This window comes from Oceanimonas sp. GK1, assembly GCF_000243075.1.
GTDB lineage: Bacteria > Pseudomonadota > Gammaproteobacteria > Enterobacterales > Aeromonadaceae > Oceanimonas.
On record NC_016745.1, the window covers coordinates 2,845,446 to 2,901,413 of the forward strand.

Sequence of the window (55,968 nt, forward strand, 5' to 3'; positions counted from 1 at the left end):
AACCCCCGTGAGCTGACCATTCGCGCTCGCAACCTGCTGGGCCGCACCATGCAGGCGCCCGATGCCCAGGAAGATGACAAGCAGGTGGACGCCTACCGCTTCAACGGCTGGACCCTGGACATCAACAGCCGCGCTCTGGTCAGCCCCAGCGGCGAGGTATTCAAGCTGCCCCGCAGCGAGTTTCGTGCCATGGTGCACTTCTGCGAGCACCCGGGCCAGATCCAGAGCCGCGCCGAGCTGCTGAAGAAAATGACCGGCCGCGAGCTCAAGCCCCACGACCGCACCGTGGACGTGACCATTCGCCGCATTCGCAAGCATTTCGAGTCGGTGCCGGATACCCCCGAGATCATCGCCACCATTCATGGCGAAGGCTACCGCTTCTGCGGCGAGCTGGAAGGGTAAATCTTTGGAGCGCCTGCGGCGCTAATGCAGGCTGGCAGCCTGCGCTCCAGACAACATCTAAAAAAATACCGGCCAACTGGCCGGTATTTTTATTCATGCAATTAATGCCTTACAGCACGTTGACGGCGTTCAGCTCGCGGAACGCCTGCTCCAGACGGGCAATCATGCTGAGCTGGCCTTCGCGCAGCCAGACCCGCGGATCGTAGTACTTCTTGTTGGGCTTGTCGTCGCCGTCCGGGTTGCCGATCTGGCCCTGCAGATAGGCTTCCTTTTCCTTGTAGTAGTTCATCACCCCGGCCCAGGTGGCCCACTGGGTGTCGGTGTCGATGTTCATCTTGACCACACCGTAGCCGATGGACTCCTTAATCTCCTCGGCAGAGGAGCCGGAGCCGCCATGGAACACAAAGTCCAGGGACTTGGGGGCCAGGCCGAACTTCTCGGACACATACTTCTGGGAGTTATCCAGAATTTTCGGGGTCAGCTTGACGTTGCCCGGCTTGTACACGCCGTGCACGTTGCCGAAGGAAGCCGCAATGGTGAACTTGTCGCTGATGGCACTCAGCTTCTCGTAGGCATAGGCCACGTCTTCCGGCTGGGTATAGAGCAGGGAGCTGTCCATGCCGGTGTTGTCGACGCCGTCTTCCTCACCGCCGGTGCAGCCCAGCTCGATTTCCAGGGTCATGCCGATCTTGCTCATGCGCGCCAGGTACTGGGCACAGATCTCGATGTTCTCTTCCAGGCTCTCTTCGGACAGGTCAATCATGTGGGAGCTGAACAGCGGCTTGCCGGTTTCGGCAAAGTGCTGTTCGCCGGCATCCAGCAGGCCGTCAATCCAGGGCAGCAGCTTCTTGGCGGCGTGATCGGTGTGCAGGATCACCGGAATGCCGTAGGCTTCGGCCAGGGCATGGACGTGACGGGCACCGGAAATGGCACCCAGAATGGCGGCCTGGTGACCTTCCAGCTTCAGGCCCTTGCCGGCAAAGTAGGCGGCGCCGCCGTTGGAAAACTGCACGATCACCGGCGCCTTCACCTTGGCGGCGGCCTCCATCACCGCATTGACCGAGTCGGTCCCCACCACGTTGACCGCCGGCAGGGCGAACTGGTTGGCCTTGGCGATGGCGAAGATCTTCTGCATGTCATCGCCGCTGACCACACCCGGCTTGACCACGTCGGAAATTTTCTGGGACATTTTTTGCTCCTGTATGCTTGACCACGGCCGGCGTCATTGCACCGGCCATGTTAAATAAATAGGGTGGGCTCAGCCCTGGGCGCGCTGCTCGAGGATGGCCACCGCCGGCAGGGTCTTGCCTTCCACAAACTCCAGGAAGGCACCGCCGCCGGTGGAAATGTAGGATACCTTGTCCTTGATGCCGAACTTGTCGATGGCCGCCAGGGTGTCGCCGCCGCCGGCGATGGAGAAGGCGTCACTCTCGGCGATGGCCCGGGCCACCACCTCGGTGCCGTGAGCGAACTGGTCGAACTCAAACACGCCCACCGGACCGTTCCACAGAATGGTTTTGGCCTCTTTCAGGATCTTGGCCAGGGCCTCGGCGGAGTCGGGACCCAGATCGAAGATCATGTCGTCGGCGTCCACCTCATTCACCGGCTTGGTGGCGGCTTCGGCCTGCTCGGAAAACTCGGTGCCCACCACCACGTCGGTGGCCAGGGGAATGGCACACTCGGCGGCCAGCTTTTTCGCGGTGTCGAGCAGCTCGGGCTCATAGAGCGATTTGCCTACCGAATGGCCGGCGGCGGCGATAAAGGTGTTGGCGATACCGCCCCCCACCACCAGCTGATCCGCCACCTTGGACAGGGACTCCAGCACGGTCAGCTTGGTGGATACCTTGGAGCCGCCCACAATGGCCACCATGGGGCGGGCGGGCTTGTCCATGGCCTTGGCCAGGGCTTCCAGCTCGGCAGACAGCAAGGGGCCGGCACAGGCGACGGGGGCGTATTTGGCCACACCATGGGTAGAGGCCTGGGCCCGGTGGGCGGTACCGAAGGCATCCATCACGAACACGTCACACAGGGCGGCATACTGGCGGGATAGGGTCTCGTCGTCCTTCTTTTCGCCCTTGTTGAAGCGCACGTTTTCCAGCACCACCAACTCACCCTCGGCAATATCCAGGCCGTTGAGGTAATCGGTTGCCAGACGCACCGGCACGCTCAGCTTGCCGGCCAGGTAGTCCACCACCGGTTGCAGAGAGAACTCGTCGGCGTATTCCCCTTCGGTGGGCCGACCCAGGTGGGAGGTCACCATCACCCTGGCACCCTTGGCCAGGGCCGCCTCAATGGTGGGCAGCGAGGCCAGGATGCGGGCGTCGGAGCCGACCTTGCCGTTTTTCACCGGCACATTCAGGTCGGCGCGGATCAGCACCCGCTTGCCGGACAGATCGAGTTCATTCATTTTGATGACAGACATAATACGTCCTCTACATTGGCAGTACTGTTGTTAAATCGAAACGGTTACACCGACTCGCTCGCCGCCAGCCAGGCCAGGCTGGTGTCCAGCATGCGGTTGGCAAAGCCCCACTCGTTGTCGCACCACATCAGCATCTTGATAAGATTGGCATCGCTCACCCGGGTCTGGGTACCGTCGATAATGGAAGAATGGGGATCGTGGTTAAAGTCCACCGACACCAGCGGCGCCTCGGTATAATCGAGAATGCCTTTCAACGGGCCCTGGGCAGCCTCGCGCAGCACCCGGTTTACCTCGTCGACGGAGGCGTGCCGTTCCACGATCACGCTAAGATCCATGGCAGTGACGTTAATGGTGGGCACCCGCACGGAAATGGCCTCGAACTTGCCGGCAAAGTGCGGCAGTATGCGCTCCACCCCCTTGGCCAGCTTGGTGTCCACCGGAATGATGGACTGGCTGGCGGCCCGAGTGCGGCGCAGATCGGCATGATAGGCGTCGATCACCTGCTGATCGTTCATGGCCGAGTGAATGGTGGTAATGTTGCCACACTTGATATGGAACACCCGGTGCAGGGTTTCGATCACCGGCACCACGCAGTTGGTGGTGCAGGAGGCATTGGAGACGATGGTCTCATGACCGGTGAGCTGGTGATGATTCACGCCGTAGACGATGGTGGCATCCACATCGCTGTCGGCCGGATGGGAAAACAGCACCCTGGCCGCCCCGGCCGCCATATGCCGGCCCGCATCGGCCCGGCTCGAAAAGACCCCGGTACAGTCCAGCACCAGATCCACCGCCAGCTCAGCCCAGGGCAGCCTGGCCGCATCGGGCTCGTGGCACAGGCGAATGGTATCGTCGCCAATGCACATGTTCCCGTTGTCCAGGCTGACCGTATGGCCAAACCGGCCGTGGCTGGAGTCATAGCGGGTCAGATGGGCCATGGCCTCGGGCTCGGCCAGCTCGTTGATGGCCACGATTTTCATGCGCCGGTGCAGGCCACGCTCATAGAAAGCACGCAGCACGCTGCGGCCGATGCGGCCATAACCATTAATGGCGAGTCGAATCATTGCTGTCTGTTTCCTGCAGGGCTGAGGGCGTGAGCCCGGTATCAGAATTCAGGCCCAAGTCTAGCGAGGATTGAAAGCAAGGGGAATGGCGAAGGCAGTGATGGAGCCCTAAAAAGGAAAATCCCGGCCATTGGCTCGGCCGGGACGGCAATAACGGGGCAAAATTCAGACAACTTCCAGCTCGGGCTCCGGCTCGGTGACTACTGCGACCGGCTCGGCCAGTTCCGCCTGCTGCTGCAGCCAGCACAGCACGGTCGCCGGGTAAGTGTCGTCCGCCGACCAGATGCAGGTCGACGGGGTGGAGACAGCACTCATACGCGATACATTATTCAATGGATCTGTCCTCGCTGATGAAACCGCACTCAGGTTAACCGTCCCGATTGACGGTTTGATGACAGTACATGATTTAACCAGCAAAGGCCAATTGAGGCCGGATCCACTCGAGTAGGCTGCAACCTAGGGCTGCACCATGGCGTCCTCTTCCCTCAGCGGCTCCGGCTCGCTCAAATCCAGCTCCATCTGGCCCGCCTGGGCCTCGGCAATGGCTTCTTCCTCCAGGTCGGGAAATACCTCCTCCATGGGCAGGTCCACAAACTCCTCGTTCCGGGGGTCAAGCTCGGTAATAACACCGGCGGTATCCACCGGGGTGGCAATATAGGCCGCCTGCTCCGCCACCGGTACCGCCGGCGTGCGCCACTGCCACCACCAGGTGTAACTGCCCAGCAATAAGGCGACGCCACCGCAGCCGATGTACAGGCCCTGGGGCCCGAGCCAGGTCATCATGGCGGAGCTGAACAGCGGCCCCAGGGAGCTGCCCAGACCATAGCTCAGCAGCAGGGTGGTACTGGCAGCCACGATATGATGGGCCTCCATGCGGTCGTTGGTAATGGCCACCGCCACCGGGTAGATGGACGCCACCATGCCCATATAGAGGGCGGAAAAACCAATCAGAATACCCAGATGAACACCGCCGCCGGCGATCACCCCGGCGGCGCTCAGCACGATCACCAGGTTAATGGCGACCATGATCCGGCCCCGGTCGAGCCGGTCACACAACCGTCCCAGCGGCCAGGCAAACAGAATAAAGGTAAAAACGGACGCCGCCATAAAATACGACAGCTGATCCACCGGCAGGCCCAGCTGAATGGCATAAACCGGGGCCATGGCATAAAAGCTGCTGATCAGCACGCCGCTGCACAGTGCCGCCAGCAGCCCCACCGGGGCGCTGCGCACGATGGACTTCAGGCTGATGCGCTCGCTGTGCTCCACCGTGGGCGCCTCCATTCGAGTGAGCGACAGGGGGACCAGGGCGGCCGTCAGCAAAATGGCGCCAAGAGTAAAAGGGACAAAAGCAGCCGGATCGGTAAAGCCAATCAGCAGCTGGCCGGCGGTGGCCGCCAGGTAGGCACAGATCTGGTAGGCAAAAAACAGGGTGGCACGGTTGTCGCTGGTGGCCACGGCACTGAACCAGCTCTCAATCACCACAAAACTGCCGGCCACCGCAATGCCGCTCAGCGCCCGCAGCAGGGCCCAGATGATGATGCTGTCGGTCAGCGGAAAGATCAGAGTGGAGCTGGCCAGTACGGCGCTGAACACCGCAAAGGCGCGAATGTGTCCCACCCGCTTGATCACCCCGGGACCGTACAGGGAGCCGAGCACAAAGCCCACCGAGTAACACACCATGATGCTGCCGATCAGGGTCGGCTCCACCTGTTTCAGCCCCAGGTTGACCCCGAGCAGGGTCATCACAAAGGTGTTGCCTCCCATCAGCAGAAACACGCTGAAGATCAGCGAAGACAGGGAAATGACCAGGCGTTTTATCATGATGGCGGCAGTCTGAACGAAAAAGAAAGACGCTCAGATTGACAGCATAGGGCGGCCCTGAACAAGCCTTGACCGTTCAATATCGGGAGTGGATCACTTTTCTTGTCCAAACAAAAACCCCCGGCCTGAGGCCGGGGGTTGTACTTTGCCAAAGGCGCGCGCTTAGCCCTGGGCTTTCAGCTTGCGACGGTAGGCGTGCAGCAGCGGCTCGGTGTAACCGCTGGGCTGGGTGGTACCTTCAAACACCAGGGCACAGGCCGCTTCAAAGGCGATGCCGTCAAAGTCGGGCGCCATGTTGCGGTACAGCGGGTCACCGGCGTTTTGCTGGTCCACGATGGCGGCCATGCGCTTCATGGACTCCATCACCTGCTCCTGGGTCAGAATGCCGTGGCGCAGCCAGTTGGCGATGTGCTGAGCGGAGATGCGCAGGGTGGCGCGGTCTTCCATCAGGCCCACGTTGTTGATGTCGGGCACCTTGGAACAGCCCACCCCCTGGTCAATCCAGCGGACCACATAACCCAGAATGCCCTGGGCGTTGTTGTCCAGCTCGTTCTGGATCTCTTCTGCGGTCAGGGCATCACGGTCGGCCTGGGTCAGCAGCGGAATGGTCAGCAGATCGTCCAGCTTGGCCGGCTTGCGCGACTTCAGCTCGTCCTGACGCTCTTTCACGTTCACCTGGTGGTAATGGGTGGCGTGCAGTACGGCCGCGGTCGGCGACGGCACCCAGGCGGTGTTGGCACCGGCCAGGGGGTGTACGATTTTGGTTTCCAGCATGGTGGCCATGTTATCGGGGATGGCCCACATGCCCTTGCCGATTTGTGCCTTGCCCTGCAGGCCGGCGGCCAGACCCACGTCCACGTTGTTGTTTTCGTAGGCGCTGATCCAGGGTTGCATTCTCATGTTGCCCTTGCGCACCACGGCGCCGGCTTCCATGCTGGTGTGGATTTCGTCACCGGTCCGATCCAGGAAACCGGTATTGATGAACACCACACGGTCACGGGCTTCGTAGATGGCGGACTTCAGGTTGGCGCTGGTGCGACGCTCTTCGTCCATGATGCCCACTTTCAGGGTGTTTTCGGCCAGGCCCAGCACGTTTTCGATGCGGCTGAACAGCTCGACGGCAAAGGCCACTTCTTCCGGGCCGTGCATCTTGGGCTTGACGATATACACGCTGCCGGTACGGGAGTTGCGGTACTTGCCGTTGCCCTTGAGATCGTGAATGGCGATGAGGCAGGTCACCAGACCGTCGATGATGCCTTCCGGCACCTCGTTGCCGTCCTTGTCCAGTACCGCTTCGTTGGTCATCAGGTGACCCACGTTACGAACGAACAGCAGGCTGCGGCCGTGCAGGGTAAAGGCTTCGCCCTGGGGGTTCAGGTACTCGCGATCCGGGTTCAGGGTGCGGATGATTTCCTTGTCGCCCTTTTTCACCTTCTGGCTCAGGGTACCCTTCATCAGGCCCAGCCAGTTGCGGTAGACACCGACCTTGTCTTCGGCGTCCACGGCCGCCACGGAGTCTTCGCAGTCCATGATGGTGGACAGGGCGGCTTCCACCACCAGATCCTTGATGCCGGCCTTGTCGAGCTGGGCAACCGGGTTGGCGGCGTCGAACTGCAATTCAATGTGCAGACCGTTGTTGCGTACCAGCACGGCGCTGGGAGCCGCGGTATCACCCTTGTAGCCGGCGAACTTGTCGGCATCGGCCAGGGTGGTGGTATCACCGTTTTCCAGGGTGATGAGCAGCTGGCCGTTTTCCACTTTATAGGCGGTGGCATCGGCATGGCTGCCGGCAGTCAGCGGAGCGGCCTGATCCAGCAGGTTGCGTCCCCAGACGATCACCTTTTCGGCGCGGCGCGGGTTCAGGGACTTGGTCTTTTCGGCGCCATCGGTCTCGGGAATGGCGTCGCTGCCGTACAGCGCATCGTACAGGCTGCCCCAGCGCGCGTTGGCGGCGTTCAGGCAGTAACGGGCGTTGTTCACCGGTACCACCAGCTGCGGACCGGCCAGGGTGGCCAGCTCGGCATCAACATTGGTGGTGGTGATTTGATAGTCTTCCACCACCGGCACCAGGTAGCCGATGTCGGTCAGGAACTGCTTGTAGGCAACGGCATCGTGAGGCTTGCCGGCGTTGGCCCGGTGCCATTCATCAATCTGTTGCTGCAGGGCATCGCGCTTTTCCAGCAGGGCGCGGTTCTTGGGGGCCAGATCGTTGACGATCTGCTCCATGCCATTCCAGAACGCGGCAGGCTCAACGCCGGTACCGGGAATGATTTCATTTACTACCAGATCATGTAGAACGGTAGCGACTTGCAAAGTGCCGAGGTGAGTACGTTCCGTCATAGTTGCTTCTTCTATTCTAGTTGTCAGTAGTGTTCAATCCGACCGATCACTAACCCTAATCGCTTGGGAGCGATAGTTTACCCGCGAAGGCCGGTGGAGGCAAAGTCGAATTGCAATATATGGTCACAGGATCTTCACAAATTGTGCATAAAAAGCCAGTACAATTGTGATATTTGATATAAATCAATGATATAAGAACCCCACTCGGCCAGGGGCACCCTGCTTCAGGATTGGACAGGATCCTGCCACGATCCGGCTGTGCCGGCCGCCGGAACCCGGTCTTTTAGGGGGCCGGAAAACCAAAAAACGCGCCGAAGCGCGTTTTTATTCACCCGAATTGGGGCCGGGCTCAGTCCAGCATGCTGTGAATGTCTTCATCACTGGTATGACGCACGTCCTTGCCCTTGACGAAGTAAATGATGTATTCGCAGATATGCTGCACCCGGTCCCCTACCCGCTCCAGGGAGCGGGCACACCAGAGCACGTTGAGCACATGGGGAATGGAGCGGGGATCCTCCATCATGAAGGTCATCAGCTCGCGAATGATGGACTCGTACTCCCTGTCCACCTTGTCGTCTTCCTTGTGCACCTCAATGGCCGATTCCACGTCCATGCGGGCAAAGGCGTCGAGGGCGTCGTGCAGCATGCGCACGGTGCGCCGGCCCATGTTTTCCATCGACACCAGCGGCGGCTGCTTCTTGTTGGCATTGTCGAGCAGCATCATGCCGATGCGCTTGGCCACGTCACCGATACGCTCCAGATCGGTGATGGTCTTGATAATGGCCAGTACCAGCCGCAGATCGGACGCCGCGGGCTGGCGCTTGGCGATAATGCGGGTGCATTCCTCGTCGATCTGCACTTCCAGGGCGTTGACCTTGTGATCCGTGGCCACGATCTGGCGGGCCAGATCCATGTTCTGCTCGTGAATGGCGGTAATGGCGTCGGTGAGCTGCTGCTCTACCAGCCCGCCCATCACCAGCACCTGGTTGAGCACCCCTTCCAGCTCGGCATTGAACTGGCCGGAGATGTGTTTGTTGAGATTCAGCTTGTCCATTTTTGCGGAGCTCCTTAGCCGTAGCGACCGGTAATGTAGTCTTCGGTCTTTTTCTTGCTCGGGGTGGTAAACAGGGTATTGGTGTCGGCGTATTCAATCAGCTCGCCCATGTACATAAAGGCGGTCTGATCCGAAACCCGGGCCGCCTGCTGCATGTTATGGGTCACGATCACCACAGTGTACTGCTCTTTCAGGGTATTGATCAGCTCTTCGATCACCAGGGTGGAGATGGGATCCAGCGCCGAGGTGGGCTCGTCGAGCAGCAGCACCTCCGGCTCGATGGCGATGGCCCGGGCGATCACCAGCCGCTGCTGCTGACCGCCGGACAGACCAAAGGCGTTGTCGTGCAGCCGATCCTTCACCTCTTCCCACAGCGCCGCGCCGCGCAGGGAGCGCTCCACCGCCTCGTCCAGCCGGCGGCGGTCGTTGATGCCCTGCAGGCGCAGGCCATAAACCACGTTTTCATAAATGGACTTGGGAAACGGATTGGGACGCTGAAACACCATGCCCACCCGGCGGCGCAGCGCCGCCACGTCCACTTCCTTGCCATAGATGTTCTGGTTGTGCAGCAGAATTTCACCTTCGATACGACAGGTTTCCACCAGATCGTTCATGCGGTTGATGCAGCGCAACAGGGTGGACTTGCCGCAGCCCGAGGGGCCGATAAAGGCGGTCACCTGGCCCTTGGCAATTTTCATGTCCACGTTGAACAGCGCCTGCTTGGCGCCGTAATACAGGTTGAGTCCGCGTACTTCCAGGGCGGTCTGCTCATCGCTCAGGCGGCCAAGATCCAGGGTGCTGTCCTGAGTCAGGGGGGTCGCTACGTTAATCATGTGTCTATACCTCTAAATCGTGCCGGCCGGATCACTGTTCCAGCGAGCGGAATTTTTCACGCAGGTGATTACGAATGCCGATGGCGGTCAGGTTCAGGCCCACGATCACCGTGACCAGCAAAAAGGAGGTGGCATACACCAGGGGCCGCGCCGCCTCCACGTTGGGGCTCTGGAAGCCCACGTCGTAAATATGAAAGCCCAGGTGCATGAACTTGCGCTCCAGGTGCAGATAGGGGAAGTTGCCGTCTACCGGCAGGTTGGGCGCCAGTTTCACCACCCCCACCAGCATCAGCGGCGCCACCTCGCCCGCGGCCCGGGCGATGGCCAGGATCAGGCCGGTCATGATGGCGGGGCTGGCCATGGGAATAATAATGCGCCACAGGGTTTCGGCCTTGGTGGCGCCGAGCGCCAGCGAGCCCTGGCGTACCGAGGCGGGAATGCGCGACAACCCTTCCTCGGTGGACACGATCACCACCGGCAGGGTGAGAATGGCCAGGGTCAGCGCCGACCACAGCACCCCGGGCGAGCCAAAGGTGGGACTCGGCAGCGCCTCGGGGTAGAACAGCTTGTCGAGGGAGCCGCCCAGCATGTACACGAAAAAGCCCAGGCCAAACACGCCATACACAATGGAGGGCACCCCCGCCAGGTTGATCACCGCAATGCGGATGATCTTGGTCAGGTTGCTCTTGCCCGCGTATTCATGCAGGTAAATGGCGGCCACCACCCCCAGGGGCGTGACGATAATGGCCATCAGGATCACCATGAACACGGTGCCGAAAATGGCCGGGAACACCCCGCCCTCGGTGTTGGCTTCCCGCGGCTCGCCGGTGATGAACTTGCCCATGGCGCCAAACCAGTGACCGGTCTGGGCCAGCCAGCCCATATCGTTGGGCCAGGCCACGTCCAGCACCTCGCCCAGGGACAGGGTCACTTCCTGGCCGCGCATGTCGCGCACCACCACGCTGTCGCGGCGGGCCTCTTCCCGCAGGGCAAACAGTTCCTTCTCCAGCACTTGATAATCGGCGCGCAGCTGCTGCTGTTCGGCCTGAATGGCGGCCAGGGCCGCGTCGGTCAGCTCGCCGTCGAGCTCCAGGCTGCGCTGCTTGAGGCGCAGTCGCTCAAGCTGGTGGTTGATGCTGCCAATATCGCCCCGCTGCAGTTCGTTCATGCGCTCGTCGAGTTCTTCTACCCGCGCAATGCGCGCCAGCAGTTGCTCCCGTACGTCACCGCCCACCGCCTGGCCGTTCTCCTGCACCTGCTCCACATAGCCGTAGAAATTGCCGTTGTGGGAGCGCTCGATCACCGCCAGGTTCATAGGCTCGCTGCGGGACACAATGTCGGTTTCCAGGATCCAGCGAAAGTCCAGGGGCACAAACTCCCGGTTGCCGGTTTTCACCAGGTAGCGGGTCAGGGTATCGGCACTCACGCCTTCCAGCGTCAGGCCGGCACCGCGCAACTGGGCCACCGGCACCGCTTCACGGTCGTGAATTTCACCGATCACGGTATAACGCTCACCTTCCGGTGTGCTCAGCTGCCACTCATAAATGGTGTGCGGCCAGAAGTAGGTGAGGCCGCGCCAGCCGATCATCAGCAGCAGACCCAGCACCGCCACCAGGCTGAGGCTCACCGCCCCGCCGGTCATCCAGATCCAGGGCGTACCCGATTTGAACCATTTACTCATCGTCTCGCCCCTTACATTGAGCTGTATTTGTCACGCAGCCGCTGACGCACGAACTCCGCAACCGTGTTGAACAGGAAGGTGAACACAAAGAGCACAAAGGCCGCCAGGAACAGTACCCGGTAGTGAGAGCTGTTCACCTCCGCTTCCGGCATTTCCACCGCAATGTTGGCGGCGAGGGTGCGCATGCCGTTGAAGATGCTGAAGTCCATCACCGGGGTATTGCCGGTGGCCATCAGCACTATCATGGTCTCGCCCACGGCCCGGCCCAGGCCCATCATCACCGCCGAGAAGATGCCGGGACTGGCGGTGAGCATCACCACCCGGGTCAGGGTCTGCCAGGGCGTGGCGCCCAGGGCCAGCGAGCCGTTGGTCAGGTGACGGGGCACCGAAAACACCGCGTCTTCGGCGATGGAAAAAATAGTAGGAATGACCGCAAAGCCCATGGCGATGCCCACCACCAGGGAGTTGCGCTGGTCAAAGCCGATGCCCAGTTCGTTGGTCAGAAACCCTCGGGCATCACCGCCGAAAAAGGCGTTTTCCACCGCCGGGCTGAAGGCAAAGCAGGCCCAGCCCACCAGCACCACCACCGGCAGCAGCACCAGGCTCTGCCAGCCCTCGGGCACGGCGTTGCGCAGGCGCTTGGGCAGGTGATGCCAGGCAAAGGCGGTGAGCAGTACCGACGCCGGCAGCAGCACCAGCACCAGCACCACGCCGGGAAGATGAGACTCAATCAGCGGCGCCAGCCACAAGCCGGCCAGAAAACCCAGGATCACCGTGGGCAGGGCTTCCATGATTTCCACCGTCGGCTTGACCACCTTGCGCAGCCCCGGTGACATGAAATAGGCGGTATAGACGGCGCCGGCAATGGCAATGGGCACCGCGAACAGCAGGGCGTAGAAGGCGGCCTTGAGGGTACCGAAGGAGATGGGCACCAGGCTCAGCTTGGCCTCGAAGTCGCTGCTGCCGGAGGTGGACTGCCACACATACTGGGGCTCGGGATAGCCTTCATACCAGACCTTGGTCCACAGCGCCTTCCAGGTCACTTCCGGGTGCTCGTTGTCCACCTCAAAGGTGGACAGACGACCATTTTCGGCCACCAGCAACAGGTTGTTGCGCGGTGACAGCGCCAGCGCCGATACCTGCTCTCCTGCCAGCTTGCCGGAATAAAGATGGCTGCCGCCGGTGGTGTGAAAAATATCCACCTCGCCGCCCCGGCTGACGGTGATGAAGCCCTTGCGGTTCACTTCGTTGGCGATGTGCACCACCGGACCGCTGGCCTCGAACTGGCGAATAAAGGTAAATTCGCGCTTGCCGTTGCTTGCCACTTCAAACCACTGGGACACCACGCCGTTGTCGTTGCCCACCATCAGCGAGTTGCCGCCGGACAGCAGTATCATGGTGGTGATGTTGCCCCCCTGCGCGTTCATCGGAATGACCGAGCGCAGCCGCACCTTATTGATGTTGCGCACGTCATACACCGACACCTCGTTGCCGCTGCGCACAAACATGAACCGCAGGCTGGGGGTCACCAGGACCTGATCCACCTGCGCCGGCAAACCGGGAATGGCCACCTGGGTGGGCGTGAGCTCAATCTCGCCGGTCAGGAAGTTTTCCTTGCCGGAGAAGCGAGTCAGCACGATATCGCCGCCGGCCACCACCGCCGCCGCCAGCAGATCCTCACCGTTGCTGGCAAAGCTCAGCCTCTCCAGCGCCCGGCCCTGCTCGTCCACCTGCAGTGGCGCCTCGCCAAAGGGATAGGTCAGGCCGGGGGTAATGGTGCGCACATTGTCCGGATAGCTGACATCAAACTTGGGCGCCAGCACCTGCATGGTGCCGTCGCGCCGGCCATAGGCCGCCATCGGCTTGCCGTCGTTGGCGGCCGCCGTGGTGATGTCGCCGCTTAACGACTCGCTGGCCAGCGGCACGCCCCCGTCCACCAGGGAATAAAAGTGCACGTCGCCGTCACCGGAAAAGATAAAGGCCTGTTCGTTCTGCTCTTCCACGCCCAGCAGCAGCGGCGCCTCGCTGCCGGCCAGGTCAAGCTGTCCGGCGGGCTCCACATTGGCACCGTTGAAGATGGGTTTGACCACGTACAACAGGTAGAAAAAGATCAGCAGCAGTGCCACCAGCACGATAATGCCGCCGGCGGTCACGCCCATTTGGGCGGCCCTGTCCTTAAGCCAGCGCTTGCGGCTGCCGCTCAGGGCCATGGTTTGAGTCTGGGTTGACATTCCGTCACTCCGTTCGCTTTGCAATTGCCTGCATTCTATGGCGTTTAAATGACAATTTTGTTACATGCCACAAAAGCCGCAAGTGCTCCTGTCAAAAATGCCGGCGGCGTGTATCTTGAACTGTGCACTGGTTTCATTATTCAAGGAGAGAGCCCATGAAAACCCTGGTTGCCACCCTGATTGGCCCCGACAAAACCGGCCTGGTCAAACAACTCGCTGCCCTTATTCATCAGCACCACGGCAGCTGGCAAGGCAGCGCCATGAGCGAGCTGGCCGGTTATTTCGCCGGCATTGTGGAAATACAGGTGCCCGCCGAGCACAGCGACAAGCTGGAACGGGCGCTGAAGTCCCTGCCCGAGTTTCAGGTACAGCTGGTGGAAGGCAAGGGCCCCACGCTGCAGGGGCAGCAACTGCGGCTGACGGTCACCGCCAATGACCGGCTCGGCATCATCCAGGAGGTCACCGACATTCTCGACAGCCTCCATATCAGCGTGAAAAGCCTGAAGACCCACAGCCATCCGGCGCCCATTACCGGCATTGCCCTGTTCGAGGCCCAGAGCACCCTGACCCTGCCCCACGGCCAGACCCTGGGCGATCTGCAAAGCCGGCTGGAAGCCCTGAGCGACGACCTGGTGGTGGATATCGAGCTGCTGTGAGCCGTCATTAAAATGTCATAGTTCTTTGTCATAAAACGTTCCCAAAAGCGACGCATTCACTGCATAACGGGAACACAATGGGCACGGAAAAATGGTACCTGGAAAAGGAACTCAGCTGGCTGTCATTCAATGAGCGGGTATTGCAGGAAGCCATGGACAAAAGCGTCCCGCTGGTAGAGCGGGTACGCTTTCTGGGCATTTTCTCCAACAACCAGGATGAATTTTTCAGGGTTCGTGTGGCCGACGTCAAACGGCGGGTGATGATAGACGCCGATCAGGGCAAAACCAACGGCGCCGCCTCGCTGCTGCAGCAAATTCAGCAAAAGGTGGTGCATCTCGGTACCACCTTTGACGAGGTTTACAAGGAGCTGATTGTCACCCTGGCCCGGCAGAACATCTTTCTGCTGAACGAATCCCAGCTCGACCCCGAGCAGGAACGCTGGGTGCGGCGTTATTTCGAGAGTGAGGTGCGCGCCTACCTCGCCCCCATCATCATGGCTGAGGGCATCGATCCGGTGCGTTTTCTGAAAGATGAAAACACCTATCTGTGTGTGGGCATGAGCAAACAGGCGCGCCATCATTATGCCCTGGTGGAAATTCCCACCGATGTGCTGCCCCGTTTCGTGGTGCTGCCACCGGGCAAAAGCCGGCGCAAGAAAAGCATCATCATCATGGATAACGTCATTCGCCTGTGCCTGAACGAACTGTTCGCCGGCTTTTTCGAGTACGACGACATTCACGCCTATTCCTTCAAGATGACCCGGGATGCGGAATACGATCTGTCGGATCAGCTCGATCAGAGCCTGCTGGAAAAAATGAGCGATGGCCTCAAGCAACGGCTGACCGCCCTGCCGGTGCGCTTTGTGCACGACCGCGACATGCCCCCCGAAATGGTACAGGGGCTGGTGCGTAAACTCCGCATTCAGGGCCACGACACCGTCATGCCCGGCGGCCGCTACCACAATTTCAAAGACTTTATCGGCTTTCCCAACGTCGGCCGCAAGCACCTGGTCAACCCGCCCCTGCCGCCGCTTAGGTGCCGGGAGTTTTGCGACAGCCCCTCATCCTTTGACGCCATTCGCCGGCGCGACATTCTGCTGTATTTTCCCTACCACAGTTTCAGCCACGTGACCGAGTTCGTGCGCCAGGCGTCCTTTGACCCGGCCGTGGTCGGCATCAGAATGAACGTGTACCGGGTGGCCTCGCTGTCGCGCATCATGTATTCGCTGATGGACGCCGCCAGCAACGGCAAAAAGGTGACCGTGGTGATTGAACTGCGCGCCCGGTTTGACGAAGCGGCCAACATCGAATGGGCCAAACAGCTGACCGAGGCCGGCATTAGCGTGGAGTTCGGCGTACCCAGCCTCAAGGTTCATTCCAAGCTGTGCCTGGTAACCCGGCGGGAAGAAGGCCGGCTGGTGCAGTATGCCCATATCGGCACCGGCAACTTCAACGAAAAAACCGCCAATATCTATACCGACTTCTCCCTGCTCACCGCCAATCCGGAGATCACCAGCGAGGTGGCGGCGGTGTTCGACTTTATTCGCCAGCCCTACCACCGCACCAAGTTTCAGCATTTATTGGTCTCCCCCCTCAATCACCGGCGCGGGCTTTACGCCATGATCGACGCCGAGATCGCCAACGCCCGCCAGGGGCTGCCGGCCCGCATGGTGCTCAAGCTCAACAATCTGGTGGACAAGGGGCTTATTCACCGGCTCTATGCCGCCAGCCAAGCGGGGGTGGAGATCGATCTGATCATTCGCGGCATGTGCTCGCTGATGCCGGGGGTACCGGGGATCAGCGAACGCATTCGCGCCATCAGCGTGATCGACCGCTTTCTTGAGCATCCCAGGGTGATGGTGTTTCACAACAACGGACAGCCCAGGGTGTTTATCTCCTCGGCGGACTGGATGACCCGCAACATGGATTTTCGGGTCGAGGTGGCCACCCCCATACTGGCGCCCGAGCTGCGCCAGCGCATCATCGACCTGCTCGAATTGCAGCTGAGCGACACCAGCAAGGCCCGCATTCTGGACGCCCGCCAGAGCAACCGCTATGTGCAGCGGGGCAACCGGCGCAAGATCCGCTCACAAACCGCCACTTACGACTACCTTAAAGCGCTGGAGGCATAAGCGCCCATGACCGATCAGTACGTTGCCACCATTGACCTTGGATCCAACAGCTTTCACATGGTGATCGCCCGCCGTCACGGCGACGGCCTGCGCATCATCGACCGGCTGAAACAACGGGTACGCCTGGCCGACGGCCTGGACGATGCCAATCTGCTCAGCCAGGAGGCCATGGAGCGCGGCCTGGCCTGCCTCGGGCTGTTCGGTGAGCGGCTCAGGGGCTTTCATACCAGCCAGGTACGGGTAGCGGGCACCCACACCCTGCGGACGGCCGTCAATGCCCAGGAATTCCTGCGCCGGGCCCGGCAGGTGCTGGGCTTTCCCATCGACATCGTCAGCGGCAACGAAGAGGCCCGCCTTATCTACCAGGGCGTGGCCCATACCCAGCAGACCCAGGGCCGTGTGCTGGTGATCGACATCGGCGGCGGCAGTACCGAGCTGATTATCGGTGAGGACTTCGAGTGCCGGCAGGTCTCCAGCCGCCGCATGGGCTGCGTCAGTTTTACCCGCCAGTATTTCGCCGACGGCGAGCTCAGCGAGGCACGTTTTGCCCAGGCCATCGCCGCCGCCGAATACCAGCTGGCCCCGGTGCTCGGCCGCTACCTGGCGCTGGGCTGGGATCAGGTGCTCGGCAGCTCCGGCACCATCAAGACCCTGCTGGAAATGTGCACCGCCGTTACCCATGACCCGGTGATCGACCTGCCCGGGTTGCTGCACATCAGGCAGCGGCTGGTGCAGGCCGGCCATGTCGAACAACTGGACATTCCAGGCCTGAGCGAAGAGCGCAAACCGCTGATCGCCGCCGGCCTGTCCATCCTGCTCGGCATCTACCGCAGCTTCAACCTCGAACACATGGGCTTTTCCGACGGCGCCCTGCGCGAAGGCCTGCTGCATACCTGCTTCGGCCGAGTCAGGCACAGTGATATTCAGCGCAATACCCTGCAGGCCCTTGGCCGGGAATACCACATCGACGCGCGCCAGGCCGGCCGGGTACAGGACACCGCCGGGCAACTGTTCGCCCAGGTGTGCGACGCCTGGCAGCTTGAGCCAGACCTGGGCAAGCTGCTGGAACATGCCGCCTGGCTGCACGAGATCGGCCTGCACATCAACTTTACCGGCGTCCACCGCCATTCCGCCTATATCGTCGGCAATGCCGACCTACCCGGTTTTACTCAGGAGCAGCAAAAAGCCCTGGCGGCCCTGGTACGCTTTCACCGCAAGGCGCTTAAGCTGGCGGAGCTGGAGCCGCTGAACCAGTTGCCGGAGCAGCCGTTATGGCGCCTGATTCGGCTGCTGCGGCTGGCGGTGGCCCTGAACCGCCGCCGCCAGGACGACATACTGCCACCGCTGGTGTTGAGTGCCGGCGCCGATGATGAACTGCGCCTGAGCCTGCCCGCCACCTGGTGCGACGGCAATCCCCTGCTGCTCGCTACCCTGGAGCGGGAGCAGGCCTATCAGGACAAGGTGGGCTGGAAACTGACCCTGGCCCGATCATGATCTCGGGCCGGTAAAGGCCGGAACGGCCATTGGGAAGGAGCAGTCAGCCCCCCGCCGCCTGCTTTCTGGCGGCCTTTTTTTCCGCCCGGCGGCGCCTGAAAAAGTCACTGAGCTGGGCCGAGCAGGCGTCGGCCAGCACCCCGGCGCGCCAGTCAACCCGGTGATTGAGCCCGGGGGTGGCCAGCAGCTGCAGTACCGAGTCCACGGCGCCGGTCTTGGCGTCACTGGCACCATACACCAGCCGCTGAATGCGGCTGTGCACCATGGCGCCGGCACACATCATGCACGGCTCCAGGGTCACGTAGAGGGTGCACTCCAGCAGGCGGTAGTTGCCCAGGTGCGCACCGGCCTGGCGCAGGGCCATGATCTCGGCGTGGGCGGTGGCATCGTGATGACCGATGGAGCGGTTCCAGCCCTCGCCCACACAGTCGCCGTGATAGACCACCAGGGCGCCCACCGGCACTTCCCCTTCCTGCTCGGCCCGGGCCGCCAGTGCCATGGCCCGGCGCATCCAGTATTCGTCTTGCTCGTTCATTCACCGCCTCCTGAAGGCGGCTATTATGGCAAAAGCCGGCCTCGCTGCAAGCAAAGCGGAAAAAGGCCGAAAAAACCGCCATCACGAACAATAAAGCGCCAAACGAACACAAAACACCAAAAAGGGACTTGCAGCAAACCGGCCGGGTCTTTATAGTTGCTGCCAATTCGGCGTGTAGCGCAGCCTGGTAGCGCACTGTCATGGGGTGTCAGGGGTCGGAGGTTCAAATCCTCTCACGCCGACCAAATCATCCTCAAAAAGCCCACCTTACGGTGGGCTTTTTGCGTTTAACACACGCTTATCTTCGTCAGGTATGTACCGGCTGTGTGTAGGTGCTCCCGCCTTAGCGGGAGCACTTCGTCCCTTACGCCTTGTACTCCATCAGCAGCACTTCTATCGACTGGCCATGCCGCGACCGCCGGCGCTGCTCCACCTCGGTAAAGCCCATGGCCTCGAAAAACGGCCGGGCATTGATGCTGGCATCGCAATATAACCGGTACAGGCCCCTCGACGCCGCCTCGGCCTTGAGCCGCTGCATCAGCGCCCGGCCAATGCCCTCTCCCTGGCGCTCATGGTGCACATAAAACAAATCGATGCGGCCATCATCATCCAGCTCGGCAAAGCCGAGCAGCCGTTTCCCTTCCATCGCCACCAGCGGCCGGGTACGAATAAAACGACTGACCCAGCGTGGTTCGTCATACTCCTCAGGTGCCCATACCGCCAGCTCACTTTCACTGTAATCGGCCTGGTTGATCCGGTGCACGGTATCGTGGAACAACTGCCAGATACTGCCCGTTTCACCACTGCGGATCTTCCTGATTTCCATAATTGCTCCTGCTTCACATACTGCGTGCTGTGCTTCCCCCTATATAGCCACAGTTACCGGTAATAAAAAAGTGGCTTTTCCGCCGGGTTTGGCCGGTGAGCGCGGTTTTTACACGTCTGGTGGCGAAAACCGCGGCCAACTCGGCCATTAAACGTAAAAAAGCCCCGGGGTATCCCCCGGGGCCAACACAACCAAGACAGTATGGCGATATTACTTCAGACCCAGCTTCTTGAGGTCGGCGTCCACCACGGCGGCGGGCACCGGCACGTAGCCGTCCTTGTCGACGATCTGCTGGCCCTGCTTGGACAGCATCAGCTTGACGAATTCGGCTTCCATCGGGCCCAGCGGCTTGTTGGGGTGCTTGTTCACGTACACGTACAGGAAGCGGGACAGCGGGTATTCACCGCTGATGGCGTTCTCGGCGTTGGCTTCCACAAAGTCGGTAGAGCCGACTTCGGCCAGGGGCACGGCGCGCACGCTGGAGGTGCTGTAGCCCAGACCGGAGTAGCCGATGGCGTTCAGGGAAGAGGACACGGACTGCACCACGGAGGCGGAGCCGGGCTGCTCGTTCACGTTGTTCTTGAAGTCACCCTTGCACAGGGCCTCGTCCTTGAAGTAGCCGTAGGTGCCGGACACCGAGTTACGACCGTAGAGCTGAATATCGCGGTTGCTCCAGTCGCCATCCAGGCCGGTCTGGCCCCACTGGGTGATCTGTTCGGCCATGCCGCAGGCCAGGGTGCTGGAGAAGATGGCATCCACCTGATCCATGCTCAGGCCCTGAATGGGGTTGTCCTTGTGCACGAACACCGCCAGGGCATCGATGGCCACCCGTACCGGGGTCGGCTTGTAGCCGTAGCGCTTTTCAAAGGCTTCGATTTCGTTGCTCTTCATGGCACGGCTCATGGGGCCGAACTGGGAAGTGCCTTCGGTCAGGGCGGGCGGCGCAGTGGACGAGCCGGCGGCCTGGATCTGCACGTTGACGTTGGGATACTGGCGTTTGAACTCTTCGGCCCACAGGGTCATCATGTTGGCCAGGGTGTCAGAGCCCACGGAAGACACGTTACCGGAAACACCGCTGACTTTTTGATAATCAGCCAGGGAGGCGTCTACGGCCGCGAAGGCGGAGGTGGCGGCCATGGCCACGGTCAGTCCCAGTGCACTTGCCAGTTTGTTCAGTTTCATCCTTAATCTCCAATTCGGGTTCGGTCATTCAAGACGCAGCCAGTATTGCTGCCGGCAATGACAACTATATGACCCGCAGGTGACGCTTTTATGACAACCTGCCCCGTGGTTTTGCTTCCGTCATATAACCGCAACCGTCATCAACAAAACGGCCTCCACAGGAGTGGAGGCCGCAGGTCGGCAAAAAGGCTCAGGCGCTCTGCTGAACACCGGTGTCGGCCACCAGCAGGCGGGCAGGTAAGCGGAAACTGAAACAACTGCCCTTGCCCGGGCGACTCTCTATTTCCAGATGGCTGTCGTGATGTCCGAGGGCGTGCTTGACGATGGCCAGGCCCAGGCCGGAGCCGCCGGTCTGGCGGCTGCGAGCCTTGTCGACCCGGTAGAAACGCTCGGTCAGCCGGGCGATGTGCTCCGGGGCAATGCCCTCGCCGTCATCGCTCACCGCAAAACGGCCGAATTCACCCTGGCGGCCCCACTCCACACGAATATGACTGCCCGGCGGGGTGTGGCGTACGGCGTTGTACACCAGGTTGGAGACGGCACTGCGCAGTTGCTCCGGCTCGCCCCGCACCTTGAGCCCGGCTTCCACCACAAAGCTGAAACGGTGCCCGCGCTCGCCACTGAGCGCCAGCGCCTCCTGCTCCAGCATCTGCAACATGGCGGGCAGGTCCACCACCTTGGTAAAGTCGGAGTCGGGAGCGGCCTCATAACGGGTCAGGGTCATCAGCTGGTTGACCAGGGCGTCCATGCGCTGGGTCTGCTCCAGCAGCACTTTCTGGGTTTTGCGCCACATGGCCTCGGAAGGCGGATCTTCCAGCATTTCCAGGTAGCCCTTGAGCACCGTCAGGGGCGTACGCAGTTCATGGGAAACGTTAGCCACAAAGGACTTGCGCACCTGCTCCAGGCTGCGCAGCCGGGTGACATCCCGCACCACCAGCAACGCCTGATCTTCGGTGTAGGGCATGATGCGGCATTCCAGCAGCCGCTCCTCGCTGAGCGGTGACGGCATTTCCAGTGGCTCGCGAAAATCGCCCCGCTTCATGTAGGCGATAAATACCGGTGTACGGATCAGGTTGGCAATGTGCTGGCCGGCATCATCGGGCCAGCGAAAGCCCAGCAGTTGCTGGGCCAGCTTGTTGCACCAGATGATGCTGCCATCCCGGCGAATGACCACGGCGGCATCGGGCAGGGCCTCGGCCCCTTCACGAAAGCGGCGCACCAGATTGGCCAGCTCCCGGCGCCGGGCACGCTGGCGCTGCTGCAGCCGGTAAATGCCGTTGAAAATACCTTCCCAGCTGCCCTTGCCCTCGGGCGGGGTCAGGCTGCGATCCTGCCACAACCACACCGACAGCTTGTACTGGTAACGGTATTGCACAAACAGCTGGATCAGCGTGCCCGCCAGCAGCCCCCAGGCCAGGTTGCCCGCCAGCAGGCCGCCCAGCCCGAAGGCCGAGTAAAACAGGCCCAGACGCCACCATTTGCCCCGGTTGGAATTCTGTTGCTGCATGAAAGCCTCATAGGCGAACGGAAAAACGGTAGCCGGCACCCCGCACCGTCTGTATCAGCTTGTCGTGCCCGGTGGCCGAAATGGCCTTGCGCAGCCGGCGAATATGCACATCCACGGTGCGATCTTCCACAAACACATTGGTGCCCCACACATTATTGAGCAACTGCTCGCGGCTGTATACCCGCTCCGGGTGGGTCATAAAGAAATGCAGCAGCTTGAATTCGGTGGGCCCCATGTCGAGCTGCTGGCTGTCGGCGCTCACTCTGTGACTGAGCGGATCCAGGCGCAGGCCCTGCACTTCGATGATGTCTTCCACCGAAGTGGGCGCTACCCGGCGCAGCACCGCCTTCAGCCGGGAGGTCAGCTCCTTGGGCGAAAACGGCTTGGTGATGTAGTCGTCGGCGCCCACGTCCAGGCCCTTGATCTTGTCTTCTTCCTCGGCCCGGGCGGTGAGCATGATCACCGGGATCTGGCGGGTGAGCTCGTCCTGCTTGAGGTGCTTGATCAACTGAATGCCGCTGCCGCCGGGCAGCATCCAGTCGAGCAGAATAAGCTCCGGGTAGGGCTCCTTGATCATCTCCAGGGCCTGGTCGTAATCTTCCGCCTCCTGGGTGGCAAAGCCTTTTTGTTCCAGCACGAAACACAACATTTCCCGAATGGGCGCTTCATCCTCAACCACCAGTATTTTCCGTGTCATTCTTCAACAGCCTCTCGGTATGGGTCTTGTCGCTTTTACCCCATTATTGGAAGCGAGTATGACATTTTTATGAAAACATGACGTAAAGGTTGCACCTGCATACCCCACCAGCGCTCACGCCTCAGGCGGTATCAAAGCCCATGCACAGCTGGGGCTGGCCGGTGCCCGGATCCACGCTTTCGTCGGTAATGGCAAAACCGTGCCGGCGGTAAAAGTTCACCGCAATGTCATTTTCACAGTACACCTTGAGCGACAAATGCCGCCGCTGGCGCTTGGCGGTGGCCATCAATGCCTTGCCAATGCCCTGTTGCTGGCAGTCGGGACGCACGAACAGCGCCGCCAGGTAATCCTCCGCCAGGGCAATAAAGCCCTGTATCTCCCCTTCCCGCTCACATACCCAGACCTCCGCCGAGGGCAGGTAACGGGCTCGCATCTGCTCCTGGTGGCGCCACCAGTAGGCGGCGGGCACAAAATCATGGGCCTGCAGCGACGCCAGCAGCCAGACGTCCAGAATGGCGTCGGTATCTTCCGGCCTGGCCTGTCGTATCATTCGCCTTCTCCCCTGACTGTCTGATGAGGTCATTGTATGGACCCAGACCGTGGCTGAGCGGGGATTTGTGCGCCTCTGTGAGCGGGATCCGCCTTTATCATTCGAGAATGACCCACTGATCACAAAGTCGGATTGCAGTACAATGCCCGTTTTTCGGCTCGTGACCGAGGACGCCATGTGGTTTAAGAATCTGCAAGTTTACCGTTTTACCCGCCCCTTTGAGCTCAGTCTGGAAGAGCTGGAAAAACAGCTTGAAGCCATGACCTTCAGCCCCTGCGGCAGCCAGGAGCAGGCCAAATTCGGCTGGATTTCTCCCCTGGGCAAACAGGGCCAGGCCCTGACCCACAGTGCCGGCAACCAGATTTTGCTGTGCGCCAAGAAGGAAGAAAAAATGCTGCCGGGATCGGTGGTTAACGATGAAGTGGCCGACAAGGTAGAGCAGCTGGAAGCCGAGCAGGGCCGGGCGCTGAAGAAAAAGGAAAAGGATGCCATCAAGGAAGAGGTGATCGTCAGCCTCTTGCCCCGGGCCTTCAGCCGGTTTCAGCAGACCTGGGCCTGGATCAACCCGGAAGACGGTTTCATTGCCGTGGACGCCAGCTCCGCCAAACGCGCCGAAGATCTGCTGGCACTGCTGCGCAAGTGCATCGGCAGCCTACCGGTGGTGCCCCTGGCCATGACCACGCCGCCGGAGCTGACCCTGACCGACTGGCTGAAGGAAGGTGCGGCCCCCGCCGGCTTTGCCCTGGAAGACGAAGCCGAGCTGCGTTCGGCCCTGGAGCACGGTGGTATTATTCGCGCCAAGCAGCAGGATCTGCTGAGCGACGAGATGAAGGCCCACCTCGATGCCGACAAGCTGGTAACCAAGCTGGCGCTGAACTGGAGCGACACCATCAGCTTTCTTCTGGGGGACGACATGAGCATCAAGCGGCTCAAGTTCTCGGAAGAGCTGCGCGAGCAGAATGACGACGTGACCAGTGAGGATCACGCCGCCCGCTTTGACGCCGACTTCGCCCTGGTCACCGGCGAGCTGTCCCGCTTTATTCCCGAACTGATTGAGGCCATGGGCGGCGAAGAAAACCGGTAACTGAGCCTTCTGAAAGACAGCTGAAAATCAGGTAAAGGGGACGACTCCCCCGACACGCCGTAAATCCATCCATGGAAGCTCCGCTGCGCCCTCCCTGGCGCAGAGGGTCGGTGGCGCTGTTACCTTTACCCTTCCCTCTTACCCGCAATCCAGTTGTCAGACAGCCTTCAACGGGCAACGCCAAAATTTCACGAAGCAGCAGCAGGGATTGCCAGATTCGACCGTCACATGCCACGGATGGCATGTGCCGAGCGACCCATGGAGGGCTTGAAGCGTGTCGAAGAAGGCAACCCTGCTGTTGCTTCGCATTGCTGCCCCTCATATGACCAAAGCTGTCCCACGGTTTTCGTTTTTCAGCACGTATTCGCCTGTTATCGGCGACAGCGACGGTTTCCTTCGCGGGTGGGCACTATGGTGCTGCCATCTTTCGTGAAGGGAGCTTGCCCATGCGTTACTTTTCTCTTGCCGGTCTGGTGGGTCTGTTGTGGCTGGCCGCCGGCTCCGCCTCGGCCCATGATGACAGCCGCTGGCACCGCCATGAATATAAACGGGACTACCGTGGTGAGTATCGCAGCGAATACCGCCGCAATAATAATTTGCCCATTACCACGGTGGCCGAGGCCCGCCGCCTGGCCGACGACAGCCGCATTATTCTCTCGGGCCATATCGTCCGGCGGCTGGACGACGACGAATATCTGTTTCGCGATGGCACCGGCACCATCAAAGTGGAAATGGACGACGACCACTGGCGCACACTGCGCCGACACCGCCGCGACCGGCTGCTGTTATGGGCCGAGGTGGAGCGGGACAAACGCCGGGTCACGCTGGAGGTGGAACGGGTACGGCCGGCCGGGCGATAGGGTGTGTTCCGGTACCGGAACACACCCTAAGCTCGAAATCACCGGCACATGGGAGTAAAATGCTGGCCCCGGCCGCCATCAGGTGGTGGCCTGCTGACCTGACATCAGACGAGACTCCCATGTTTGTACCCGAATTGCTTTCTCCCGCCGGTTCCCTCAAGAACATGCGTTACGCCTTTGCCTATGGCGCCGACGCCGTGTATGCCGGCCAGCCCCGCTACTCCCTGCGGGTGCGCAACAACGAATTCAACCACGAGAACCTGCAGATTGGCATTAACGAAGCCCATGCCCTGGGCAAGAAGTTCTACGTGGTGGTCAACATTCAGCCCCACAACGCCAAGCTGAAAACCTTTCTGCGGGACATGAAGCCGGTGGTGGACATGCAGCCCGACGCGCTGATAATGTCCGATCCCGGCCTCATCATGCTGGTGCGCGAGCATTTTCCGCACATGCCCATTCACCTGTCCGTGCAGGCCAACGCCGTCAACTGGGCCTCGGTCAAGTTCTGGCAGGACTACGGCATCGAGCGGGTGATTTTGTCCCGGGAGCTGTCCCTGGAAGAGATTGAAGAAATTCGCCAACACTGCCCCACCATCGAGCTAGAAGTGTTCGTGCACGGCGCCCTGTGCATGGCCTACTCCGGTCGCTGCCTGCTGTCGGGCTACATCAACAAGCGCGACCCCAACCAGGGCACCTGCACCAACGCCTGCCGCTGGGAATACAAGGTGCACGAGGCCAAGGAAGACGATGCCGGCCAGATCGTGCACAAGCAGGAGCCGATACTGGTGCAGCCGGTTGAGCCCGCCGCCGTGCAGATGGTGGAGCCCACCCTGGGCGCCGGCGCGCCGCACGATCAGCCGGTACTGCTGGAAGAAAGCAACCGCCCCGGTGAGTACATGGCCGCCTATGAAGACGAGCACGGCACCTACATCATGAACTCCAAGGATCTGCGCGCCGTGCAGTATGTGGAGCGGCTGACCCAAATGGGCGTGCACTCCCTCAAGATTGAAGGCCGTACCAAATCCTTCTATTACGTGGCCCGCACCGCCCAGGTCTATCGCAAGGCCATTGACGACGCCGTGGCCGGCCGGCCCTTCGATGCCACCCTGATGAGCACCCTGGAAAACCTGGCGCACCGGGGCTATACCGAAGGCTTCTTGAAGCGCCACGCCCACGGTGACTACCAGAATTACGACTACGGCTATTCGGTGTCCACCAGCCAGCAGTTTGTGGGCGAGATCACCGGCCGCGACGGCGACTGGGTGGAAGTGGAAGTCAAAAACAAGTTCCTGGTGGGCAACAGCCTGGAGCTGATGACCCCCAAGGGCAACCTGACCTTCACCCTGGAGCAAATGAAAAACCGCAAGGGCGAGCAGGTAGAGGTGGCACCGGGCAACGGTCATGTCATGTACATTCCCATCGATGCCGGCATTGATGTGACTTATGGCATTCTGATGCGCAACCTGGGCGAGCAGCAGGACACCCGCAACCCCCACGCGGAGCAAGCTCATGGCGCTGTTAATCAAGGATAACTGCATCAACTGCGACATGTGCGAGCCGGAATGCCCGAATGGTGCCATTTATTACGGGCCGGAAATCTATGAAATCGATCCGGCCCTGTGCACCGAGTGCGTAGGGCATTACGACAAGCCGACCTGCATCAGCGTCTGCCCCATCGACTGCATTATCGATCATCCCGAACACCGGGAAACCGACGAGCAGTTATGGGACAAGTTTGTGCTGCTGCACCACACGTAAAAAAAACGGCCGTCAGGCCGTTTTTTATTCGTGCTTATACCCCGGGTTCGGGCAGGGCTGCCTCGGCAGGCAGCAGGAACCACACCACCAACCCGGCGCAGGCCAGCAGCAGGCCACCCAAAACCGGCTGGCTCATTTGCGGCAGCGCCCCCTGCCCCAGCAGGAACAGCCCTCCCCCCAGATTGGCACAGCCTCCCAGCAGCGCGCCGGCGGTGCCGCTGTGTTGCGGAAACGGCGCGACCGCCGCGGAGGTGGCCACCGGGAACAGCAAACCGGCCCCGGCAAAATAAAGACCCCCACCGGCCACCAGTCCGGCCAGCTCCAGCCCCGGCGCGAAACCGCCCGCCAGCACCAGTCCCGCCCCCGCCAGCAGGCTCAGGCTGGCCAGCCACTGCATGCGCCGCACCGACCACTGTGCCGATTTGCAGGACGCCACCATGGCACCGCCAAAATACAGGGGCAGCGGCAGCACAAACAACAGGCTGATCTCGGCGCTGGTCAACTGATGCCGTGCGGCCAGCACACTGAACACCGCCTCATAGAGGATCAGGCCGGCGAAAGTGGCGATCAGCATGCCGAGCTGACGGCGAAAGCCACCGTGATGCAATACATGCTGATAGGCGGGTAGCATGGGCTGCACATGCCGCCGCTCCCTGGGCAGGGTCTCCCGAAACCACACCACCATCACCAGCAGGATCACCAGCCCCGTTGCCAGCAGAAAACCGTACATCGACTGCCAGCCATAATGCAGGTTGAGCCAGCCTCCGGCCAGAGGGGCCAGCACCGGCGCCAGCATGATGCCCATGGACACATAACCGTTGTAACGCACCAGCTCGGTACCCTCAAAGCGATCCCGCATCAGGCTGCGGCACAGGCTGCCCGCCGCCGCCGTGCCCGCCCCCTGTATAAAGCTGCCCAGCAGCAGCATGGAGTAAACCGGAACCAGCAGGATCAGGGCCGAACCCAGCGCATACACCGACAGGCCAACCAACAGGACAGGGCGGCGGCCGTGGCGGTCCGACAGCGGACCGTAAACAAACTGAAAAAGGCCATAGGGAACCAGATAAAACGCCATCACCAGTGGCAGCGCCTGATGGCTCACCTGCAGGGCGTCGGCCATGTCGCCCATGGCGGGCACATACAGAGTTTGGGTCATCTGACCCGTTGCCACCATCAGCACGGTCAGCAACACCAAGGACAAGCCCGGCATGGACGTGTTCTCCCGAAAAATAAACAGATACGTGATAGGGCTCACATCATAATGAAGGGACGAATTCACTGGCAATGAAGATTCATGCGAGCTTTTATAATGGCCAGGATCAGTTTTTCTAATCGAAACGGTAGCGGTAGCTGATGCCCCAGGAAGTGAGGCCGTCGTTGGGCTTTTTCAGCCCGCCGTTGGACAGGTGCCAGGCCTCCAGGGCCAGGCTGTGGCGGCCCATGGCCAGGCCCAGCCCCGCGCGGGAATTGAACTGCAGCCGCGTGGATAACTCCCGGGAGTCCAGCCGGCTCTGGTTGATCCAGGCCGGTCCAATGCCGGCATAAGCCAGCGGCCGGATCCCCTCATTGCGCCCCTCGTAAACCACGCCCGGCACCAGACTGACCTGGGTCATGTCATCCTGATTCAGCATCCAGTAACTGCCGTCCAGGTTCAGCGAGAAGTCCATCTGTCCCGAAAATAACCATGGCCACTCGCGCTGCCACTGTGCCCCCAGGGTATAGCGCTCGGCGTCGTCTCCATGACCACTTGATACCACCAGGGCGGGCGCGGCATGCAGGGCGGCCGGCCAGGTTAATATCAGCATCAGCCACCACCGTTTCGCTTCCTTGTTCATGCCGGCCTACCTCTTCCTACAAGCCTGGTTAAATTCTAGTCATTCATTTTATCCCTTGCCTGCCTGGTGGACGCTGGTATAATCCGCGCTCGAATTTTGTTCTTTAACATCAAGTGGGTCTTCTCATATGCATCCGATGCTGAATATTGCGGTGCGCGCTGCGCGCAACGCCGGTCAGGTTATCGTCAAGGGTTTTGCCAATCCGGATAATCTGGAAACTCGTCAAAAAGGCCAGAACGATTTCGTTACCAATGTCGATCTTGACGCGGAAAGCGCCGTAATTAACACCATTCGCAAGTCTTACCCCGAGCACACCATCATTGGTGAGGAGTGTGGCGAGCTGACTGGCAGCAACCCCGATTACCAGTGGATTATCGACCCCCTTGATGGCACCACCAACTTCGTAAAGGGCATTCCCCACTTCGCGGTTTCCATCGCGCTGCAAGTCAAGGGACGCACCGAGCAGGCCGTGATTTACGATCCCATTCGTGACGAGCTGTTTACCGCCAGCCGCGGCTCCGGCGCCCAGCTCAACGGCTACCGCATTCGTACCGGCAAGGCCAAGGATCTGACCAACACCGTGCTGGCCACCGGTTTCCCGTTCAAGCAGAAGCACCAGGCCGACGCCTACCTGGCCATGTTCAAGGACATGTTCGTGCAATGCGCCGACATTCGCCGCGCCGGCGCCGCCAGCCTGGATCTGGCCTATGTGGCCGCCGGCCGGGTAGACGGCTACTGGGAGCTGGGTCTCAAGCCCTGGGACACCGCCGCCGGCAGCCTGATCGCCCGGGAAGCCGGTGCCATCGTCACCGACTTTGTGGGTGGCCACAACTTCGAGCGCAGCGGCAATGTGGTCTGCGCCAACCCCAAGGTACTGAGGGTGATGCTGTCCACCATTCGCGAGCACCTGCCCGAGTCCCTGGCCAACTGAGCCTGAGAACCGAAAAGACAAAGCCCCGCCAGGTGCGGGGCTTTTTTGTGCCTGCCGTTTGACCGGCGAGCCAGAAAGGCGGAAGCAGAAACGGCGACTGCCGAACTTCTCCCTGACTTTAGTCCGGCCTGCCGGCCGGCTTAGTCCGCATGGTGTCGGCTGTCGTTGGCCTGGGCCAGCAGCAGCCGACTTTCCTTGAGGAAGGTGTCGGCATAATCGCCGAAAAACGCGCTCACGGTTTCGAACTGGCGTACAAACGCCTGCCGCTGCCCGCTTTCCAGCTGTTCCAGCAGCTCGCCGAAACGACGATGATAACGGCGGATCATCGCCAGATTGCGGGGCGACGACAAGATAATATCGGCATACAGGGCCGGATCCTGGGCAAACAGCCGCCCCACCATGGCCAGCTCCAGCCGGTAGATGGGCGAGCTCAGGCGCAGCAGCTGGGCCAGATCCGCCCCCTCGGCACAGAGGTGAGCCCCGTAGGCAAAGCTGGTGAAGTGACGCAGGGCCTGCACCAGGCTCATGGCCTCGTCGTGCTCCTCGGCGGGCACCGCCTGCAACCGGGCTCCCCAGATGCGGATTTGTGCCAGCAACCATTCATACTGCTCGGCACCGCGGCCGTCGCAATGAATGATCACCTGCTTCGCCAGGCTGGAAACATCCGGGCCAAACATGGGATGCAGCCCCAAGACCGGACCGGTATGCGCCTTCAGCATGGCCGCCAGCGGCTCGCTCTTGACGCTGGTCAGATCCACCAGCAGGCAGTCTTCCGGCAGCGCCGGCAAGCCCTCGATCACCGCCACCGTCTGATCGATGGGCACGGCAATCATCACCAGGCCGGCATCGGCCAGCAGGGCCTCGGCGTGACCCCAGTCGTCCTTTTCCAGCACCTCGACCCGGTAACCGGACAGGGCCAGCTGATGGGCAAAGAGGCCCCCCAGCTGGCCGCCGCCGCCGATCACCACCGCCTTGCGCAGATCAGGATTCACGCATTTGAAGCCGGTGTCCTTTTCACTGGCGTAGGACTCACGCATAAAGCGGCGCAACACGTCTTCAATCAAGTCCGGCGGCACGCCCCTGGCCTCGGCCTCGGCCCGGCGCCGGGCCAGCATGTCCGCTTCCCGGTCGGGGGCATAAATGGGCACGCCGTGACGGCTTTTCACTTCGCCGACCTCGGCCACCAGCTTCAGTCGCCTGGCAAACAGCTCCACCAGTTGCTGATCGACTGCATCGATTTGATCCCGCAGGACCTTGAGTTCATCTACCATTGCATTCATCCCGGAATTAAGACGCCGGACCTGAGGCCCGGCGTTGCATTATGCCTGTTTACAGCCAAGGCTGACAATTATCAGGCGACGCGTGTCTTCAGCGCGGCCGACAGTTGCTGATGACAGCGCGCCAGCAGCTCGGCGGTGGTGTCCCAACCGATGCAGGCATCGGTAATGGACACCCCATATTGCATATCGGCCACCGGCTGCTCGCTGGACTGATTGCCCTCAAACAGGTGGGACTCCAGCATGATGCCCAGAATGGACTGGTTGCCTTCCTGGATCTGGTGCACCACGTTTTCGGTCACCAGCGGCTGCAGGCTGTAGTCCTTGTTGGAGTTGCCGTGGCTGCAGTCCACCACCAGCCGCGGGTTCAGGCCGGCGGCGGTCATGGCCTTCTCCGCCAGGGCAATGTTCACCGAGTCGTAGTTGGGGTGCTTGCCGCCGCGCAGGATAACGTGGCCGTCGGGATTCCCCTGAGTCACCAGCAGCGCCACCTGGCCTTCCTGATTGATGCCCATAAAGGCATGAGGCTCGGCCGCCGCCTTCATGGCGTTGATGGCGGTGCCCAGGTTGCCGTCGGTGCCGTTCTTGAAGCCCACCGGCATCGACAGCCCCGAGGCCATTTCCCGGTGAGTCTGGGATTCGGTGGTGCGGGCACCGATGGCCGACCAGGAAAACAGCTCGGCCAGGTATTGCGGGCTGATGGGATCTAGCGCTTCGGTGGCCAGGGGCAGTTCCAGCTCTGCCAGCCAGCACAGCAGCTCGCGGGCCTTATGCAGGCCCAGTTCAATGTCAAAGCTGCCGTCCAGGTGAGGATCGTTGATAAAGCCTTTCCATCCCACCGTGGTGCGCGGCTTTTCAAAATAGACGCGCATCACAATATAAAGGCTGTCACGGTAGTCATCATGCAGTTTTTTGAGGCGGGTTGCGTACTCTTTGGCTGCGTCGATATCATGGATGGAGCAGGGACCGCAGATCACCAGCAGACGGTGATCCTTACGATGCACAATATTCGAGATGGTCTGGCGGGCCTGGCCGATGAAATCAAGCGCACGCTGGGAAATGGGCAGTTTTTCCTTGAGCTCCGCCGGGGTGATCATCACCTTTTCGGATTGAATATGAATATTGTTTAATGTGTCTTTCTGCATGATGACATCCTCACTGTAAACTTTTTCTTACAACCAAATAAAAAGAAAAGGTCAATCAGGTTTGACTTATGACTATTTCTCTTTTACGCAACCACCTTCACCTTACCAAGGCTGACGGGGCTTGCAAAGCCCGGGATGGTGCAAAAGGCCGTTATTTTGGAGAATGCCGTTAAAATGGGCAGAAAAGCACTGCACGCGGGTCAACTCTATCATGAGCAGAAACCAGGGAGCCGGCATGGCAATGAGTGAACATGACTACCGGGAGCTGGTCAGCGCCCTGCGGCGCATTCTGGATCACTACGGGGTCGACTACCGGCAAAGCCCACCGTCCTACGACTACAACACCCTGTACGATCACCAGTGCCGGCTGATCCTGGAGGAAGTGGCGACCAGCTGGCAGCAGCATTACGGTTACCGCCCAAGCCCCGGCGCCCTGCAAAAAGCGCTGTTCGCCGCCGAGCACAGCCGCGCGTTTTCACCGCCCTGGTATAAACGCTGGTGGCAACGTCTGCGGCGCTGATGCTGGACGTTTAAACGTAAGAGGTTTGACGCAAAACGTTTGACGTTTCACCTCTTACATCTCACGTCATTCAGCCGTCGATCTCGTCCATAAAGGCGTCGAGCTCTTCGTCTGAGGCGGGTTCGAATTCCTTGCCCACCTTGGCGTCCTGGTATTGCAGGTACAGATCCTTGGTCAGGCCATAAGGATCGAGGGAATTGTCGATAATGGCTTCCCGGTCGATAAGCTCACTGCGCTGATAGAGCCCGTCCATCACCCATTTGCCGGTACGCATGGCCAGGGTCATGACGTCATAGGGAAAATACAGGCTGTCCACCATGTCGCCGGAGAGCTGGCGCAAGGTGGTGGGGCCATAAAGAGGGATCATCAGGTAAGGGCCGTCGTTTATCCCCATCTGTCCCAGCACCTGGCTGAAGTCCTTGGATCCGGGTTCAAACGAAAACTTGCTGGCCACATCAAAGTAACCCAGCACACCCACTGTGCTGTTCACGCCAAAGCGCACCAGGTTGTTGCCGGCGCCGGGAAAGTCACCGGTCACCAGGTGGTTGACGAAGCTGGCCGGCTCTTCCAGGTTGAGCACCACATTCTGAATGCCCACCCGCACCGGACGGGGGACATAGTCGGCGTAGGCGTGGGCCGCCGGACGCACCACATAAGGCTCCGCCACATCGTAGTTGATCACCCAGCTGGCCCGGTTTACCGGCTCAAAAGGATCCCGGGCGTCGGCCGCGGTGGATTTGGCGTAGTCTGCCGGTATGGCCGGGGAAAACGGATCGTTCACCCGCTCCTGCTTCACGCCCTGGTGTGCCGCACAGCCGGTCAGCAATATGCCGGCAGCGGGCATCAGCACTCGATGCCACATCATCTGTTGCTCGTTGTTGTTATTGAAGATCCAAGTCTACCGAGGGCCGGCCATTACGGCCAGCCGCAATTTACAGAGGCGTGTCGATCAGCACGCTGAGCTGGCTGTCTTCATCGGTAGCCAGCTTGCCGCTGCGCCCTTCCCAGGCATTGGTGGCGTCGGTCACGTTGCCGCTGGGAGCAATGCGCGCCTTGATGATCACCGCCTCACGGCTGCTCAGGTTGTTCTCGGGCACCATGGCGTCGGCATTCGACAGGGTAATGCTCATGGGAAAGGCCGGCTGCTCGATGCGCCGCGCCGCCAGGGGCATTTCTCCGCCGTTGGCATCCACCGCAAACACAAACAGCACGGCGCCGGGATGATAAGGCACATTGCTTGAGGTATTGATCTCCACCTGGTAGCGGGGGCCGGTCACCGGCGCCTGCTGGCGCTCGGCCAGCTGTTGCTCGGCAAAGGCGATGGAGCGCTGCACCATGGCATAGCGCGGATTGTCGGCGGGCATGATGGCGAGCATCTGCTGCCAGCGGGCAATGGCCAGGGCGTAATCGTCCTGCTGCAGCGCCATAAAGGCAAACACCGACCAGGCTTCCAGATTGCCCGGCTGGCGACTCAACACCTGCTGCACCAGTTGCTCGGCGCGCAGGCTTTCTCCGGTCATGGCCAGGGCTTCGGCATAGGGCACGCGTACTGCATCGGGTTCATCGGCCAGCTTCAGGGCCTTTTCCAGGGCGTCCCGGGCGGTTTCACCGTCCCGCAGCTCCAGGGCCAGCCGGCCCAGCAGCAGCCAGCCGCGATAGTCGTCGCCGTCTTGATGCAACCGGGTACGCAGCGACAGCATCAGCTCGCGCACGTCCTGATCGGTCACGGTTGCATCGGGTTCAATCAGCACGCGGCGGGACAACTCCGGCAGCTCGGCTGACACCTGTTGCCATTCCGCCACCTGGCGGTGGGCGCCCAGTTGCCAGTAAACCCCGTAACTGACCAGCACCACCAGCGCCAGGGCGGAGATCAGCACCAGCGGGCTGCGACCGCGGCGTGCCACCGGCTGGTCGCTGACCACGTCGTCCAGCAGGCTTTTCTGCAGCTCCTGCTGCAATGCCTCGTCGTCTTCCAGCAGGCCCAGTTCGCTGTCCTGCTCCAGTTCTTGCAAACGCTGGCGATACAGCCGGGTATTGAGCTCGTTACGGCTCTGGCTCGATTCGGCCCGGCCCCGGGTCAGGGGCAGAATTATCACCAGTGCCAGCAGCGCCACCAGGGCGACGCTGAGGATCCAGAATACGGTCATGTCAGCTCTCTTTGTTCTTGTTCAGCAGGCGATCAAGGCGTTGTTTTTCCTCATCGCTGAGACTCTCGTCGGCCGCCGTGCGCCCCCGCCGGGTGCGCAGCAGCACCACCACAACACCGATCATCAGCACCAGCACCGGGCCGGCCCAGAGGATCAGGGTGGAGGCCATAAAGGGCGGCTTGTAGAGAATGAAGTTGCCGTAGCGGGCGACCATGTAGTCGACGACTTCGTCCTTGCTGCTGCCTTCCTGCAGCATCTGGTAGGTCTTTTCCCGCAGATCCTTGGCCAGCTCCGCATTGGAGTCGGCAATGTCCTGGTTCTGGCACTTGGGACAACGCAGTTCCCTCAGCAGCTCGCGGAACACCTCTTCCTGCTTTGGGTCGTCAAACTCGTACACGTCGATGGCCGCCTGGGCCGCCGGCAGCCACAGCAGGGCCGCCAGCATCAGCACGAGCATCCGCATTTTCATCCACATGGGGCTTACTCCATTTGCTCGAAAATGGGCTTCAGGGTCTGGGTCCACACCTGCTCATTCACATCTCCCACATGGCGGTAGCGGATCACGCCCTGACTGTCGATGAGGAAGGTCTCGGGAGCACCATACACTCCCAGATCCAGCCCCAGCATGCCGCGGGGATCGTACAGGTCGATGGCGTAGGGATTGCCCAGGTTGCTGAGCCAGCGCAGGGCCTTTTCCCGCTCGTCCTTGTAATTCATGCCGATGATGTAAACGCCTTCCTTCGCTTTCAGCTCGTTAAGGTATTCATGCTCGGCATAGCAGGTGGGGCACCAGGTGGCCCACACATTGAGCAGCATGGGCTGGCCGGTGAAAATGGCCTTGTCGTGCTGCTTGTTCGAATCGTGCAGATCATGCAGGGTGAATTCGGGAATGGGCTGGTCGATCAGCACCGACTCCAGTTTAGTGGGGTCGGAGAACAACCCCTTGTACAGAAACACGCTGGCCGCCAGAAACAGCACCAGCGGAATGGACAGGATCAGAATGCGGCGGTTCATGCGGCCTCCTCCCCGGCCTGGCGGCGGCCAAACCGGTAGCGCTTGTCAACGATGGCAATGACACCGCCAATGGCCATCAGCAGGGCACCGAACCAGATCCAGCGCACAAAGGGCTTGTAATAAAGCCGCACCGCCCAGGCGCCGTCGTCCAGCTCCTCACCCAGGGCGGCGTACAGATCCCGAGTAATGCCGGCATCGATGGCCGCCTCGGTCATGGCCATGCGCTGCACCACATACATGCGTTTTTCGGCGCGCAGCTCGGTCAGCGGCCGGCCGTTTTTGGCCACACTGATCACCCCTTCAAAGCCTTCGAAATTGGGGCCGTCCGCCTGGCGGGTGCCCTCAAAGGTAAAGGTGTAATCGGCAAAGGTCACGGTGTCGCCCTTGCTCATGCGCACGTCCCGCTCAATGCTGTAGAGCTGGGTGCAGGCAATGCCGATAATGGACACCGCCAGGCCGATATGACCGAGGATCATGGCCCAGTGGCTGTTGCCGAGCTTGCGGACACCGGTCAAGAAGCTGTGCCGGTGCGTGGCCCGAACCCAGGTTTCCTGCAGGCTGGTAATGGTGATAAACACCCCCAGGCCAATACCCACCGCCGCCCAGGGCTCGAAATGATCCGAGAACAGCACCGGCAGGGCAATGCCCAGCACAATGCTCAGTACCAGCGCCAGCAGCAGCTTGCCGTTCACTTCCTTCATCGGCTGGCGGCGCCAGCGGAACAGCGGCCCGGCGCCCAGCAGCAGGGCGAAGGGAATGATCAGCCAGGCGTAGAGGCTGTTAAAGAAGGGCGCACCGATACTGATGCTGCCCATGCCCAGCTCCTTGTGTACCAGCGGCAAAAGCGTGCCAATCAGCACCACCACCAGGCCGGCCATCAGCACAATATTGTTGCCCAGCAGCAGGCTTTCCCGGCTGGCCAGTTCGTGCTTGCCATGGCTGCGCACCTCGGCGCCCTTGATGGCATACAGCAGCAGGGACGAGCCCACCACCAGCAGCAGGAAGATAAGGATAAACAAGCCCCGGGTGGGATCGGAGGCAAAGGCATGCACCGACACCAGCACCCCGGAGCGCACCAGGAAGGTGCCGAGCAGGCTCAGGGAAAACGCCATGATCGCCAGCAGCACCGTCCAGGCCTTGAAGCTGGCCCGCTTTTCGGTCACCGCCAGGGAGTGGATCAATGCCGTGCCCGCCAGCCAGGGCATAAAGGAGGCGTTTTCGACCGGATCCCAGAACCACCAGCCGCCCCAGCCCAGCTCGTAATAGGCCCACCAGGAGCCCAACGCAATCCCCAGGGTCAGGAAGATCCAGGCGGCCATGGTCCAGGGCCGGGACCAGCGGGCCCAGGCCGCATCCAGCTTGCCGGTCATCAGCGAGGCGATGGCAAAGGCAAAGGCCACCGAGAAGCCCACGTACCCCATGTACAGCATGGGCGGATGGAAAATCAGCCCCGGATCCTGCAACAGCGGGTTCAGATCCCGGCCGTCCACCGGAAAGAACGGCAGGGTGCGTTCAAAGGGATTGGAGGTAAACAGCACAAACAGCAGAAAGCCGATGGCAATCATGCCCATCACGCTCAGCACCCGGGCCACCGCATCCAGCGGCAATGCCCGGCTGAAGCGGGCCACCGCGGCGGTCCAGCCGGCCAGGATCAGCACCCACAGCAGCAAGGATCCCTCATGGGCGCCCCATACCGCCGAGATACGGTAGGCCAGGGGCAGCAGGCTGTTGGAATTGGACGCCACATAGAGCACGGTGAAGTCGTGCTCCACAAAAGCCCAGGTCAGGCACAGAAAGGAAATGAACAGAAAGCCGAACTGGGCGTAGGCCAGGGGCCGGGCCAGCAGCATCATGGCGGTGTTGCCACGGACCGCGCCCAGCAGCGGATAAATACTCAGCACCAGGGCACTGGCCAGGGCCAGCACCAGGGTAAATTGTCCAAGCTCGGGGATCATAGGTTGCTACCTTTGAGCTGCGCCTCCGTGTATTCGGGTTTGAAGTGCTCCATTCCCTTGAGCGCTTCCGCCACCTCCGGTGGCATGTATTCTTCGTCGTGCTTGGCCAGTACCTCAAAGGCGTCGATGGTGCGGGCGTCCGCCAGGGTGCCCTGTGCGACAATGCCCTGCCCTTCCCGGAACAGGTCCGGCAGTATGCCGTCAAAGCGCACCGTGACCTGTTCGCCGCCGGCATCCACCAGCCCGAAACTGACCTTGAGGCTTTGCTGATCCCGCTCCACCGACCCCGGTACCACCAGGCCGCCAATACGCAGCCGCTGGCCCACTTCCGGCTTGAGCTGCTCCTTGCCCTTGCCCTGCACCAGCTCGGTGGGGGTATAGAACAGATCGATGTTCTGCTGCAGGGCGTAAAGCACCAGTCCAATCATCACCGACAGCCCGGCCACCACGGCCAGCACCAGGGTCATTCGCTTTTTACGTCTGGGGTTCATAGGGTGTTCTCCAACTTGCGGGCGGCCTCGCGTCGGGCGGCCCGGGCCTGTTTTTGGCTAACCTCGCGCAGCAAGCGTTTCTTCGTTGTTATGGTGGCCACCACCAGCCCCAGCAGGGCCAGCAGGGTCACGGCAAAGGACAGCCAGACGTAAAAGCCGTAGCCACCCATGGCCCAGAAGGCGGACCAGCTATCAAATTTCATTGCGTTTCTCCGCCAGTTTCAGCACCCAGGGGCGATGGGATTCGCGCCGGATCAGCTCGTTGCGCAGCCGCATCAGGGTGACCGCGCCCAGGAAACAGATGAAGGCAAAAATCATGAGAAGCAGCGGCCAGAGCATGTCGTTGGAAATGGACGGCCGGTCAAACTTGGTAATGGTGGCGCCCTGATGCAGGGTATTCCACCACTCCACCGAATAGTGAATGATGGGCAGGTTGATGACCCCCACCAGCGCCAGAATGCCGGCGGCACGCCCCGCCAGCACCTTGTCGGAAATGGCGTTGTAAAGGGCAATCACGCCAAGATAGAGGAACAGCAGAATAAGCTCGGAGGTCAGGCGGGCGTCCCACACCCACCAGGTGCCCCACATGGGCTTGCCCCAGGCGGCACCGGTAAAGAGCGCGATAAAGGTGAACACCGCCCCCACCGGGGCGATGGCCGCCACCGCCATGTCGGCGGTTTTTATCTGCCACACCAGGCCGATAAAGGCGGCAATGGCCATGGAGGAATAGGCCCCCATCGACATGATGGCCGCCGGCACATGAATGTAGATGATGCGAAAGGCGTCACCCTGCTGATAATCGGCGGGTGCAAACGCCAGCCCCCAGGCCAGCCCTATGGTAAAGGAGACCAGGCTGAACACGGCAAACCAGGGCAGCCACAGGCCGGCAATTCGGTAGGCGTCTTCCGACCTGGCGTAAGGATGTAACCATTTCCACATCTTGCTCAAAGACCTTTTGTATACTACGCATTGTTCGGGCGGACTTAAGATACCCCAAATCCGCCCCCTTTAAAAACCTTTGCCACCTCAGACAGCGTCAGCCGAGGCTAGTTCACGCTCACCCGCAACGCCGCCGCAATGGCAAAGGGCGCCAGGGTGACACTGCCCGCCAGCATGGCGCCCAGTATCGCCAGCTGGCCGCTGTAGGGCAGCCCCAGGCCGGCGGTTTCAATGGCCGAGGTGGCAAAAATCAGCACCGGAATATACAGCGGCAGGGTCAGCAGGCTGAGCAGCACGCCGCCCTTGCCGATGCCCACGGTCAGCGCCACGCCAATGGCACCGAGCAGGCTGAGAATGGGAGTGCCCAGCAGCAGGGTCCAGAACATGCCCCAGAAACCGGCCAGATCCAGGCTCAGCAGCACCGCCACCAGGGGCGACAGCAGCAGCAGCGGCAGGCCGGTCAGCAGCCAGTGGGCCAGCACCTTGGCCAGCACCACTACCCCCAGAGGACAGGGCATCAGCATCATTTGTTCCAGGGTACCGTCAATAAAATCATCCCGGAACAGCCGCTCCAGCGCCAGCAGGGAGGCCAGCAGCGCCGCCACCCACACAATGCCGGGGGCAATGCGCGCCAGCAGGGCCGGCTCCGGACCCACGCCCAGGGGAAACAGGGTAATGACGATCACGAAAAACCACAGCGGGTTAAGAATGTCGGCGCGCCGGCGCAGGGCGCTGACCAGCTCCCGACGCACCACGCCGGTAAAGGCCTGCATCATTGGGCGTCCTCCCGGGGCGGTGCCAGGTGAAGAATGCGCGCCCGGTCGGCGCACAGGTTGAGATCCTGGTGGGTGGTGATCAGCACCATGCCGCCGGCGTCGGTGTGCTCGATAAAGAGCCGCTCCAGCACCTTGACGCCGTGTTTGTCGATGGCGGTAAAGGGTTCATCGAGGATCCACAGTTTGGGCCCGCCCAGCCACAACCGCGCCAGGGCCACCCGCCGCTTCTGGCCGGCGGAGAGCTGGCCGGCATACTGATCTTCCAGCCCCGCCAGTCCCACCCGGGCCAGCACGTCCCACAGGTTGGCGGTGCTGCCGGCATGATGCATACGGCGAAAGAAAGCCAGGTTTTCATAGGCGGTCAGCTCGTGCTTGATGCCCGCCTGGTGTCCCAGATAAAACAGCTCCTGGTGGTAGCTGTCGCGGCACTGCTCGATGTTTTCTCCCTGCCAGTGCACCTCGCCGCCATAGGGCCGGGACAGGCCCGCCAGCAACCGCAGCAGGCTGGTTTTGCCAGCGCCGTTGGGGCCGGCAATCTGCACCAGCTCGCCGGGCGAAACGGCAAGCGACAGCTCGCTGAACAGGGTGCGTTCCTCGCGAACGCAGGTCAGGGCGTTGGCTTCAAGCATAGGTAAGGTTTCAGGCCATTCAAAAATGGCCGCCAGTCTAGCACAAGGTACCGACGCAGACTCGCCCCTTGGGGGCATCAAGCTGAATTAACGAAGGTTTATTGCGCTGAAACAAACTTCGGGGTGGGTGCGCGGGTCTGGCTCCCGAATGGGGCAGCGTACCCGTAACTCTACGCCATGCGGCAACCCGGTAAAGCAAGCGTCCTGGCGGACGCTAATGCAGGCTGGCAGCCTGCGCTCCCATCGGTTACCGCTGGCGGTGCAGCGACAGCAGCAGCTCGGCCTCGGCACGGGGCATGTCGCACTCGGCCATGATCTCCTCGATGTCCGCGCCCAGCTGCACCATGCGGGCGGCGCGGCTGTAGAGCTTGCTCTGGGGATCCTTGAGCGCCAGCTCCTGCTGTTGCTCGCGCAGGCTCAGCTGCTGGCGGCCCAGCTCGGTGAGCTTTTTGCCCAGACCGATGTTGGCCGCCTGCAGCTCTTCCAGCTGTTTGCGGTAGCTGTCCCGGCTGCGGGACAGTTCCCGCATCAGGGTGCTCATGGCCTCCAGCTTGCGCTGACTGCGGCGCCACATCATCCAGGCGAGCCCCATGGCGGCCATGGCCAATACCAGCGCCATCACCGCCAGGATCAGTGCGGTTTCACCGACCATCAGAGCTGGCTCAGCTCTTCCCACTCGTCGTCGGACAGCAGCTTGTCGAGATCCACCAGGATCAGCAACTCGTTTTCCCGGTTGCACACGCCCTGAATAAAGCGGGCACTTTCGCTGGTGCCCACATTGGGCGCGCTCTCGATCTCCGACGACTTGAGGTAAACCACCTCGGCCACACTGTCGACCAGAATGCCGATCACCTGCTTTTCCGCTTCGATGATCACAATGCGGGTGTTGTCACTGATCTCCGCCGGCATCAGACCAAAGCGCAGCCGGGTGTCGAGCACGGTCACCACGTTGCCACGCAGGTTGATAATGCCCAGCACATAGTCCGGGGCACCGGGTACCGGGGCGATATCACTGTAGCGCAGCACCTCCTGCACCTGCATCACATTGATGCCGTAGGTTTCGTTGTCGAGGCGAAAGGTCACCCACTGCAACACTTCGTCTTCAGCCAGATTTTCCGCCAGATTGCGATGATTGCTCATACACTCACCCTTATGTCTCTCAGACCCTATGTCCGTCGATATTTTTGCCCTGCTCCAGCAATGCAATCAATGCATCCACGTGCAGCAGGGCGCACATTTTTTCTTTTACCATGCCCGCCAGCCAGGGCCGGGAGCCGGGCGTGGTGCGCCACTTCACCTGCTCCCGGGTGAGCTGGACGGTGCCTTTCAGCTGATGGCAGGCCAGCCCCCAGTGGCTCTCCCCCAGGGTCACCACATACTGGTAGACCTCGTCCTGGGTATGGCCGGGCATGGCCCAGCGCGCCGTGTCCACCACGCTGAGCTGGCGTTCCCGTTCGGTCATGATGCCGGAAAACCAGGCCGGCTTGCCAAACAGGCTGGTCAGCTTCGATAGCTGATAAATGCCTCCCAGGTGGGTCAGCGGCACGGCAAAGGTCATGCCCGCCACTTCAAAGAACAGCGCCTGAAAACGCGGCTCGGTGTCCATGTTGCGCCAGGCCGGCGCGGGCGATACCGCCTCGGGCGTGACCGCCCTCGCCGCCACCGGCGTAACCTCGGGCTCAAAGGCAGGGGCGTCGGCCGGGATCGTCGGCGCGATCTTCAGCTCCGGCTCGGGAGCCCGGCTCGCCGGCGCGGCAGCGGCTTCCTCCTCCTTCAGCTCGGCCACCGTGGCCAGCAATGACTCCAGCGCCCGGCGACGGGCGTCTTCTTGCGGATCCGCATAGGCCAGGGCCGGCGGCTCGGGCCGTGCGGGCTCAGCCGCGACCTGGGGGGCCGGGCCGGCCTCTTCCAGCAGGGCGTCGAAGTAGTCGTCGAGGGCCGCAAACTGACGTTGATTCATAAGGGCTGTTCTCCTCCGTCGAGACGCCACAAATAGCGCAGCAGGGTCTGGTAGGCATACACGCCCCGGCTGCCCCTGGCAAAATAGGAGGGAGGCTCGTGGCGCAGGCTGGCGTCACGAAACTTGGTGTCCACCGGGATCACCGCCGGCCACACCCGCTCGCCGTACTGTTGTTTCAGGCTATCGAGGCTCTGCACCGAGGCCCGAGTGCGCTGATCATACATGGTCGGCACCACGGTGTAATTAAATCCGTCCTTGCGCGCCTTGTGCATCAGTTTAAAGGTGCTGACCATGCGCTCCAGCCCCTTCAGCGCCAGAAATTCGGTCTGCACCGGCACCAGGATGCGATCGCAGGCGGCCAGGGCGTTGACCATCATCACCCCCAGCACCGGCGGGCAGTCGATAATGGCCACATCGAAGTCGTCTTTCACCTGTGCCAGCAGGCGCTTGAGCACCAGCCCCATGCCTTCCCGGCTGCTGGAGGTACGCTCCAGGGTCGCCAGGGAAATGGATGCCGGCAGCAGAGTGATGCCCTCAAAACGGGTCGCCAGCGCCACTTCACCGAACTCGGCCCGTCCCGCCCCGGGGGCCTGGAACAGGTCAAACAGGGTGGCGGGCAGGGCATCGGAGTTGTAGTCCAGGTAGGCGGTCAGCGAGCCGTGGGGATCGGTGTCGATCAGCAGGACCCGCTTGTTGTGCTGTGCCAGCAGGCCGGCCAGGGCCACCACCGAGGTGGTCTTGCCCACGCCGCCTTTCTGATTTGCTACTGTCCAGACTATCACGGGTTCATCCTGTCGTTGGTAATGCGAATGCCGCCACCCGGCAGCTCATACACCTGTATGCCACCTTCGTTGCCGGCCGGCAGGGTGCGGACCGGGGCCGGCGCCTCGGGCGGTTGCCAGCGCCGGCTGGAGACCGCGATCTCCACCCGCCGGTTCAGGGCGCGCCCCGCCTCTCCCCGCCCGCGCTCGGCCGGACGATACTGCCCATAAGCTTCCAGCCCCAGCCGCTGGGACGCCACGCCCCCCGCGGCCAGCCGCTCCAGCACCACCCGGGCCCGCTCGGCAGAGAGCTGCCAGTCGGATACATACAGCTCGTTGCTCACCGCGATATTGTCGGCATAGCCGCGTATTTTCAGGTAATGGCTGTCCTGCACCAGCAGCGGCAGCAGGGCCGCAAACACCGCCTCGCTGTTGCCCCCGAGCAGGGCGCTGCCCTCGGCAAACAGCAGGCTGCCGTCCAGGGTCAGCACCAGCTCATCCTCTTGCTGCTCGACGCTGGCCAGTTGCCGCTCGGTCAACGGCGCCAGCCGTTCACCCAGGCCGACGGAGAGTTCATGCAGACGGTTGGCGGAGGCGTCCGCCGCCGGCTGCTCGCTCACCGGCAGTGCCGGCTGTCCCTGACGTTCCAGGGCGCCCTGGTGCTCAGGGCGGGCCCCCAGCTGGCCCAGCGCCTGCTGTACCCCTTCCACCACCGGCTGGCGCAGCTCGCTGCGGGAAGCATGCACCGCGTACAGCATCACAAACAGCGCAAAGGCCAGGGTCATGTAATCGGCGTAGGACACCAGCCAGCGTTCGGTATGCTGATCGCGGTGAACCGGCAGCAGGGAACGCCGTTTCATTGCCGGCCTCCCTGGTACTGGCTGAGCTGGCGGCTGACCGCCAGGCTGCCCTCGCCCCGGGCGATGGCCAGCAGGCCGATGGCGGTCAGCTCCCGGTAGCGCAGCTCCAGCCGGTAAATGGCCCGCAGCCGGTTGGCCAGGGGCAACAGCAGCAGGTTGGCCAGCCCCACGCCATACAGGGTGGCGACAAAGGCCACGGCAATGCCGCTGCCGAGGCGAGCGGGATCTTCCAGGTGCGACATGGCCTGAATAAGCCCCAGCACGGCGCCGATAATGCCGATGGTCGGGCTGTAGCCGCCCATGGCCTCAAATACCCGCGCCTCCAGCTCTTTTTGCTCTTCGATGCGCGCCAGCTCGTTGTCGAGCAGTTGCTCCATCATCGCCGGCTCGGTGCCGTCCACCAGCCAGTGCAGGCCCTGGCGGGTAAAAGTGTCGAGCTGATCCGAATGCAGCCGTCCTTCCAGCGCCAAAAAACCGCCCTGACGGGCCTCGTGAGACCAGCGCAACAGCCGTGCACTCTGCTCCTGAAAGGGCCAGGCCGGCTGCGCAAACAGCGCGCCCAGCGCGCCCAGGGCGGCACGGAACTGAAACCAGGGGGTCTGCAGCCACACTGCCCCCAGGCTGCCGCCCAGCACGATCAGCAGGGCCGGGCCGTCCAGCAGCACCGACAGTTCACCGCCGTGCCACCACTGGGCCAGGAGAATGCAGCCGAGGGCGAGCAGCAGGCCGGCCAGCGCCATCTCAGCCCGCCATTTCGTTGACGATGGCGTCGCCGATCAGCGGCAACGGCAGCGACTCGGTGGCAATGCCGGCTCGGGCCACCGCCTGGGGCATGCCGTAGACCACGCAGGTTTCCTCATCCTGGGCCCAGACACTGGCGCCCTGCTCCTTGAGCAGGCGGGCGCCATCGCGGCCATCGGCCCCCATGCCGGTGAGCACCACCGCCAGCACCTTGCCGCCATACACCTTGGCGGCGGAGGCAAAGGTAATGTCGACACAGGGCTTGTAGTTGACCTTGTCATTGCCGTCGAGAATGCGCAGCCGAGCCGCCCCGGGACGGCCTTCAAACATCATCTGCCGGCCGCCGGGCGCCAGGTAGGCGTGGCCCGGACGCAGCACGTCACCGTCTTCCGCTTCCTTCACCCGAATCTGGCACAGGCCGTCAAGGCGGGCGGCAAAGGCGGTGGTAAAGGTGCCCGGCATGTGCTGGATCAGCACGATGGGATGGGGAAAGTTGGCCGGCAGTTTGGTGAGCACCGCCTGCAGCGCCACCGGCCCCCCGGTGGAGGTGCCGATGGCCAGCAGCTGGTAGCTCTTGCCGCTGCGCCGGGGCAGGCTGCGCCGCTCGGTCGCGGCGGGCACCGCCGGCGCCGGCTCGGTCCGGTTGAACCGGCTCAGGGCCGGGGCCGGGCTGCGCGCCGGGGCGGGCCGGGACGACAACGACGACAGCACCGATGACGGACGCGGGCTCAGCGCCCCCGGACGACGGCGGGCAATGGCCCTTACCCGCTGCTGCAGTTGCTGAATGGCTTCTTCCTTGCTGCGGGCAATGTCTTCAAAGCGCTTGGGCAGAAAGTCCAGGGCGCCGGCCTCCAGCGCCTCCAGGGTGGCCCGGGCCCCTTCGTGGGTCAGGGAAGAAAACATCAGCACCGGCGTGGGCGTGGCCTTCATGATCTCGCGCACCGCGGTAATGCCGTCCATCACCGGCATTTCAATATCCATGGTGATCACGTCCGGTCGCAGCGTTTTCACCTTGTCGATGGCTTCTCTGCCGTTGGCGGCGGTGTCGATCACCTCAAGCTGGGGATCCTGCGCCAGGATCTCGCTGACCCGCCGGCGGAAAAAGCTGGAGTCGTCGACCACCAAAACCCGAATAGTCATTGTTATTGTCGTGCTCCCTGTTATGGCGTCAGATGTAGCGACGCGCATAGGCCTTGATCAGGCCGGCGATGTCGAGAATGAGGGCAATGCCGCCGTCACTGGTAATGGTGGCGCCGGCCATGCCGGGGGTGCCGTGCAGCAGCTGGTCGAGGGGCTTGATCACCACCTCTTCCTGGCCGATCAAGCCATCGACCACAAAACCCACCTGCTGGTTGCCGATCATCACAATCACCACATGGCCATGGGCCTTGCGATCGCGCTTGCCGCCGCGCAGCAGCCAGTCCTGCAGATAGAACAGGGGGATGGCCCGGTTGCGCACCACCACGGTGAGCTGGCCGTCCACCATGCTGGTCTTGGTCAGGTCCAGGTGGAAGATTTCGTTGACGTTGGTCAGCGGCAGGGCGAAGGTCTGCTGCCCCACCACCACCATCAGGGTAGGCAGAATGGCCAGGGTCAGGGGGACCTTGATCTGCAGTTTGGTGCCCCTGCCCTTTTCCGAGTCGATGACGATGGAGCCATTGACCGAGCTGATGCCGGTCTTGACCACGTCCATGCCCACGCCCCGGCCGGACACGTCAGTGATCTCCACCTTGGTGGAAAAACCGGGGGCAAAGATCAGGTTATAGGCCTCGTTGTCGCTCATGCGGGCGGCACCGTCGGCATCGAGAATGCCCCGCTTGATGGCGATGCTCTTGAGCTTTTCCGGATCCATGCCGGCGCCGTCATCCTCGATGCCCAGCAGAATATGGTCTCCTTCCTGGGACGCGGTCAGCCGGATCACGCCCTTGCGCGGCTTGCCGGCGGCTTCCCGCTCTTCCGGCAACTCAATGCCGTGGTCACAGGAGTTGCGCACCAGGTGCACCAGGGGATCGGCCAGGGCCTCGACCAGGTTCTTGTCGAGATCGGTCTCCTCCCCCACCATTTCCAGCTCGATTTCCTTTTTCATATTGCGGGCAATGTCGCGCACCACTCGGGGGAAACGGCCAAACACCTTTTTGATGGGCTGCATGCGGGTTTTCATCACCGCCCCCTGCAGATCCCCGGTCACCGCATCCAGGTTGGTCACCGCCTTGGTGATCTCTTCGTTCTCGTGACCGGACTGCAGGCTGAGCAGGCGGTTACGCACCAGCACCAGCTCGCCCACCATGTTCATGATGCTGTCGAGGGTTTTGGTATCCACCCGCACCGTGGTATCGGCGGGAGGCGGCTGGTGCGCCGCCGGCTTGGCGGCGGGCGGGGCGCTCGCCGGTGCGGGCTTGACGGCCGGTGCCGGTTTGGCCGCCGCGCTGGCCTCACTGGGCGCCGCCGTGACCGTGGGCCCCTTGCCGGCACCGTGCAGCTGATCGAGCAGGGCTTCAAATTCACTGTCGTCGATCAGCTCATCATGCTCCTTCCCGGCGGCCTTCGCCTCGGGCTCGGAGGGAGATCCGGCGGCGCTCTGGGGCACGCCACCGTGTTTGCCGGCACCGTGCAGCTGATCGAGCAGGGCTTCAAATTCGTCGTCGGTAATGTCGTCGCTGTCCCCTGCCGCCGGCTCACTCTCAAGCTCGCCCAGCATTTGCCGGTATTCCTGCTCGTTGAGAGACTCGATGGAATCAGGTTCGGCGGGCGTTCCGGCCACGGCGTCAACGGCCTGCACCGGCGGGGTTTCGTCTTCCCGCTCGGGCTGGCAGTAGAATCCCAGCTCCTCCAGCAGGGCCGGATCCGCGGGGGTGGGCTCCTGGCGGCTCTGAATTTCGGCGAACATAGCGTTAACCGTGTCCAGCGCCCGCAGGATCACGTCCATCAACTCGGAGGTGACGCGGCGCTGACCGGTACGCAAAATGTCGAACACGTTTTCCGCCTTGTGGCAGGTGTCTACCAGGGCGGTCAGCGACAAAAAGCCGGCACCGCCCTTGACGGTGTGAAAGCCGCGGAAAATGGCGTTGAGCAGGTCCTTGTCGTCGGGCTGACGCTCCAGGGTTACCAGTTGCTCCGACAGCTGCTCCAGGATTTCCGATGCTTCCACCAGAAAGTCCTGCAGAATATCCTCGTCTACCTCAAAGCCCATGCTTGCTCCTTAAAATCCCAGACTGGACAGCAGATCGTCCACTTCATCCTGATCCGAGACCACGTCATCACGCTGTTCCCTGTTGATGATGGGCCCCTCGGCCTCGGTGGCCTTGGCCGTGCTGCTGGCCGACGAGCCGCCGCGGTGGCCGCTATGCTGCTGATCTCCGGTCAGGCGGCCAAATACCGACAGAATGTCCACCAGCTTGGCTTCCACTTCCTGCACCAGCTTGATCACCCGGCGAATCACCTGGCCGGTCAGATCCTGGTAATCCTGGGCCATCAGGATCTCGGTCAGCAACTGGCGCAGCCGGTCGGCATCCTGCTCGGAATCCCGGAGAAAATCGTCGAGCTGGTAGCAAAGTTCCTTGAACTTGCCCAGCTCCAGCTGCCGCTGCATCAGTCCGCGCCAGCCCGGCATCACCTGCTGAATGCGATCATTCAGGCGGTCGGCAATGGGCAGGCTGGCTTCCACCGCATCCATGGTGCGGTTGGCCGCCTTGTCGGTCATGTCGATGACGTAATTCAGGCGCTCGCGGGCATCGGGAATATCGGTCTCGGCCAGCTCCGGCAGGCGGGGATCGTTGCGAAACTCCTGCAGCGCATCGTGCAGCTGACGGGTCAGCTGCCCTACCTGATCCAGCAGCGCATCGGCGTGAGGCATGCAGACGTCGGTCATAAAGCGATCGGCCCCGGCCTGATCTCCCCGCTCCAGCAGGGCCACCAGTTCACGGGCCTGTTCCAGACTGATCAGTCCTTGTGGTTGTGTCATGTGAGACCCTTATCCGATGCGCTCGAAAACCTTCTCGAGTTTTTCCTTGAGGGTGCCGGCGGTAAACGGCTTGACCACATAGCCGTTCACCCCCGCCTGGGCGGCGGTGATGATCTGCTCGCGTTTGGCTTCGGCGGTGACCATCAGCACCGGCAGGTGCTTGAGCTTGTCGTCGGCGCGAATGGCCTTGAGCAGGTCAATGCCCTGCATGCCCGGCATGTTCCAGTCGGTCACCACAAAATCGAAATCACCGTTCTTGAGCATGGGCAGGGCCGTCAGTCCGTCGTCCGCCTCGTGCGTGTTGTTAAAGCCCAGATCTCTGAGCAGATTTTTTATAATCCTGCGCATGGTGGAAAAATCATCCACGATGAGGATTTTCATGTTCTTGTCCAACCCATTCCTCCCGTTCCGCTGAACCAACAGCCGCTGAACACGATAAGAGATACCCACTGTTAACTAGTCGGCAGAAACGCCGGCTTCTTGAGCGAGAATATGTCGTTTATGTAACTTAACTTGTTGTCGCAAATCAAATTTGCCAGTCTTTCAGGCGAGATTTCAGCCGTAGCATGGCCTGGCTGTGGATCTGACTCACCCGAGACTCCGATACCTCCAGGATCTGACCGATTTCCCGCAGGTTGAGCTCTTCGTCGTAATAGAGCGACAGCACCAGGGCTTCCCGCTCCGGCAGCTTGCGAATGCCCTCGGCCAGGGCGCGCTGAAAACGGTCCCTGGCCATGCCCTCAAAGGGGCTGCCGGCGTGGGCCGAGGGAGCGGCCTGGTACTCCACTCCCTGCTCGAACTCGTCCATTTCCAGCAGCTTGCCGTGGTTCACGTCCGTCAGCATGGCATGGTACTGGCTAAGGGAGACGCCGAGCTCGTCGGCGATTTCCCGGTCCTGCGCCGGGCGCCCTTCCCGGCGCTGAATGCTGTGCATGGCCTCGGCAATTTGCCGGCCATTGCGGTGCACCGAGCGCGGTACCCAGTCGCCCCGGCGAATTTCGTCGAGCATGGCGCCGCGAATGCGAATGCCGGCAAAGGTTTCGAAACTCGCCCCCTTGGAGGCATCGAAATTTTTCGCCGCTTCCAGCAGTCCCACCATGCCCGACTGGATCAGATCGTCCAGCAAGACGCTGTCGGGCAGGCGCGCCAGCAGGTGCTGGGCAATGCGCCGCACCAGGGCGGCGTGGCGCTCCACCAGCCCCTGGGTATGGTGCCGGGCGTAGGCCTGCGCCTTGCTACTGCCGAACATCCTGCTCTGCGACCGGCTTGGCCAGCAGCCTCTCAACGAAGAATTGCAGGTGCCCTTCCGCCCGGTGGGGCGTGGGCCAGTTCATGGCCTTGGCGGCCAGGGCGCGGATGGCCATGGCCGAGGGCGACTTGGGATACTGGTTCACCACCAGGCTCTGGCGGCGCACCGCCATGCGCAGATTGCCATCAAAGGGTATGCAGGCCACCAGTTCCAGGGAGGCATCGAGGAACTTGTCGGTCACCCGGGTGAGCTTGGCGAACAGCTCCATGCCTTCCCGCTGGCTGCGTACCATGTTGGCCACTATCTTGAAGCGGAACACGCCATGCTCCCGGGACAGCAACTTGATCAGGGCATAGGCGTCGGTGATCGAGGTGGGCTCGTCGCACACCACCACCAGCACCTCCTGGGACGCCCGGGAAAAGCTCAGCACCATGTCGGAAATGCCGGCGGCGGTGTCCACCAGCAACACATCCACCGGGGTGCGCATTTCGCTGAAGGCGCGGATCAGGCTGACGTGCTCCAGGGGCGACAGCTCGGTCATCGACTGGTTGCCGGAGGTGGCGGGAATGATGCGAATGCCCTGCGGCCCCTCCACCATCACCTCGTCCAGGGTGCACTCGCCCCGCAGCACGTGAGACAGGTTATGGCGCACGCGAATGCCGAGCAGCACGTCCACGTTGGCCAGCCCCAGATCCGCATCCAGCACCATCACCCGCTTGCCCTGGGCCGCCATGGCCGAGGCCATGTTGAGGGTGATGTTGGTCTTGCCCACCCCGCCCTTGCCGCCGGTGACAGCGATCACCTGCACTCTGTTCATTTTTTGCATAAGCCGCAGTCCGCTTGCCTGGTCCTGAAACCAATTATTCATAAAAACGCGCATCCTCATGATCGGCATCGGAAGCTTCCCAGTAATAAGGCTCTTCCCGCTGCTGCTCTACCGTGCCCAGGGCCTGGCGTACCAGCTCGTCGGCCCGGGCCAGGCGCAGGTCTTCCGGCACCCGCTGGCCGTCGGTGACATAACTGATGGGCAGGCTGTTCTGAATGCTGATGTCGAGCACATCCCCCAGCGACAGGCTCTCGTCGAGCTTGGTCAGAATGCAGCCGGCCAAGGGAATGCGGCGAAAGTGCTCCACCGCTTCCTGCAGCACACGGCGCTGGGCGGTGGACGGCAGCACCAGGTAATTGCGAATGCGGATCTGGCGATCCCCCACCAGGTTGTCGAGCTGCTCGTTGAGGCGCATGTCCCGCTGGCCCATGCCGGCAGTGTCAATCAGCACCAATCGGCGGTGGCGCAGCTGATACAGGGCCTGAGCCAGCTCCTGGTAGGTACGCGCCTGCTTCACCGCCACCCCCATGATGCGGCCGTAAGTCTGCAACTGCTCGTGGGCACCGATGCGGTAATGATCCGTGGTGATCAGCGCCAGCTGGTCGGCGCCGTAACGGGCGGCGAAGCGGGCCGCCAGCTTGGCGATGGTGGTGGTTTTACCCACGCCGGTGGGTCCAAGCAGCGCCACGGCCCCCCCCTGGCGCATGATTTCGTCTTCCCCGGTCACCAGCAGCTCGTTCAGGGAGGCTTCAATCTGGGCCCAGGCCTCGTGAGGTGCGGCCCGCTCGTGCACCCGCATGGCCAGCATGTCGGCAAAGCCGTCGCTGAAGCCCAGCTGGTTGAGCTGCTTGATCACCATGGCCCGCACCGGCTCGCGCCGCTCCACTTCCTGCCACATCAGCCCCGACACCTGGTGCTCCAGCAGCCGGCGAATGCTGGCAATTTCCTGACGCATGGCGTTGAGCTCTTTGTCCTTGGCGTTTTCCTTCTGCCGCCCGGCGCTTTTGCCGCCACCGGCAAACAGGGGTGCCGGCTGGCTCAGCACCGGTTCACGACGCGCTTCTGGCTGCCCCCAGTCCACCTGCTCGGCCAGGGTTTTGGGGGAAGGGTCCGTTTTGCCGCGGCTCAGCAGCGCCTGCAGCGAATCCGTCTGCTGCGCCTGGCTCAGGGGCGGAACAAATTGACGGGCCTGCGACGAGATTCTGACATTGTCGTCACTCAGAGCCCGTGAGGCGGTCTCGACCGGCGCACTGTCGTCGTCGTCCACGGCGGCCACGATTTCGATGCCCCCGGAGACCTTCTTGTTGGACATGATCACCGCGTCTGCACCGAGCACTTCTTTTACCTCGGCCAGGGCCGTTCTCATGTCCTTGGCGAAAAACCGTTTAATTTTCATTCAATCCTCTCCCGCTACTGCTGCCCAACCGACGCCACGATGCGGATTTGGCGATCATCCGGCACTTCCTGGTAAGACAGTACCCGCAGACTGGGAATGGTATGTTTCACAAAGCGCGCCAGGGTGGTACGCAACATGCCCGAGGTCAGCAATATCGCCGGCTGCCCCTCCAGCTCCTGATTGGCGGCGGCCTGGGTCAGGGACTGCTGCATGCGTTCCGCCAGACCCGGCTCTATGCCGCTGCCTTGAGCGCCACCGGCCTGCAAAGAGTTCTGCAAAATCTGTTCCAGTTCTGGCGCCAGGGTAATAACCGGTAGCTCGCGCTCGGTGCCGGCAATTTCCTGCACCAGGAAACGACGCAGGGCAATACGGCAGGCGGCGGTGAGTACCTCCGGATCCTGGCTCTTGGGCGCGTACTCGGTGAGGGTCTGCAAAATGGTGCGCGTGTCTCGAATGGAGACGCCCTCGTTCAGCAGGCTCTGCAGTACCTTGGTGACCAGGGCCAGACTCAGGGTATTGGGCACCAGCCCCTCCACCAGCTTGGGCTGGCTGCGGCCCACCTGATCGATCAGGTTCTGTACCTCTTCATGACCCAGCAGCTGGGAGGCATTGTTGGTCAGCAGCTGGCTTAAGTGAGTGGCCACCACGGTGGCGGCATCCACCACCGTGTAACCCAGGCTCTGGGCATGCTCTATCTGATCCCGGCCAATCCAGGTGGCTTCCAGGCCAAAGGCCGGATCCCGGGTGTCGATGCCCGACACCGGGCCGAACACCTGGCCCGGATTGATGGCCAGTTCCCGTTCGGGGTAGATATCGGCCAGCCCGGAGCTGACCCCCATCAGGGTGATCTGGTACTGGTTGGGCCCGAGCTCCAGGTTGTCGCGAATGTGCACCGCAGGAATCAAAAAACCCAGCTCCTGAGAGAGCTTCTTGCGCACCCCCTTGATGCGGCTGAGCAGCTCGCCCCCCTGGGACACGTCCACCAGGCTGATCAGGCGGTAGCCCACTTCCAGCCCAATGGTGTCCACCTGACTGACGTCGTCCCAGCTCAGCTCCCGGCTTTCGTTGCCGGCCACCGCCGGCGGCTGGGCGGCGGCGTCCTGTTGCTGTTGCTGGCGTTCGTCCTGGCGTTTGTGCATCCACCAGGCGCCGGCGGCAGACAGCCCTCCCAGCAGCAAAAAGGCAAAATGGGGCATGCCCGGCACCAGCCCCATGGCGATCAGAATGCCGGCGGCAATGGTCAGGGAGCGCGGGTTGTCAAAAAGCTGACCCAGCATGGCCTGGCCCATGTCTTCCCGAGTGTTTTGCCGCGTCACGATAATGGCGGCGGCAATGGACAACAGCAAGGACGGGATTTGCGCCACCAGGCCGTCACCGATGGTGAGCAGGGTATAAACCCGGGCCGCGTCGCCAAAGCTCAGCTCATGCTGGGCCATGCCGATGATGAAGCCCCCGATGATGTTGATAAAGAGGATCATGATGCCGGCGATGGCATCGCCCTTGACGAACTTGGAGGCACCGTCCATGGAGCCGTAGAAGTCCGCTTCCCGGGTCACTTCATCCCGGCGGGTGCGGGCTTCATCCTGATTAATCAGGCCGGCGTTGAGATCGGCGTCGATGGCCATCTGCTTGCCGGGCATGGCGTCCAGGGTAAAGCGGGCGCTCACTTCCGAAATACGGCCGGCGCCCTTGGTGACCACCACGAAGTTGATGATCATCAAAATCAGAAACACGATAAGACCGACCGCGTAGTTGCCGCCGATCACCACAGAGCCAAAGGCCTCGATCACGTTACCGGCGGCGTTGCCCCCTTCATGGCCTTCCAGCAGCACCACCCGGGTGGAGGCCACGTTGAGCGCCAGCCTGAGCAGGGTGGCCACCAGCAGCACGGTGGGAAAGGCGGCAAAGTCCAGCGGCCGCTGGGTATATACCGCCACCAGCAGCACCACCAGGGCCAGGGAGATATTGAAGGAAAACAGCACGTCCAGTATCAGTGCCGGAATGGGCAGCACCACCATGGCCAGTGCCGCCAGCACCAGCAGCGGCGTGCCTATGCCCTTGTTGACCCACCGGGACCACTGTTTCGCCTGAGAAAGCCTCGCCCTTAACTCCATGACACTCGCTGAACCTCAACAATCATGGGGGGGACAATGCAAGAAGTGAGCCAATCGTTTTGAGGATTGGGGATTGGGGATTGGGAGAATTCTAGTCCCTACTCCCCAGTCCCTAATCCCTTTAAGTAAACCTACACCCGGTATTCATCCGGTATGGGCAGGTCGTCCTTCAGCGGCACCGGCTTGTTGCCCTGGCCCTTGCGCCAGGCGTTCAGCTGGAACACATAGGCCAGCACCTGGGCCACCGCCACAAACAGACCGTCGGGAATTTCCCGCTCCAGCTTGGTGGAGAAGTACACCGCCCGGGCCAGGGCCGGAGAAGAGATCACCGGCACTTGGTACTCCCGGGCGATTTCCCGAATCTTGAGGGCAATTTCGTCCAGTCCCTTGGCCACCACCACGGGGGCGGCGCCGGGTTTGTCCTTGTCGTAACACAGGGCCACCGAGAAGTGGGTCGGGTTCACCACCACCACATCGGCGGTGGGCACCTCGGCCATCATGCGCCGGTTGGCCATTTCCTGTTGCAGGCGGCGAATGCGGCTTTTCACCTCGGGCTTGCCCTCGGTGTTCTTGTATTCGTCCTTGATCTCCTGCAGCGTCATCTTCAGCTGACGGGTGTGGTTCCACACCTGAAAGGGCACGTCGATGGCCACGATGGGCAACAGAGCCAGGCACAGCCCCAGCCCCATCCACAGCAGCAGCTCCAGGGCGTCCTTCATGGCCAGGTTCAGGGTCTCATTGCTCAGGCGCAGAATATGGTCGAACTGGCCCCACAACAGCCAGATGGCAATGGTGGCGATAAACACCACCTTGGCGATAGACTTCAGCAGTTCCACCAGTGCCTGCACGCCAAACATCCGCTTGAGGCCCTTCATCGGGCTCATGCGACTGAATTTTGGCATCATCGCCTGGGTACTGAAGTTAAAGCCGCCGAGCAGGCAGTTGCCCACCAGGGCCGCCACCAGTACCACCGCAAACAGCCCCAATAGCGGCCAAATCAGGCCGCCGATGGCTTCGGCCAGCGCCGGCATCATGGCGGCGGGGTCAAAAATGGCTTCCCGCTCCAGCCGGAAACTCTGCTCAAACACCGTGGACAGGGCCGCACCCAGTGAATCCCCCAGCATCAGCAGGGCGGCGGTGGCACTGAGCAGCACCGCCGCCGTGCCCAGTTCCTTGGAGCGGGGGATCTGGCCTTTTTCCCGGGCCTGACGAAGTCGCTGCTCCGTGGGCTGTTCTGTTCTTTCCTGACCGTCCGACTCTGCCATGTCAGCCTCCTTCGCAGGTCAGTCTGAGGCTGTCGCACATCACC

At 61.8% G+C, this 55,968-nt stretch carries 56 protein-coding genes and 1 tRNA gene (2 of these 57 running past the window's edge); 11 read left to right on the forward strand and 46 right to left on the reverse strand.

The features are described 5' to 3' along the window. Nucleotides 1-402: the 3' portion of a two-component system response regulator ArcA gene (arcA, locus tag GU3_RS13425; protein ID WP_014293070.1), read on the forward strand. Its footprint begins 315 nt before the window's first position; 402 of the gene's 717 nt are visible here — the last part of the coding sequence; its start codon lies off the left edge, out of view; its stop codon occupies nt 400-402. Between the two features lie 109 nt (nt 403-511). On the opposite strand, the gene fbaA is transcribed toward arcA, so the two are convergent. The 10 genes from fbaA to GU3_RS13470 form a co-directional block, all read right to left on the reverse strand. Next, the gene (gene fbaA, locus GU3_RS13430; protein WP_014293071.1) at nt 512-1,591 is read right to left on the reverse strand and encodes a class II fructose-bisphosphate aldolase; all 1,080 of its coding nucleotides are present in this window, start codon (nt 1,589-1,591) and stop codon (nt 512-514) included. Nucleotides 1,592-1,660: 69 nt separating this feature from the next. Further along, nucleotides 1,661-2,824, reverse strand: a complete 1,164-nt coding sequence (locus GU3_RS13435; protein WP_014293072.1) for a phosphoglycerate kinase — start codon at nt 2,822-2,824, stop codon at nt 1,661-1,663. A gap of 44 nt (nt 2,825-2,868) precedes the next feature. Then, nucleotides 2,869-3,888, reverse strand: a complete 1,020-nt coding sequence (gene epd, locus GU3_RS13440) for an erythrose-4-phosphate dehydrogenase (protein ID WP_014293073.1) — start codon at nt 3,886-3,888, stop codon at nt 2,869-2,871. 165 nt (nt 3,889-4,053) lie between these two features. Further along, entirely contained in the window at nt 4,054-4,203 is a 150-nt protein-coding gene (locus GU3_RS17235; RefSeq protein WP_158308469.1) for a hypothetical protein, read from the reverse strand. Nucleotides 4,204-4,344: 141 nt separating this feature from the next. Continuing rightward, complete coding sequence (locus tag GU3_RS13445) at nt 4,345-5,712, reverse strand: MFS transporter (RefSeq protein WP_014293074.1); 1,368 nt, start codon at nt 5,710-5,712, stop codon at nt 4,345-4,347. A 162-nt stretch (nt 5,713-5,874) separates the two neighbouring features. After that, nucleotides 5,875-8,052: a malate synthase G gene (locus GU3_RS13450; RefSeq protein ID WP_014293075.1), complete on the reverse strand. Its 2,178-nt coding sequence runs from the start codon at nt 8,050-8,052 to the stop codon at nt 5,875-5,877. Nucleotides 8,053-8,401: 349 nt separating this feature from the next. After that, nucleotides 8,402-9,106: a phosphate signaling complex protein PhoU gene (phoU, locus tag GU3_RS13455; RefSeq protein WP_014293076.1), complete on the reverse strand. Its 705-nt coding sequence runs from the start codon at nt 9,104-9,106 to the stop codon at nt 8,402-8,404. A 14-nt stretch (nt 9,107-9,120) separates the two neighbouring features. Beyond that, nucleotides 9,121-9,939: a phosphate ABC transporter ATP-binding protein PstB gene (gene pstB / locus GU3_RS13460; protein WP_014293077.1), complete on the reverse strand. Its 819-nt coding sequence runs from the start codon at nt 9,937-9,939 to the stop codon at nt 9,121-9,123. 31 nt (nt 9,940-9,970) lie between these two features. Then, the gene (gene pstA / locus GU3_RS13465; protein WP_014293078.1) at nt 9,971-11,620 is read right to left on the reverse strand and encodes a phosphate ABC transporter permease PstA; all 1,650 of its coding nucleotides are present in this window, start codon (nt 11,618-11,620) and stop codon (nt 9,971-9,973) included. A gap of 11 nt (nt 11,621-11,631) precedes the next feature. Beyond that, a complete protein-coding gene (locus GU3_RS13470) occupies nt 11,632-13,851 on the reverse strand; it encodes an ABC transporter permease subunit (protein ID WP_014293079.1) in 2,220 nt (739 codons plus the stop codon). Nucleotides 13,852-14,006: 155 nt separating this feature from the next. Here GU3_RS13470 and GU3_RS13475 point away from each other — a divergent pair, with 155 nt between their 5' ends. The 3 genes from GU3_RS13475 to ppx all read left to right on the forward strand — a co-directional run bounded on the left by GU3_RS13475 (nt 14,007) and on the right by ppx (nt 18,133). Then, nucleotides 14,007-14,507, forward strand: a complete 501-nt coding sequence (locus GU3_RS13475) for a glycine cleavage system protein R (RefSeq protein WP_014293080.1) — start codon at nt 14,007-14,009, stop codon at nt 14,505-14,507. A gap of 77 nt (nt 14,508-14,584) precedes the next feature. Then, nucleotides 14,585-16,639 (forward strand): polyphosphate kinase 1, encoded by a 2,055-nt coding sequence (ppk1, locus tag GU3_RS13480; RefSeq protein WP_014293081.1) that lies wholly within the window; start codon nt 14,585-14,587, stop codon nt 16,637-16,639. Between the two features lie 6 nt (nt 16,640-16,645). Next, nucleotides 16,646-18,133: an exopolyphosphatase gene (gene ppx / locus GU3_RS13485; protein ID WP_014293082.1), complete on the forward strand. Its 1,488-nt coding sequence runs from the start codon at nt 16,646-16,648 to the stop codon at nt 18,131-18,133. Between the two features lie 43 nt (nt 18,134-18,176). Here the strand turns inward: ppx and tadA are convergent, their stop codons facing one another. Then, nucleotides 18,177-18,668, reverse strand: a complete 492-nt coding sequence (gene tadA, locus GU3_RS13490) for a tRNA adenosine(34) deaminase TadA (RefSeq protein WP_014293083.1) — start codon at nt 18,666-18,668, stop codon at nt 18,177-18,179. A gap of 168 nt (nt 18,669-18,836) precedes the next feature. Here tadA and GU3_RS13495 point away from each other — a divergent pair. Further along, nucleotides 18,837-18,913 (forward strand) — tRNA-Pro (locus GU3_RS13495). A 119-nt stretch (nt 18,914-19,032) separates the two neighbouring features. On the opposite strand, the gene GU3_RS13500 is transcribed toward GU3_RS13495, so the two are convergent. The 5 genes from GU3_RS13500 to GU3_RS13520 form a co-directional block, all read right to left on the reverse strand. Beyond that, on the reverse strand, nt 19,033-19,494 hold the full coding sequence (locus GU3_RS13500; protein WP_014293084.1) for a GNAT family N-acetyltransferase: 462 nt from the start codon (nt 19,492-19,494) through the stop codon (nt 19,033-19,035). A 210-nt stretch (nt 19,495-19,704) separates the two neighbouring features. Further along, nucleotides 19,705-20,676 carry a PstS family phosphate ABC transporter substrate-binding protein gene (locus tag GU3_RS13505; protein WP_014293085.1) on the reverse strand — a complete coding sequence of 324 codons (972 nt, stop codon included), beginning with the start codon at nt 20,674-20,676 and terminating at the stop codon, nt 19,705-19,707. A 190-nt stretch (nt 20,677-20,866) separates the two neighbouring features. Next, a complete protein-coding gene (gene phoR / locus GU3_RS13510; protein WP_014293086.1) occupies nt 20,867-22,183 on the reverse strand; it encodes a phosphate regulon sensor histidine kinase PhoR in 1,317 nt (438 codons plus the stop codon). Between the two features lie 7 nt (nt 22,184-22,190). Further along, nucleotides 22,191-22,880 carry a phosphate regulon transcriptional regulator PhoB gene (phoB, locus tag GU3_RS13515; protein ID WP_014293087.1) on the reverse strand — a complete coding sequence of 230 codons (690 nt, stop codon included), beginning with the start codon at nt 22,878-22,880 and terminating at the stop codon, nt 22,191-22,193. Nucleotides 22,881-23,001: 121 nt separating this feature from the next. Continuing rightward, a complete protein-coding gene (locus tag GU3_RS13520) occupies nt 23,002-23,430 on the reverse strand; it encodes an N-acetyltransferase (RefSeq protein WP_014293088.1) in 429 nt (142 codons plus the stop codon). 175 nt (nt 23,431-23,605) lie between these two features. Between GU3_RS13520 and rdgC the strand changes: the two genes are divergently transcribed. From rdgC to GU3_RS13540, 4 genes are all read left to right on the forward strand, one after another. Next, nucleotides 23,606-24,514 carry a recombination-associated protein RdgC gene (gene rdgC, locus GU3_RS13525; protein WP_014293089.1) on the forward strand — a complete coding sequence of 303 codons (909 nt, stop codon included), beginning with the start codon at nt 23,606-23,608 and terminating at the stop codon, nt 24,512-24,514. Between the two features lie 446 nt (nt 24,515-24,960). Next, complete coding sequence (locus GU3_RS13530; RefSeq protein ID WP_014293090.1) at nt 24,961-25,374, forward strand: YgiW/YdeI family stress tolerance OB fold protein; 414 nt, start codon at nt 24,961-24,963, stop codon at nt 25,372-25,374. 119 nt (nt 25,375-25,493) lie between these two features. Then, a complete protein-coding gene (yegQ, locus tag GU3_RS13535; protein ID WP_014293091.1) occupies nt 25,494-26,906 on the forward strand; it encodes a tRNA 5-hydroxyuridine modification protein YegQ in 1,413 nt (470 codons plus the stop codon). After that, nucleotides 26,884-27,132 (forward strand): YfhL family 4Fe-4S dicluster ferredoxin, encoded by a 249-nt coding sequence (locus GU3_RS13540; protein WP_014293092.1) that lies wholly within the window; start codon nt 26,884-26,886, stop codon nt 27,130-27,132. Before yegQ ends, GU3_RS13540 begins: the two co-directional genes overlap by 23 nt. 34 nt (nt 27,133-27,166) lie before the next feature. Here GU3_RS13540 and GU3_RS13545 read toward each other — a convergent pair whose 3' ends face one another. Beyond that, complete coding sequence (locus GU3_RS13545; RefSeq protein ID WP_014293093.1) at nt 27,167-28,342, reverse strand: MFS transporter; 1,176 nt, start codon at nt 28,340-28,342, stop codon at nt 27,167-27,169. A gap of 118 nt (nt 28,343-28,460) precedes the next feature. Next, the gene (locus GU3_RS16650; RefSeq protein WP_050899376.1) at nt 28,461-28,937 is read right to left on the reverse strand and encodes an acyloxyacyl hydrolase; all 477 of its coding nucleotides are present in this window, start codon (nt 28,935-28,937) and stop codon (nt 28,461-28,463) included. 157 nt (nt 28,938-29,094) lie between these two features. On the opposite strand from GU3_RS16650, the gene suhB reads away from it, so the two are divergent. After that, nucleotides 29,095-29,898, forward strand: coding sequence for an inositol-1-monophosphatase (suhB, locus tag GU3_RS13555; protein ID WP_014293095.1), 804 nt, complete (start codon nt 29,095-29,097; stop codon nt 29,896-29,898). A 140-nt stretch (nt 29,899-30,038) separates the two neighbouring features. Here the strand turns inward: suhB and tyrA are convergent, their stop codons facing one another. Both tyrA and GU3_RS13565 read right to left on the reverse strand, forming a co-directional pair. Then, nucleotides 30,039-31,169: a bifunctional chorismate mutase/prephenate dehydrogenase gene (tyrA, locus tag GU3_RS13560; protein WP_014293096.1), complete on the reverse strand. Its 1,131-nt coding sequence runs from the start codon at nt 31,167-31,169 to the stop codon at nt 30,039-30,041. A gap of 80 nt (nt 31,170-31,249) precedes the next feature. Further along, nucleotides 31,250-32,320: a 3-deoxy-7-phosphoheptulonate synthase gene (locus tag GU3_RS13565; RefSeq protein WP_014293097.1), complete on the reverse strand. Its 1,071-nt coding sequence runs from the start codon at nt 32,318-32,320 to the stop codon at nt 31,250-31,252. Between the two features lie 235 nt (nt 32,321-32,555). Here GU3_RS13565 and GU3_RS13570 point away from each other — a divergent pair, with 235 nt between their 5' ends. Next, the gene (locus GU3_RS13570) at nt 32,556-32,840 is read left to right on the forward strand and encodes a hypothetical protein (protein ID WP_148265909.1); all 285 of its coding nucleotides are present in this window, start codon (nt 32,556-32,558) and stop codon (nt 32,838-32,840) included. 70 nt (nt 32,841-32,910) lie between these two features. Here the strand turns inward: GU3_RS13570 and GU3_RS13575 are convergent, their stop codons facing one another. From GU3_RS13575 to fliR, 26 genes are all read right to left on the reverse strand, one after another. Further along, entirely contained in the window at nt 32,911-33,702 is a 792-nt protein-coding gene (locus GU3_RS13575) for a VacJ family lipoprotein (protein WP_041543801.1), read from the reverse strand. Between the two features lie 70 nt (nt 33,703-33,772). Then, nucleotides 33,773-34,987, reverse strand: coding sequence for a c-type cytochrome biogenesis protein CcmI (ccmI, locus tag GU3_RS13580; protein ID WP_014293100.1), 1,215 nt, complete (start codon nt 34,985-34,987; stop codon nt 33,773-33,775). A 1-nt stretch (nt 34,988) separates the two neighbouring features. Further along, a complete protein-coding gene (locus tag GU3_RS13585; RefSeq protein WP_041543803.1) occupies nt 34,989-35,450 on the reverse strand; it encodes a cytochrome c-type biogenesis protein in 462 nt (153 codons plus the stop codon). A 17-nt stretch (nt 35,451-35,467) separates the two neighbouring features. Continuing rightward, complete coding sequence (locus GU3_RS13590; protein ID WP_014293102.1) at nt 35,468-36,001, reverse strand: DsbE family thiol:disulfide interchange protein; 534 nt, start codon at nt 35,999-36,001, stop codon at nt 35,468-35,470. Then, a complete protein-coding gene (locus GU3_RS13595; RefSeq protein ID WP_014293103.1) occupies nt 35,998-37,956 on the reverse strand; it encodes a heme lyase CcmF/NrfE family subunit in 1,959 nt (652 codons plus the stop codon). Before GU3_RS13595 ends, GU3_RS13590 begins: the two co-directional genes overlap by 4 nt. Continuing rightward, nucleotides 37,953-38,447: a cytochrome c maturation protein CcmE gene (gene ccmE, locus GU3_RS13600; protein WP_014293104.1), complete on the reverse strand. Its 495-nt coding sequence runs from the start codon at nt 38,445-38,447 to the stop codon at nt 37,953-37,955. Before ccmE ends, GU3_RS13595 begins: the two co-directional genes overlap by 4 nt. Continuing rightward, nucleotides 38,444-38,650 (reverse strand): heme exporter protein CcmD, encoded by a 207-nt coding sequence (gene ccmD, locus GU3_RS13605; RefSeq protein WP_014293105.1) that lies wholly within the window; start codon nt 38,648-38,650, stop codon nt 38,444-38,446. The genes ccmE and ccmD overlap by 4 nt, the downstream gene beginning before the upstream one ends. Then, complete coding sequence (locus GU3_RS13610) at nt 38,640-39,386, reverse strand: heme ABC transporter permease (protein WP_014293106.1); 747 nt, start codon at nt 39,384-39,386, stop codon at nt 38,640-38,642. Before GU3_RS13610 ends, ccmD begins: the two co-directional genes overlap by 11 nt. A gap of 107 nt (nt 39,387-39,493) precedes the next feature. After that, complete coding sequence (gene ccmB, locus GU3_RS13615) at nt 39,494-40,159, reverse strand: heme exporter protein CcmB (RefSeq protein WP_371245762.1); 666 nt, start codon at nt 40,157-40,159, stop codon at nt 39,494-39,496. After that, nucleotides 40,159-40,791: a cytochrome c biogenesis heme-transporting ATPase CcmA gene (gene ccmA / locus GU3_RS13620; protein WP_014293108.1), complete on the reverse strand. Its 633-nt coding sequence runs from the start codon at nt 40,789-40,791 to the stop codon at nt 40,159-40,161. Before ccmA ends, ccmB begins: the two co-directional genes overlap by 1 nt. A 247-nt stretch (nt 40,792-41,038) precedes the next feature. Beyond that, nucleotides 41,039-41,443: a DUF2802 domain-containing protein gene (locus tag GU3_RS13625; RefSeq protein WP_014293109.1), complete on the reverse strand. Its 405-nt coding sequence runs from the start codon at nt 41,441-41,443 to the stop codon at nt 41,039-41,041. Beyond that, nucleotides 41,443-41,931, reverse strand: coding sequence for a chemotaxis protein CheW (locus tag GU3_RS13630; protein WP_014293110.1), 489 nt, complete (start codon nt 41,929-41,931; stop codon nt 41,443-41,445). Before GU3_RS13630 ends, GU3_RS13625 begins: the two co-directional genes overlap by 1 nt. Before the next feature lie 19 nt (nt 41,932-41,950). Further along, nucleotides 41,951-42,751 (reverse strand): chemotaxis protein CheW, encoded by an 801-nt coding sequence (locus GU3_RS13635; RefSeq protein ID WP_014293111.1) that lies wholly within the window; start codon nt 42,749-42,751, stop codon nt 41,951-41,953. After that, nucleotides 42,748-43,533, reverse strand: a complete 786-nt coding sequence (locus tag GU3_RS13640) for a ParA family protein (RefSeq protein WP_041543236.1) — start codon at nt 43,531-43,533, stop codon at nt 42,748-42,750. Before GU3_RS13640 ends, GU3_RS13635 begins: the two co-directional genes overlap by 4 nt. Continuing rightward, nucleotides 43,530-44,372, reverse strand: a complete 843-nt coding sequence (locus tag GU3_RS13645; protein ID WP_014293113.1) for a flagellar motor protein MotB — start codon at nt 44,370-44,372, stop codon at nt 43,530-43,532. The genes GU3_RS13640 and GU3_RS13645 overlap by 4 nt, the downstream gene beginning before the upstream one ends. Continuing rightward, nucleotides 44,369-45,112 (reverse strand): flagellar motor protein, encoded by a 744-nt coding sequence (locus GU3_RS13650; RefSeq protein ID WP_014293114.1) that lies wholly within the window; start codon nt 45,110-45,112, stop codon nt 44,369-44,371. The genes GU3_RS13645 and GU3_RS13650 overlap by 4 nt, the downstream gene beginning before the upstream one ends. A 1-nt stretch (nt 45,113) precedes the next feature. After that, on the reverse strand, nt 45,114-46,253 hold the full coding sequence (locus tag GU3_RS13655) for a chemotaxis response regulator protein-glutamate methylesterase (protein WP_014293115.1): 1,140 nt from the start codon (nt 46,251-46,253) through the stop codon (nt 45,114-45,116). Between the two features lie 28 nt (nt 46,254-46,281). Next, nucleotides 46,282-48,303 carry a chemotaxis protein CheA gene (locus tag GU3_RS13660; protein WP_014293116.1) on the reverse strand — a complete coding sequence of 674 codons (2,022 nt, stop codon included), beginning with the start codon at nt 48,301-48,303 and terminating at the stop codon, nt 46,282-46,284. 9 nt (nt 48,304-48,312) lie between these two features. Further along, complete coding sequence (locus GU3_RS13665; RefSeq protein WP_014293117.1) at nt 48,313-49,074, reverse strand: protein phosphatase CheZ; 762 nt, start codon at nt 49,072-49,074, stop codon at nt 48,313-48,315. 9 nt (nt 49,075-49,083) lie between these two features. After that, a complete protein-coding gene (gene cheY, locus GU3_RS13670; protein WP_014293118.1) occupies nt 49,084-49,467 on the reverse strand; it encodes a chemotaxis response regulator CheY in 384 nt (127 codons plus the stop codon). Between the two features lie 133 nt (nt 49,468-49,600). Next, complete coding sequence (locus tag GU3_RS13675) at nt 49,601-50,323, reverse strand: RNA polymerase sigma factor FliA (RefSeq protein WP_014293119.1); 723 nt, start codon at nt 50,321-50,323, stop codon at nt 49,601-49,603. Next, nucleotides 50,310-51,149 carry a MinD/ParA family protein gene (locus tag GU3_RS13680; RefSeq protein WP_014293120.1) on the reverse strand — a complete coding sequence of 280 codons (840 nt, stop codon included), beginning with the start codon at nt 51,147-51,149 and terminating at the stop codon, nt 50,310-50,312. The genes GU3_RS13675 and GU3_RS13680 overlap by 14 nt, the downstream gene beginning before the upstream one ends. Nucleotides 51,150-51,183: 34 nt before the next feature. After that, entirely contained in the window at nt 51,184-52,545 is a 1,362-nt protein-coding gene (gene flhF / locus GU3_RS13685; protein WP_014293121.1) for a flagellar biosynthesis protein FlhF, read from the reverse strand. Between the two features lie 14 nt (nt 52,546-52,559). Further along, nucleotides 52,560-54,659, reverse strand: a complete 2,100-nt coding sequence (gene flhA / locus GU3_RS13690) for a flagellar biosynthesis protein FlhA (protein ID WP_014293122.1) — start codon at nt 54,657-54,659, stop codon at nt 52,560-52,562. A 131-nt stretch (nt 54,660-54,790) separates the two neighbouring features. Further along, entirely contained in the window at nt 54,791-55,924 is a 1,134-nt protein-coding gene (gene flhB / locus GU3_RS13695) for a flagellar biosynthesis protein FlhB (protein ID WP_014293123.1), read from the reverse strand. Between the two features lies 1 nt (nt 55,925). Then, nucleotides 55,926-55,968, reverse strand: partial view of a flagellar biosynthetic protein FliR gene (fliR, locus tag GU3_RS13700; protein ID WP_014293124.1) — the final stretch only. 746 nt of this gene lie beyond the right edge of the window; the window shows 43 of its 789 coding nt (coding positions 747-789); its start codon lies off the right edge, out of view — the gene reads right to left on this strand; the stop codon is at nt 55,926-55,928.

Excerpts from the sequence above, each read along its gene's own strand:
- suhB (WP_014293095.1), top strand. The coding sequence starts at position 29,095 with ATGCATCCGATGCTGAATATTGCGGTGCGCGCTGCGCGCAACGCCGGT.
- GU3_RS13450 (WP_014293075.1), bottom strand. The coding sequence starts at position 8,052 with ATGACGGAACGTACTCACCTCGGCACTTTGCAAGTCGCTACCGTTCTA.
- yegQ (WP_014293091.1), top strand. The coding sequence starts at position 25,494 with ATGTTTGTACCCGAATTGCTTTCTCCCGCCGGTTCCCTCAAGAACATG.
- GU3_RS13635 (WP_014293111.1), bottom strand. The coding sequence starts at position 42,751 with ATGAATCAACGTCAGTTTGCGGCCCTCGACGACTACTTCGACGCCCTG.
- GU3_RS13565 (WP_014293097.1), bottom strand. The coding sequence starts at position 32,320 with ATGCAGAAAGACACATTAAACAATATTCATATTCAATCCGAAAAGGTG.
- GU3_RS13585 (WP_041543803.1), bottom strand. The coding sequence starts at position 35,450 with ATGCGGATGCTCGTGCTGATGCTGGCGGCCCTGCTGTGGCTGCCGGCG.
- GU3_RS16650 (WP_050899376.1), bottom strand. The coding sequence starts at position 28,937 with ATGCTGATATTAACCTGGCCGGCCGCCCTGCATGCCGCGCCCGCCCTG.
- pstB (WP_014293077.1), bottom strand. The coding sequence starts at position 9,939 with ATGATTAACGTAGCGACCCCCCTGACTCAGGACAGCACCCTGGATCTT.
- GU3_RS13675 (WP_014293119.1), bottom strand. The coding sequence starts at position 50,323 with ATGTTCGGCAGTAGCAAGGCGCAGGCCTACGCCCGGCACCATACCCAG.
- GU3_RS13650 (WP_014293114.1), bottom strand. The coding sequence starts at position 45,112 with ATGGCGCTGGCCGGCCTGCTGCTCGCCCTCGGCTGCATTCTCCTGGCC.
- ccmI (WP_014293100.1), bottom strand. The coding sequence starts at position 34,987 with ATGACCGTATTCTGGATCCTCAGCGTCGCCCTGGTGGCGCTGCTGGCA.
- GU3_RS13610 (WP_014293106.1), bottom strand. The coding sequence starts at position 39,386 with ATGTGGAAATGGTTACATCCTTACGCCAGGTCGGAAGACGCCTACCGA.
- GU3_RS13530 (WP_014293090.1), top strand. The coding sequence starts at position 24,961 with ATGCGTTACTTTTCTCTTGCCGGTCTGGTGGGTCTGTTGTGGCTGGCC.
- GU3_RS13630 (WP_014293110.1), bottom strand. The coding sequence starts at position 41,931 with ATGAGCAATCATCGCAATCTGGCGGAAAATCTGGCTGAAGACGAAGTG.
- phoB (WP_014293087.1), bottom strand. The coding sequence starts at position 22,880 with ATGACACGGAAAATACTGGTGGTTGAGGATGAAGCGCCCATTCGGGAA.
- GU3_RS13435 (WP_014293072.1), bottom strand. The coding sequence starts at position 2,824 with ATGTCTGTCATCAAAATGAATGAACTCGATCTGTCCGGCAAGCGGGTG.
- GU3_RS13470 (WP_014293079.1), bottom strand. The coding sequence starts at position 13,851 with ATGTCAACCCAGACTCAAACCATGGCCCTGAGCGGCAGCCGCAAGCGC.
- rdgC (WP_014293089.1), top strand. The coding sequence starts at position 23,606 with ATGTGGTTTAAGAATCTGCAAGTTTACCGTTTTACCCGCCCCTTTGAG.
- GU3_RS13540 (WP_014293092.1), top strand. The coding sequence starts at position 26,884 with ATGGCGCTGTTAATCAAGGATAACTGCATCAACTGCGACATGTGCGAG.
- ccmD (WP_014293105.1), bottom strand. The coding sequence starts at position 38,650 with ATGAAATTTGATAGCTGGTCCGCCTTCTGGGCCATGGGTGGCTACGGC.
- phoR (WP_014293086.1), bottom strand. The coding sequence starts at position 22,183 with ATGCAGCAACAGAATTCCAACCGGGGCAAATGGTGGCGTCTGGGCCTG.
- flhF (WP_014293121.1), bottom strand. The coding sequence starts at position 52,545 with ATGAAAATTAAACGGTTTTTCGCCAAGGACATGAGAACGGCCCTGGCC.
- GU3_RS13505 (WP_014293085.1), bottom strand. The coding sequence starts at position 20,676 with ATGAAACTGAACAAACTGGCAAGTGCACTGGGACTGACCGTGGCCATG.
- fbaA (WP_014293071.1), bottom strand. The coding sequence starts at position 1,591 with ATGTCCCAGAAAATTTCCGACGTGGTCAAGCCGGGTGTGGTCAGCGGC.
- GU3_RS13655 (WP_014293115.1), bottom strand. The coding sequence starts at position 46,253 with ATGACTATTCGGGTTTTGGTGGTCGACGACTCCAGCTTTTTCCGCCGG.
- ppx (WP_014293082.1), top strand. The coding sequence starts at position 16,646 with ATGACCGATCAGTACGTTGCCACCATTGACCTTGGATCCAACAGCTTT.
- GU3_RS13665 (WP_014293117.1), bottom strand. The coding sequence starts at position 49,074 with ATGACACAACCACAAGGACTGATCAGTCTGGAACAGGCCCGTGAACTG.
- GU3_RS17235 (WP_158308469.1), bottom strand. The coding sequence starts at position 4,203 with ATGAGTGCTGTCTCCACCCCGTCGACCTGCATCTGGTCGGCGGACGAC.
- flhB (WP_014293123.1), bottom strand. The coding sequence starts at position 55,924 with ATGGCAGAGTCGGACGGTCAGGAAAGAACAGAACAGCCCACGGAGCAG.
- GU3_RS13590 (WP_014293102.1), bottom strand. The coding sequence starts at position 36,001 with ATGAACCGCCGCATTCTGATCCTGTCCATTCCGCTGGTGCTGTTTCTG.
- GU3_RS13595 (WP_014293103.1), bottom strand. The coding sequence starts at position 37,956 with ATGATCCCCGAGCTTGGACAATTTACCCTGGTGCTGGCCCTGGCCAGT.
- tadA (WP_014293083.1), bottom strand. The coding sequence starts at position 18,668 with ATGAACGAGCAAGACGAATACTGGATGCGCCGGGCCATGGCACTGGCG.
- pstA (WP_014293078.1), bottom strand. The coding sequence starts at position 11,620 with ATGAGTAAATGGTTCAAATCGGGTACGCCCTGGATCTGGATGACCGGC.
- flhA (WP_014293122.1), bottom strand. The coding sequence starts at position 54,659 with ATGGAGTTAAGGGCGAGGCTTTCTCAGGCGAAACAGTGGTCCCGGTGG.
- GU3_RS13545 (WP_014293093.1), bottom strand. The coding sequence starts at position 28,342 with ATGCCGGGCTTGTCCTTGGTGTTGCTGACCGTGCTGATGGTGGCAACG.
- ccmE (WP_014293104.1), bottom strand. The coding sequence starts at position 38,447 with ATGAACCCCAGACGTAAAAAGCGAATGACCCTGGTGCTGGCCGTGGTG.
- GU3_RS13660 (WP_014293116.1), bottom strand. The coding sequence starts at position 48,303 with ATGGGCTTTGAGGTAGACGAGGATATTCTGCAGGACTTTCTGGTGGAA.
- GU3_RS13445 (WP_014293074.1), bottom strand. The coding sequence starts at position 5,712 with ATGATAAAACGCCTGGTCATTTCCCTGTCTTCGCTGATCTTCAGCGTG.
- GU3_RS13520 (WP_014293088.1), bottom strand. The coding sequence starts at position 23,430 with ATGATACGACAGGCCAGGCCGGAAGATACCGACGCCATTCTGGACGTC.
- ccmB (WP_371245762.1), bottom strand. The coding sequence starts at position 40,159 with ATGCAGGCCTTTACCGGCGTGGTGCGTCGGGAGCTGGTCAGCGCCCTG.
- ppk1 (WP_014293081.1), top strand. The coding sequence starts at position 14,585 with ATGGGCACGGAAAAATGGTACCTGGAAAAGGAACTCAGCTGGCTGTCA.
- GU3_RS13570 (WP_148265909.1), top strand. The coding sequence starts at position 32,556 with ATGGCAATGAGTGAACATGACTACCGGGAGCTGGTCAGCGCCCTGCGG.
- GU3_RS13680 (WP_014293120.1), bottom strand. The coding sequence starts at position 51,149 with ATGCAAAAAATGAACAGAGTGCAGGTGATCGCTGTCACCGGCGGCAAG.
- tyrA (WP_014293096.1), bottom strand. The coding sequence starts at position 31,169 with ATGGTAGATGAACTCAAGGTCCTGCGGGATCAAATCGATGCAGTCGAT.
- phoU (WP_014293076.1), bottom strand. The coding sequence starts at position 9,106 with ATGGACAAGCTGAATCTCAACAAACACATCTCCGGCCAGTTCAATGCC.
- GU3_RS13575 (WP_041543801.1), bottom strand. The coding sequence starts at position 33,702 with ATGTGGCATCGAGTGCTGATGCCCGCTGCCGGCATATTGCTGACCGGC.
- GU3_RS13500 (WP_014293084.1), bottom strand. The coding sequence starts at position 19,494 with ATGGAAATCAGGAAGATCCGCAGTGGTGAAACGGGCAGTATCTGGCAG.
- GU3_RS13645 (WP_014293113.1), bottom strand. The coding sequence starts at position 44,372 with ATGAAACGGCGTTCCCTGCTGCCGGTTCACCGCGATCAGCATACCGAA.
- epd (WP_014293073.1), bottom strand. The coding sequence starts at position 3,888 with ATGATTCGACTCGCCATTAATGGTTATGGCCGCATCGGCCGCAGCGTG.
- GU3_RS13625 (WP_014293109.1), bottom strand. The coding sequence starts at position 41,443 with ATGGTCGGTGAAACCGCACTGATCCTGGCGGTGATGGCGCTGGTATTG.
- ccmA (WP_014293108.1), bottom strand. The coding sequence starts at position 40,791 with ATGCTTGAAGCCAACGCCCTGACCTGCGTTCGCGAGGAACGCACCCTG.
- GU3_RS13475 (WP_014293080.1), top strand. The coding sequence starts at position 14,007 with ATGAAAACCCTGGTTGCCACCCTGATTGGCCCCGACAAAACCGGCCTG.